Annotated in this window: 53 protein-coding genes (2 of these 53 cut by a window edge); 30 read left to right on the top strand and 23 right to left on the bottom strand. The window is 70.5% G+C overall.

What is annotated here, in order from left to right:
• The 3 genes in view from AB0J88_RS29470 to AB0J88_RS29460 are tightly spaced (at most 10 nt apart) and all read right to left on the bottom strand, a layout consistent with a single transcriptional unit that may run on beyond the window.
• Positions 1-774, bottom strand: the 5' portion of a protein-coding gene (locus AB0J88_RS29470; protein ID WP_364349828.1) for a low temperature requirement protein A. The gene continues 372 nt to the left of window position 1, outside the view; only the first 774 of its 1,146 coding nucleotides appear in the window; its start codon is at positions 772-774; its stop codon lies beyond the left edge, outside the window.
• Between the two features lie 10 nt (positions 775-784).
• Positions 785-1,450 carry a response regulator transcription factor gene (locus AB0J88_RS29465; protein WP_364349831.1) on the bottom strand — a complete coding sequence of 222 codons (666 nt, stop codon included), beginning with the start codon at positions 1,448-1,450 and terminating at the stop codon, positions 785-787.
• On the bottom strand, positions 1,447-2,667 hold the full coding sequence (locus AB0J88_RS29460) for a histidine kinase (RefSeq protein WP_364349834.1): 1,221 nt from the start codon (positions 2,665-2,667) through the stop codon (positions 1,447-1,449). Before AB0J88_RS29460 ends, AB0J88_RS29465 begins: the two co-directional genes overlap by 4 nt.
• A 129-nt stretch (positions 2,668-2,796) precedes the next feature.
• Between AB0J88_RS29460 and AB0J88_RS29455 the strand changes: the two genes are divergently transcribed.
• The 5 genes from AB0J88_RS29455 (at position 2,797) to AB0J88_RS29435 (ending at position 7,177) form a co-directional block, all read left to right on the top strand.
• Complete coding sequence (locus AB0J88_RS29455) at positions 2,797-3,693, top strand: ATP-binding cassette domain-containing protein (RefSeq protein WP_364349837.1); 897 nt, start codon at positions 2,797-2,799, stop codon at positions 3,691-3,693.
• Complete coding sequence (locus AB0J88_RS29450) at positions 3,690-4,484, top strand: ABC transporter permease (RefSeq protein ID WP_364349840.1); 795 nt, start codon at positions 3,690-3,692, stop codon at positions 4,482-4,484. The genes AB0J88_RS29455 and AB0J88_RS29450 overlap by 4 nt, the downstream gene beginning before the upstream one ends.
• A 238-nt stretch (positions 4,485-4,722) precedes the next feature.
• Positions 4,723-5,112: a YchJ family protein gene (locus tag AB0J88_RS29445; protein WP_364349843.1), complete on the top strand. Its 390-nt coding sequence runs from the start codon at positions 4,723-4,725 to the stop codon at positions 5,110-5,112.
• Positions 5,113-5,241: 129 nt separating this feature from the next.
• Complete coding sequence (locus AB0J88_RS29440) at positions 5,242-6,255, top strand: FAD-dependent monooxygenase (protein ID WP_364349846.1); 1,014 nt, start codon at positions 5,242-5,244, stop codon at positions 6,253-6,255.
• Between the two features lie 28 nt (positions 6,256-6,283).
• Positions 6,284-7,177, top strand: coding sequence for a LysR family transcriptional regulator (locus AB0J88_RS29435; protein WP_364349849.1), 894 nt, complete (start codon positions 6,284-6,286; stop codon positions 7,175-7,177).
• On the opposite strand, the gene AB0J88_RS29430 is transcribed toward AB0J88_RS29435, so the two are convergent.
• Positions 7,174-7,893 (bottom strand): SDR family oxidoreductase, encoded by a 720-nt coding sequence (locus tag AB0J88_RS29430; RefSeq protein WP_364349851.1) that lies wholly within the window; start codon positions 7,891-7,893, stop codon positions 7,174-7,176. The genes AB0J88_RS29435 and AB0J88_RS29430 overlap by 4 nt on opposite strands.
• A gap of 90 nt (positions 7,894-7,983) precedes the next feature.
• Between AB0J88_RS29430 and AB0J88_RS29425 the strand changes: the two genes are divergently transcribed.
• Positions 7,984-8,859: an aminoglycoside phosphotransferase family protein gene (locus tag AB0J88_RS29425; RefSeq protein ID WP_364349854.1), complete on the top strand. Its 876-nt coding sequence runs from the start codon at positions 7,984-7,986 to the stop codon at positions 8,857-8,859.
• Here the strand turns inward: AB0J88_RS29425 and AB0J88_RS29420 are convergent.
• Positions 8,850-11,504: a discoidin domain-containing protein gene (locus tag AB0J88_RS29420; protein ID WP_364349857.1), complete on the bottom strand. Its 2,655-nt coding sequence runs from the start codon at positions 11,502-11,504 to the stop codon at positions 8,850-8,852. The two genes, AB0J88_RS29425 and AB0J88_RS29420, sit on opposite strands and share 10 nt — an antisense overlap.
• 534 nt (positions 11,505-12,038) lie before the next feature.
• Here AB0J88_RS29420 and AB0J88_RS29415 point away from each other — a divergent pair.
• Entirely contained in the window at positions 12,039-12,644 is a 606-nt protein-coding gene (locus AB0J88_RS29415; protein WP_364349860.1) for a DUF305 domain-containing protein, read from the top strand.
• 31 nt (positions 12,645-12,675) lie between these two features.
• A complete protein-coding gene (locus AB0J88_RS29410) occupies positions 12,676-13,053 on the top strand; it encodes a hypothetical protein (protein WP_364349863.1) in 378 nt (125 codons plus the stop codon).
• Positions 13,054-13,099: 46 nt separating this feature from the next.
• On the opposite strand, the gene AB0J88_RS29405 is transcribed toward AB0J88_RS29410, so the two are convergent.
• Positions 13,100-14,239, bottom strand: coding sequence for an epoxide hydrolase family protein (locus tag AB0J88_RS29405; RefSeq protein WP_364349865.1), 1,140 nt, complete (start codon positions 14,237-14,239; stop codon positions 13,100-13,102).
• 125 nt (positions 14,240-14,364) lie between these two features.
• Here AB0J88_RS29405 and AB0J88_RS29400 point away from each other — a divergent pair, with 125 nt between their 5' ends.
• Both AB0J88_RS29400 and AB0J88_RS29395 read left to right on the top strand, forming a co-directional pair.
• Positions 14,365-15,012, top strand: coding sequence for a nucleoside monophosphate kinase (locus tag AB0J88_RS29400; RefSeq protein ID WP_364349868.1), 648 nt, complete (start codon positions 14,365-14,367; stop codon positions 15,010-15,012).
• Positions 15,013-15,021: 9 nt separating this feature from the next.
• Positions 15,022-16,515: an aldehyde dehydrogenase family protein gene (locus AB0J88_RS29395; protein ID WP_364349871.1), complete on the top strand. Its 1,494-nt coding sequence runs from the start codon at positions 15,022-15,024 to the stop codon at positions 16,513-16,515.
• Here the strand turns inward: AB0J88_RS29395 and AB0J88_RS29390 are convergent.
• The 4 genes from AB0J88_RS29390 to AB0J88_RS29375 are packed head-to-tail and all read right to left on the bottom strand — an operon-like array spanning position 16,512 to position 18,937.
• The gene (locus AB0J88_RS29390) at positions 16,512-17,234 is read right to left on the bottom strand and encodes a GNAT family N-acetyltransferase (protein WP_364349874.1); all 723 of its coding nucleotides are present in this window, start codon (positions 17,232-17,234) and stop codon (positions 16,512-16,514) included. The two genes, AB0J88_RS29395 and AB0J88_RS29390, sit on opposite strands and share 4 nt — an antisense overlap.
• Before the next feature lie 4 nt (positions 17,235-17,238).
• A complete protein-coding gene (locus AB0J88_RS29385) occupies positions 17,239-17,823 on the bottom strand; it encodes a hypothetical protein (RefSeq protein ID WP_364349877.1) in 585 nt (194 codons plus the stop codon).
• A 10-nt stretch (positions 17,824-17,833) separates the two neighbouring features.
• A complete protein-coding gene (locus AB0J88_RS29380) occupies positions 17,834-18,190 on the bottom strand; it encodes an MmcQ/YjbR family DNA-binding protein (RefSeq protein ID WP_364349880.1) in 357 nt (118 codons plus the stop codon).
• Between the two features lie 9 nt (positions 18,191-18,199).
• A complete protein-coding gene (locus tag AB0J88_RS29375) occupies positions 18,200-18,937 on the bottom strand; it encodes an A24 family peptidase (protein ID WP_364349883.1) in 738 nt (245 codons plus the stop codon).
• A 469-nt stretch (positions 18,938-19,406) separates the two neighbouring features.
• On the opposite strand from AB0J88_RS29375, the gene AB0J88_RS29370 reads away from it, so the two are divergent.
• Genes AB0J88_RS29370 through AB0J88_RS29315 form a run of 12 tightly spaced genes read left to right on the top strand, consistent with a single transcriptional unit; the run spans position 19,407 to position 28,489 of the window.
• The gene (locus AB0J88_RS29370) at positions 19,407-19,952 is read left to right on the top strand and encodes a hypothetical protein (RefSeq protein WP_364349886.1); all 546 of its coding nucleotides are present in this window, start codon (positions 19,407-19,409) and stop codon (positions 19,950-19,952) included.
• Entirely contained in the window at positions 19,946-20,866 is a 921-nt protein-coding gene (locus AB0J88_RS29365) for a hypothetical protein (RefSeq protein ID WP_364349889.1), read from the top strand. Before AB0J88_RS29370 ends, AB0J88_RS29365 begins: the two co-directional genes overlap by 7 nt.
• 26 nt (positions 20,867-20,892) lie before the next feature.
• Entirely contained in the window at positions 20,893-21,510 is a 618-nt protein-coding gene (locus AB0J88_RS29360) for an SAF domain-containing protein (RefSeq protein ID WP_364350969.1), read from the top strand.
• Position 21,511: 1 nt separating this feature from the next.
• Positions 21,512-22,309 carry a ParA family protein gene (locus AB0J88_RS29355; protein WP_364349892.1) on the top strand — a complete coding sequence of 266 codons (798 nt, stop codon included), beginning with the start codon at positions 21,512-21,514 and terminating at the stop codon, positions 22,307-22,309.
• Positions 22,299-23,876, top strand: coding sequence for an ATPase, T2SS/T4P/T4SS family (locus AB0J88_RS29350; protein WP_364349895.1), 1,578 nt, complete (start codon positions 22,299-22,301; stop codon positions 23,874-23,876). The genes AB0J88_RS29355 and AB0J88_RS29350 overlap by 11 nt, the downstream gene beginning before the upstream one ends.
• Before the next feature lie 50 nt (positions 23,877-23,926).
• A complete protein-coding gene (locus tag AB0J88_RS29345; RefSeq protein WP_364350972.1) occupies positions 23,927-24,775 on the top strand; it encodes a type II secretion system F family protein in 849 nt (282 codons plus the stop codon).
• Positions 24,775-25,644: a type II secretion system F family protein gene (locus AB0J88_RS29340; protein ID WP_364350974.1), complete on the top strand. Its 870-nt coding sequence runs from the start codon at positions 24,775-24,777 to the stop codon at positions 25,642-25,644. Before AB0J88_RS29345 ends, AB0J88_RS29340 begins: the two co-directional genes overlap by 1 nt.
• A gap of 26 nt (positions 25,645-25,670) precedes the next feature.
• A complete protein-coding gene (locus AB0J88_RS29335; protein ID WP_364349898.1) occupies positions 25,671-25,898 on the top strand; it encodes a hypothetical protein in 228 nt (75 codons plus the stop codon).
• Positions 25,899-25,900: 2 nt separating this feature from the next.
• Positions 25,901-26,350, top strand: a complete 450-nt coding sequence (locus AB0J88_RS29330) for a TadE/TadG family type IV pilus assembly protein (RefSeq protein WP_364349901.1) — start codon at positions 25,901-25,903, stop codon at positions 26,348-26,350.
• On the top strand, positions 26,347-26,784 hold the full coding sequence (locus AB0J88_RS29325; protein ID WP_364349904.1) for a TadE family protein: 438 nt from the start codon (positions 26,347-26,349) through the stop codon (positions 26,782-26,784). The genes AB0J88_RS29330 and AB0J88_RS29325 overlap by 4 nt, the downstream gene beginning before the upstream one ends.
• Positions 26,781-27,290, top strand: a complete 510-nt coding sequence (locus AB0J88_RS29320; protein WP_364349907.1) for a hypothetical protein — start codon at positions 26,781-26,783, stop codon at positions 27,288-27,290. Before AB0J88_RS29325 ends, AB0J88_RS29320 begins: the two co-directional genes overlap by 4 nt.
• On the top strand, positions 27,287-28,489 hold the full coding sequence (locus tag AB0J88_RS29315) for a LysM peptidoglycan-binding domain-containing protein (RefSeq protein ID WP_364349910.1): 1,203 nt from the start codon (positions 27,287-27,289) through the stop codon (positions 28,487-28,489). The genes AB0J88_RS29320 and AB0J88_RS29315 overlap by 4 nt, the downstream gene beginning before the upstream one ends.
• 394 nt (positions 28,490-28,883) lie before the next feature.
• On the opposite strand, the gene AB0J88_RS29310 is transcribed toward AB0J88_RS29315, so the two are convergent.
• Positions 28,884-29,345 carry a DUF1707 domain-containing protein gene (locus tag AB0J88_RS29310; RefSeq protein WP_364349913.1) on the bottom strand — a complete coding sequence of 154 codons (462 nt, stop codon included), beginning with the start codon at positions 29,343-29,345 and terminating at the stop codon, positions 28,884-28,886.
• Between the two features lie 89 nt (positions 29,346-29,434).
• Between AB0J88_RS29310 and AB0J88_RS29305 the strand changes: the two genes are divergently transcribed.
• Entirely contained in the window at positions 29,435-29,845 is a 411-nt protein-coding gene (locus tag AB0J88_RS29305; protein WP_364349916.1) for a hypothetical protein, read from the top strand.
• Positions 29,846-29,905: 60 nt separating this feature from the next.
• Here the strand turns inward: AB0J88_RS29305 and AB0J88_RS29300 are convergent, their stop codons facing one another.
• Positions 29,906-31,039, bottom strand: a complete 1,134-nt coding sequence (locus AB0J88_RS29300) for a ScyD/ScyE family protein (RefSeq protein ID WP_364349919.1) — start codon at positions 31,037-31,039, stop codon at positions 29,906-29,908.
• A 107-nt stretch (positions 31,040-31,146) separates the two neighbouring features.
• On the opposite strand from AB0J88_RS29300, the gene AB0J88_RS29295 reads away from it, so the two are divergent.
• Positions 31,147-31,896, top strand: a complete 750-nt coding sequence (locus AB0J88_RS29295) for a crotonase/enoyl-CoA hydratase family protein (protein ID WP_364349922.1) — start codon at positions 31,147-31,149, stop codon at positions 31,894-31,896.
• Between the two features lie 89 nt (positions 31,897-31,985).
• On the opposite strand, the gene AB0J88_RS29290 is transcribed toward AB0J88_RS29295, so the two are convergent.
• The 8 genes from AB0J88_RS29290 to AB0J88_RS29255 form a co-directional block, all read right to left on the bottom strand.
• Positions 31,986-32,612, bottom strand: coding sequence for an alpha/beta fold hydrolase (locus tag AB0J88_RS29290; protein WP_364349925.1), 627 nt, complete (start codon positions 32,610-32,612; stop codon positions 31,986-31,988).
• A 185-nt stretch (positions 32,613-32,797) separates the two neighbouring features.
• Complete coding sequence (locus tag AB0J88_RS29285) at positions 32,798-37,090, bottom strand: discoidin domain-containing protein (RefSeq protein WP_364349928.1); 4,293 nt, start codon at positions 37,088-37,090, stop codon at positions 32,798-32,800.
• 85 nt (positions 37,091-37,175) lie between these two features.
• Positions 37,176-40,580, bottom strand: coding sequence for a discoidin domain-containing protein (locus AB0J88_RS29280; RefSeq protein WP_364349931.1), 3,405 nt, complete (start codon positions 40,578-40,580; stop codon positions 37,176-37,178).
• 99 nt (positions 40,581-40,679) lie between these two features.
• The gene (locus tag AB0J88_RS29275) at positions 40,680-42,296 is read right to left on the bottom strand and encodes an alpha-amylase family glycosyl hydrolase (RefSeq protein ID WP_364350977.1); all 1,617 of its coding nucleotides are present in this window, start codon (positions 42,294-42,296) and stop codon (positions 40,680-40,682) included.
• Between the two features lie 90 nt (positions 42,297-42,386).
• Positions 42,387-43,355, bottom strand: coding sequence for a carbohydrate ABC transporter permease (locus AB0J88_RS29270; RefSeq protein WP_364349934.1), 969 nt, complete (start codon positions 43,353-43,355; stop codon positions 42,387-42,389).
• Positions 43,356-43,365: 10 nt separating this feature from the next.
• Positions 43,366-44,277: a sugar ABC transporter permease gene (locus tag AB0J88_RS29265; protein WP_364349937.1), complete on the bottom strand. Its 912-nt coding sequence runs from the start codon at positions 44,275-44,277 to the stop codon at positions 43,366-43,368.
• Positions 44,278-44,350: 73 nt separating this feature from the next.
• On the bottom strand, positions 44,351-45,718 hold the full coding sequence (locus AB0J88_RS29260) for an extracellular solute-binding protein (RefSeq protein ID WP_364349940.1): 1,368 nt from the start codon (positions 45,716-45,718) through the stop codon (positions 44,351-44,353).
• Positions 45,719-45,927: 209 nt separating this feature from the next.
• The gene (locus AB0J88_RS29255) at positions 45,928-46,935 is read right to left on the bottom strand and encodes a LacI family DNA-binding transcriptional regulator (RefSeq protein ID WP_364349943.1); all 1,008 of its coding nucleotides are present in this window, start codon (positions 46,933-46,935) and stop codon (positions 45,928-45,930) included.
• Between the two features lie 136 nt (positions 46,936-47,071).
• On the opposite strand from AB0J88_RS29255, the gene AB0J88_RS29250 reads away from it, so the two are divergent.
• A complete protein-coding gene (locus AB0J88_RS29250; RefSeq protein ID WP_364349946.1) occupies positions 47,072-47,623 on the top strand; it encodes a Uma2 family endonuclease in 552 nt (183 codons plus the stop codon).
• On the opposite strand, the gene AB0J88_RS29245 is transcribed toward AB0J88_RS29250, so the two are convergent.
• Positions 47,616-48,986, bottom strand: coding sequence for an NAD(P)/FAD-dependent oxidoreductase (locus AB0J88_RS29245; protein ID WP_364349949.1), 1,371 nt, complete (start codon positions 48,984-48,986; stop codon positions 47,616-47,618). The genes AB0J88_RS29250 and AB0J88_RS29245 overlap by 8 nt on opposite strands.
• Before the next feature lie 21 nt (positions 48,987-49,007).
• Here AB0J88_RS29245 and AB0J88_RS29240 point away from each other — a divergent pair, with 21 nt between their 5' ends.
• The gene (locus AB0J88_RS29240) at positions 49,008-50,102 is read left to right on the top strand and encodes a serine hydrolase domain-containing protein (RefSeq protein WP_364349952.1); all 1,095 of its coding nucleotides are present in this window, start codon (positions 49,008-49,010) and stop codon (positions 50,100-50,102) included.
• On the opposite strand, the gene AB0J88_RS29235 is transcribed toward AB0J88_RS29240, so the two are convergent.
• The gene (locus AB0J88_RS29235; RefSeq protein WP_364349955.1) at positions 50,093-51,292 is read right to left on the bottom strand and encodes a deoxyribodipyrimidine photo-lyase; all 1,200 of its coding nucleotides are present in this window, start codon (positions 51,290-51,292) and stop codon (positions 50,093-50,095) included. The two genes, AB0J88_RS29240 and AB0J88_RS29235, sit on opposite strands and share 10 nt — an antisense overlap.
• Entirely contained in the window at positions 51,292-52,233 is a 942-nt protein-coding gene (locus tag AB0J88_RS29230; protein WP_364349958.1) for a phytoene/squalene synthase family protein, read from the bottom strand. Before AB0J88_RS29230 ends, AB0J88_RS29235 begins: the two co-directional genes overlap by 1 nt.
• A gap of 69 nt (positions 52,234-52,302) precedes the next feature.
• On the opposite strand from AB0J88_RS29230, the gene AB0J88_RS29225 reads away from it, so the two are divergent.
• The 4 genes in view from AB0J88_RS29225 to AB0J88_RS29210 are tightly spaced (at most 22 nt apart) and all read left to right on the top strand, a layout consistent with a single transcriptional unit that may run on beyond the window.
• Positions 52,303-53,415: a polyprenyl synthetase family protein gene (locus AB0J88_RS29225; RefSeq protein ID WP_364349961.1), complete on the top strand. Its 1,113-nt coding sequence runs from the start codon at positions 52,303-52,305 to the stop codon at positions 53,413-53,415.
• Positions 53,416-53,437: 22 nt separating this feature from the next.
• The gene (crtI, locus tag AB0J88_RS29220) at positions 53,438-54,916 is read left to right on the top strand and encodes a phytoene desaturase family protein (protein ID WP_364349964.1); all 1,479 of its coding nucleotides are present in this window, start codon (positions 53,438-53,440) and stop codon (positions 54,914-54,916) included.
• On the top strand, positions 54,913-55,521 hold the full coding sequence (idi, locus tag AB0J88_RS29215) for an isopentenyl-diphosphate Delta-isomerase (protein WP_364349967.1): 609 nt from the start codon (positions 54,913-54,915) through the stop codon (positions 55,519-55,521). Before crtI ends, idi begins: the two co-directional genes overlap by 4 nt.
• Positions 55,511-56,323, top strand: partial view of a MerR family transcriptional regulator gene (locus AB0J88_RS29210; protein ID WP_364349970.1) — the 5' portion only. Its footprint extends 114 nt past the window's final position; the window shows 813 of its 927 coding nt (coding positions 1-813); it begins with the start codon at positions 55,511-55,513; the stop codon falls past the right edge of the window. Before idi ends, AB0J88_RS29210 begins: the two co-directional genes overlap by 11 nt.

Here is a 56,323-nt window from a genome sequence, read left to right as displayed (position 1 = left end):
TACCCAGGCGCGGCGGGCCGGGTCCAGGATGGCGCTCAGGGCCGCCAGTGAACGCTCGTCGTCGCCCGCGAAGTATGCCCACCAGAAGTAGTACGCCACCCCCAGCCCGATCAGCGCGAGCAGCAACGAAGCCGTGTCCAGGGCGACACCGTTGAACCCGAGTCCGATGGAGACGATCGACTCGCCGATCACGATGATCATGATGAGACCGTGTCGCTCGACGAAGTGGCCCGCGATCAGCGAGACGCCGCCGAGGTGGCGCAGGAACGGGATCACGCCCTGGGCCACGAGGGCGCCGCCCCACCACGCGGCCCGCTGGCCGTCGGGCAGCACGCCGCCGACCAGTACCAGCGCCGCCGAGATCAGGTTGAGCGGCGCGAAACCGAGCGCGGCGCGGAACGCCGACGGCCCCGCGGAATGCAGGAACAGCACGCTGTGGGCCACGTTGACTAGCAGGAAGCCGACGCCGAACGCCCATCCGTCGGCACCGAACGCCGCTGGGATCGCCAGCGCGATGATCAGGAAGCCCGCCATCCCGACCAGCAGCATGCTGCGCCGGAAGGTGCTGGTCGGCGCCACGGCGTTGGTCAGCCAGGCGTACGCCGAGTACATCCACCAGATCAGCGCCAGCATCAGCACCGTCTCGCCGAGCGCGGCCCAACCGAGGTCGTCCGCCAGTGTGTCGGTGAGCTGCATGACGGTGAAGACGACGACGAGGTCGAAGAAGAGCTCCAGGGTCGAGACCCGAACAGTGGGCTCCAGCGGTGCCGTCACCCCGGGAACCCTAGGTCAAACCGGCATCCTGCGCGAGAAGCGCGACCTGGACGCGGTTGTTGAGGTCGAGCTTGGTGAGCATCCGGGTCATGTGGGCCTTGACGGTGGCCACGCTCATGAAGAGCTCGGCACCGATCTCGGCGTTGGACTTGCCACGGCCGACGGCGACCGCGACCTCGATCTCGCGCTCGCTGAGCCGGGCGAGCAGCTCGCGGGACCGGTTGCGGCGCGCGTCGACACCGTCGTCGGCCACGTGGGCGATCAGCCGGCGGGTCACCCGAGGCGAGAGGATCGGGTCACCCGCCGCGACCCGGCGCACCGCCTGCACGATCTCGGCCGGGGGTGTGTCCTTGAGCAGGAAGCCGCTGGCGCCGGCCCGCAGCGCGCGCAGCACGTACTCGTCGGCCTCGAAGGTTGTCAGCACCAGCACCTCCGGCGCGCCCGCGACCTTGCGCAGCCGCTCGGTGGCGGTCAGCCCGTCCATCTTGGGCATCCGGATGTCCATCAGCACCACGTCGGGCCGGACCTCGGCGACCGCCGCCGCGACCTCGCTGCCGTCGGCCGCTTCGCCGACGACCGTCAGCGCCGGCGTGCCCCCGAGGATCATCGAAAGTCCGGCTCGAACCAGCGGGTCGTCGTCGACGATCAAAACCCGGACGGGAGGCGCGTCTGTCATGCCGGCCACGGTAGCCAGGCGCGCAGCTCGAAGTCGCCCGCGTCCGTGCGGCCGTGCGTCAACCTGCCCCCGGCCAGACCCGTGCGCTCGACCAGGCCGACGATGCCCGTGCCCGCACCGGGGATCGAGGCCAGCCCACCCACCGGTGCCGGGTTGCGCACGAGAACCGTCAGGCCGTCGCCGGCAGTGCCCTCGAAGCTGACGTCGACCAGCACACCGGCGGCGTGCTTGCGAGCGTTGGTCAAACCCTCCTGCACGATGCGGTACGCGTTGCGCCCCACCGCCGCCGGCACCGCCTCGAGGTCGTCGACGCGGCAGTCGACCCGCACCTTCATGCCGGCGCCGCGGGACTCCTCGATCAACGCCGTCACGTCGGCCAGGGTCGGCTGCGGCCGGATCGGCTCCCCGTCCTCCTCGCGGAGCACGCCGATCACCTCGCGCAGGTCCTGGAGCGCCTGGTGGGCACTGCTGCGGATCACCGCGGCGGCCTTGGCCACCTCCTCCGGCGGTGCGTCGGGGCGGATCTCCAACGCGCCCGCGTGCAGGCTGAGCAGCGAGATCCGGTGGGCCAGCACGTCGTGCATCTCACGGGCGATCCGGGCGCGCTCGAGGTGCTGGGCCTGGGTCACCCGGAGCTGCTGCTCGGACTCCGCCCGCACGGCCCGGTCGTGCAGCGAGACGACGAGCTGGCGGCGGGCGCGCACGAACATGCCCCAGGCGAACACCGCCGCGGTGGTGATCACGGAGAAGGCGGTGACCAGCCAGTACGGCAGGTCGGGGTCCGGCCGCCAGGCCAGGAAGATCGGAGAGGTGGCGGCACTGAGCACGGCGATCGGTGCCGAGATGCCGACCCGGCGATGCACCGCGACGGTGAAGAGGGTGATCAGACCGGCGACGGCGGCCGTGAGGGACACGCCGCCGATCGGCACCATGATCAACGCGATGGCGACCGGCCAGCGGCGGCGGAACCAGAGCAGCCCCGGCGACGCGATGCCCAGGGCGATGTCGAGCCAGCGCGCCCAGATCGCCAGGCTGTCGTCGTTCCAGACGCTGACGGAGAAGAGTCCCACCGACACCACGGCCACCACGAAGATGACCCAGTCGACGACCCAGTCGCGGGTCGAGCGCCGGACCGGCCGCTCCGAGTCGAAGGCACGAAGCAGGCCACCCGGGAGGAGCGACGGAATGTCCGGTCCGTCGCGGGTTGCCACACTCATGATCAAATGGTACGGCCACCCGGCGCACTCGACATCCGACCAAAGTCGGTATCGGTCGGCGACCTTCGGCGCGCGGCATCGACCTTGGCCCGAAGCGCTGGACCACCCGACACCAGCAGTCTTAACGGCATGATCAGTGTGACCAGCCTGACGAAGCGCTACGGGGCGCACACGGCCGTCAACGACGTGTCGTTCGAATGTGCGCCCGGCACCGTGACCGGCTTCCTCGGCCCCAATGGCGCCGGCAAGTCGACCACGATGCGGATGATCACCGGGCTCACCCCGCCGACCGCCGGGGAGTCGATGGTGGCCGGGAAGCCGTACCGCCAGCTGCCCAACCCCGCCCGCGAGGTCGGTGTGCTGCTCGACGCGTCCGCGCAGCACCCGGGCCGGACCGGCCGCGAGGTGCTCACCCTGTCGGCCCGCACGCAGGGGGTGGGCTCGGCCCGGGTGGACGAGCTCCTCTCGCTGGTCGGGTTGGCCGGACCGGCCGCCGGCCGGCGGGTACGCGGCTACTCCCTCGGCATGCGGCAGCGGCTCGGCATCGCGCACGCCTTCCTCGGCGACCCGCGGGTGCTGATCCTGGACGAGCCGGCCAACGGTCTCGACCCCGAGGGCATCTTCTGGATGCGCGGCCTGCTGCGTGACTTCGCCGACCGGGGCGGCACGGTGCTCCTCTCCTCCCACCTGCTGCGGGAGGTGGAGGCGGTCGCGGATCGACTCGTGGTCATCGGGGGCGGTCGAATCGTGGCCAACGGCACCAAGGAGGAGCTCCTGGCCGCGGGCGGCGTGCGGGTGCGCGCGCTGGATCCCGGCACGCTCCAGAAGGCCTTGGAACGGGCCGGCCTGGCGGTGACCGCGGGCTCCGACGGCGCCCTGTCCGTGCAGGCCGAGGCGGAGCAGGTCGGGCAGGTCGCGGCCAGCATCTCGGCCGTCCTGCTGGAGCTGCGCCCCGTCGACACCGGCGGCCTCGAAGAACTGTTCCTGACCCTGACCGCCGGCGAGGCCAAGGAGACCGCACGATGACCGCCACCCTGACCGAGACGCGGGCACCGATCGCGGCGCCCCGGACCTTCACCCGCCCCGGGCTGGTCCGGCTCACCGGGATCGAGCTGCGCAAGATGGCCGACACCCGGGCCGGCCTCTGGCTGATGATCGCGACCGCCTCGATCTCGGTGGCGATCGTGGTGATCCAGCTGTTCGCCGCGGACCCGCCGGAGCAGACGTTCGTCAACATGTTCCAGACGACGCTGTTCCCGGTGGCCGTGCTCCTGCCGGTCCTCGGCATCCTGTCGGTGACCAGCGAGTGGACCCAGCGCACGGCGCTGACCACGTTCGCGCTGACCCCGCAGCGGCACCGGATCGTCGTGGCGAAGGCCCTGGCCTCGGTCGTCCTCGGCATCCTGGCGCTGGTGCCCAGCCTCGGCTTCGCCGCGATCGGCAACGCGGTCGCGGGTGCCATGGACCCGGCGGCGGGAAGCTGGCAGTTCGGCGGGCTGCTGCTCGCGTACGCGCTGTTGTTCAACGTCGTGAACGTGCTGTTCGGCCTGGCCTTCGGCATGCTGTTCATGAACTCGGCCGTGGCGATCGTGCTGTACTTCGTGGTCCCGACCGTCTGGTCTGTGCTCACCTCGATGATCTCCGGCCTGAAGACCACGTCGGAGTGGCTGGACCTCTCGGTGACCTCGACACCCCTGTTCGAGAACGCGGCCCTCACGGGCGGCGAGTGGGCGAGGCTGGCGGCCTCCATCGGTCTCTGGGTGGTCCTGCCGGGGGTGCTCGGCCTGGTCCGCCTGCTCAAGCGCGAAGTGAGCTGACGTTCCTGATGGGGTGGGCGGTCGCGGGTCGGGGGTCCCGCGGCCGCCCACCGGCCTGTCCGGGCTGACCTGGCCGGGAGGCCAGAGCGCGTCGCGGCTCCGAGCACGTCCGGGACCCCGCGGCCCCTCATCGCCCAGTCTTGGCTGGCCTGGCCGGGAGCGCGAGGGCGCGCCTGGCTCCGAGTGCGTCCGGGAGCCCGCGACCGCTCATCGCCGCGGTGGTGGCGAGAATGGCGTGATGGCGAAGCGTGCATGTCCGTGCGGCTCGGGGCGCGACTACGGCGACTGCTGCGGGCCGCTGCATCGCGGCACCCAGGTCGCGGAGACGGCGGAGCGGTTGATGCGGTCGCGCTACAGCGCCTTCGCCGTCGGCGACGCCGACTACCTGCTGCGCACCTGGCACAGCAGCACCAGACCGGAGTCGCTGGACCTGGACCCGGGCCAGCGCTGGGTCCGCCTGGAGATCCTCGACACGGCCAAGGGCACCGAGTCGGACCCGACCGGCGTGGTCGAGTTCCGCGCCTTCTGCCGGCACGGCGGGCAGGCCGACGACCTGCACGAACGCAGCCGCTTCGTCCGTGAGTCCGGCGCGTGGGTCTACGTCGGCCCGCTGCCGCTCCGGCAGTGACCGCGCCCACCGCGGACCTGGCAGCGGAGCGGTCTGCGGCGGGAGCGACGGTCCGGACCACCGCGAACCCGGGCCATGCCCGGTTCGTGATCCATCGTTGTTGCGTCCCTCCAGAGGAGACTGGGCGGCATGAGCCATTCACGGGTGTTGGTTGTCGGCGGCGGGATCGCGGGCCTCGGTGCGGCGCACGCGTTGCGGGCCAAGGGGATTCGGGCCGACGTCGTCGAGCGCAGCCCGCGGACCGATGCCGAGGGCACCGGCATCTACCTGCCCGCCAACGCGGTGCGGGCGCTCACCGCGCTCGGTTTCGGCGACGAGATCCGGGCTGCCGCGCACGAGATCCATCGGGTACGGCTGCTCGACCACCGTGGTCGCGCGCTGATCGACCTGGCGATCGCCGATGTGTGGGGCGGCGTCGGGCCGAGTGTCGCCGTGCGGCACGCCGATCTGCGGCGGATCCTGCGCACCGACGTCACCGTGAAGAGCTTCGACCCGGCGGACGCCGCCGGTTACGACCTGGTGATCGGGGCCGACGGGATCCGGTCGGCGGTGCGGGAGTGGGCCTTCCCCGACGCGGCCGGGCCGCGACCGGTCGGCGAGCTCGCCTGGCGGTTCGTCGTCGACGGCTATCCCGTCGAGCACACGTGGTGCACCTGGCAGGGCAAGGGCCGCACGTTCCTCGCGGTCTCGTTGGGCGGCGGGCGGGTCTACTGCTACGCCGACCTGACGGCGACCACGCCGCCCGACGACTGGCGTGCGTTGTTCGGCGAGTTCGCGGAGACGGTGCGCGGCCTGGTGGCGCGGGCTACCGACGTGCATTTCGGGGCGATCGAAGAGGTGTTCGTCGACGACGTGGTGCGCGGGAGGACGGTGTTGATCGGCGATGCCGCGCACTCGTACTCGCCGAACATGGCTCAGGGTGCCGCGCTCGCCCTGGAGGACGCGTTGGTGCTGGCCGAGTTGTCCGGCGATCTCGACGCTTATGCCCGCCGGCGGATCGGCCGCGCCCGGTGGGTGCGTGACCAGACCCGCCGCCGTGACATGGCCCGGCACCTGCCACCGCCCGTGCGCGACGTGGTGCTGCGGCGGCTGGGGCCTCGGCTGTTCAAAGCCGCGTTCAAGCCGCTGCAGAGCCAACCCTGAACCAAAAAGGCGCGGGTAGCGTTGAGGCGTGGATCTTGATTTGCGGAAGTTGCGGTATTTCGTCGCTGTGGCGGAAGAGCTGAACTTCGGGCGGGCGGCCGAGCGGCTGCGGATTGCCCAACCCGCCCTCAGCCGCCAGATCCGCGCGCTGGAGCAGGAGCTCAAGGTCGAGCTCTTCGACCGTTCGAGCCGTGGCACCGCGCTCACCGACGCGGGCCGGCGGCTGCTCGACGACGCGCGACCGTTGCTGGCCTCGGCGGACGCCGTGGAGCGGCGGGTGCGGTCGGCGGCCGCCGGGGGCCGGTTCACCGTCGCGTTCATGCCGGGCATCCTCGTCACGGCGGCCGTGCGGGAGTTCGCCGCCGAGTTCCCGGAGCTGGCCGTCGAGGTGCTGCGCACGTCGTACCACGAGCAGGCCGCGGTGTTGCTCGACGGCCGGGCCGACGTGAGCTTCGTGCGGATGCCGGTGCCGGCGGCCGGGTTGACGATCGTGCCGCTGTTCGCGGAGCCGCGGGTGGTCGCGGTGCCGGCCGAGCACCGGCTGGCCGGGAAGGACCGCGTGCACGTCGCCGACCTGGCCGACGAGCGCCTGCTCCAGGACCCGGACCTGGTGCCGGAGTGGCGCGACATCGCCCGGGTCTTGCGCGAGGGCGAGCCGGCGCCGTGGCGCTCGCGCCCACTGTCCACCATGGAGGAGAAGCTCGAGCACGTGGCGGCGGGTCAGGGCATCATCGTGGTGCCTCGGTCGGCCGCCGCGCTCTACACCCGGGCCGACGTCGCCTATGCCGATCTCGACGGGGTCGCCGACAACCAGGTCGCGCTGGCGTTCAGCGCGCAGCGCGGCGGCCCGGAGCTCCAGCGGTTCGTCGATATCGCGGTCCGGCAGTTCGGCGGGGACGCGGTCGCGGTCGAGGTCGGCTAGACGAGCAGCGCGCCGCCGTCGACGCCCAGGACCGTGCCGGTGGAGAAGGGCTGGTCGATGAGGTACGCGTACGCGCGCGCCACTTCCTCGGTCTCGCCAACGCGGCCCACCAGCAGCGCGTCGCCGACCTGGCGGAAATAGCCCTCCCGCGCGTCGTCGCCGAGGCCCGCCCAGAGCGGTGACCGGGTCACCCCGGGCGCGACGGCGTTGACCCGCACCGGCGCGAGCTCGATCGCCAGGGCCTTCGTCAACGCGCTCACCGCGCCGCAGATGCTGGCCGCCACCGACCAGCCCGCCGCCGGACGCTCGCCGGCCGATCCGGTGGTCAGGGTGATCGAGCCACCCGGCCGGATGCGGGGCGCCGCGTGCTTCACGGCCGAGAGCACGCTGAAGAACCGCAGGGTGAAGAAGTCCTGGGCCTGGTCGAGCGGCATGTCCCGGGCGGTGAGCAGCCGCAGCGGCTCGCCGGCCGTGTAGACCAGGTGGTCGAACGGCCCGATCCGATCGAAAACCGCCTCGACGGCGCTCTCGTCCCGCAGGTCCGCCGCGAACCCGGCCGTGCCTTCTGGCAGCTTGGTGAGCGCCTTGTCGATGCTGGCCTGCCGACTCGACACGACGACCACCTCGGCGCCGCGCGCGCTCAGCAGGTCCGCCACCGCGAGGCCCAGTCCGGAGGTGCCGCCCAGCACCACTACCCGTTGCCGTAGATCAGTCATGCGACCAACCGTGCGCCGTGACGTAGACCGGCGCCAATACCGGTTTCGTCGTGGTCCATGCCGATCGGGTATGGCTGGCACAATCGCACGATGACCGCGCCTGTTGCCGATCTCGACGTCGACGCCGATCTCGTCGCCCGCCTGCTCCGGTCGCAGCATCCCGACCTGGCCGGCCTCCCCCTGCGGCTGGTCGCCAACGGCTGGGACAACGTGATCTTCAGGCTGGGTGACGATCTTTGCGTACGCCTGCCGCGTCGTGAGGTCGCCGTGACCCTGCTGGTCAACGAGCAGCGGTGGCTGCCGACCCTGGCCCCTGCCCTCGGGGTGAGCGTTCCAGCCCCGCTCCGGGTCGGTGTGCCGGGCGATGGTTACCCCTGGCCGTGGTCCATCTGCGCCTGGTTCCCAGGCGAGATCGCCTCGCGGGTGCCGGTCGTGGAACGGCGAGCGGTCGCCGGTGCGCTGGCCGAGTTCATGAACAGGTTGCACGTGCCCGCGCCGGCCGACGCCCCGGTGAACCCGGTGCGGGGCGTACCGCTGGCGGTGCGCGACGAGCAGATCCAGGACCGGCTGGCCAGCGGCAAGTTGGCCCGCCAGGACGAGCTTCGGGCGCTGTGGGACGAGTTGCGGGCCGCCCCGGAGTGGGACGGCCCGAACGTGTGGCTGCACGGCGACCCGCACCCGGCGAACCTGGTGTTGCGGGACTCCTCCCTGGCCGCCGTGCTCGACTTCGGCGACCTGACCGCCGGCGATCCGGCCACCGACCTGGCGGCCGCCTGGCTCGTGTTCGACGCCGACGGGCGTGCGGTGTTCCAGGCCGGCATCGAGGCAGACGAGGCCACGTGGCGGCGCGCCCAGGCGTGGGCGCTGGCCATCGGCACCGCCATAGCCGTGTTCGCCGACATCCACCCCGGTTTGGCGGATGCCGGCGAACACGCGATCAGTCAGGTGCTGGCGGATCAGGGATAGTTGTTCAGGTACTGGATCTCGGCACCGGCGCGCGCCGTACCCCCTGAGTTGTTGATGATGCGGTTGATCGTGCCGGCCCCGCCGAGGGAGACGGTCACCATGTTCTGGAACCGCACGCCCGACTTGGTCGGCACCTCGAACGAGCGCTCCGCGACCACGGATTCGTCCAATGTGAACACACAGTACGAGCCGAGACCGATCGCGTAGTGTTCGTTGACCGCGTCATTGACCTTGTAGGCCGCGTAGCCGCGGGTCGACCCGTTCATCCAGGACGCCTGGTTCGGCATCTCGTACGGGAACTCGTTCTGATAGAAGTACGTCCGGCCGCGCTCACCGTTCCAGATCGTCTGGTACTTCTGGAAGTGCTCGACGAACAGGCCGTACATCGTGACGTCGTCGCCGTTGACGGTCAGGCCGGTGTCGGCGGTGTTGACCGACCAGCCCACCCCGTCGCCGTGGTCGGCCCGCCACAACCACATGTGGTCGCCGATGACGTCGTCGCTGTTGACGGTCAGGGTGTTGGTCGCGCGACCGACACCCGGGCCACCGATGCGGAAGAACACGTCGTGCAGCGAGACCGGGTTGGCGGCGTGGTCAGCGCTGGAGCCGGACGGGCCGACCTCCATCAGCACCGGCGAGTTGGTCGCGCCGGCCTCGAACATGATGCCGCCGACCTTGACGCCGTCGACGTCGGCGATCCGCATGCCGACCGTGCCGTTGTCGGCCTGGATGGTCGCTAGGCCCAGACCCAGGATGACAGTGTTGGCCCGGTTGACCTGGATCGGCTGGGTCACGTGGTGCACGCCGGGGGTGAAGAGCAGGTTCTTGCCCTGCGCCAGCGCGCTGTTGATGGTGGCGACCGGGGTGCCCGGACGCACGATGAAGAACGTCGACAGGGAGAGCGACGAGCCGGCCGGGGTCTTGTTGTACCAGGTCGTGCCCGTCGAGTTGGTGCGGAGCGCGGGCACGAACACCCGGTACTCACCGGAGCCGTCGACGTAGAGGAACGGCTTCTCGCGCACGGTCGGCGTGTTGGCGATGACCGTGTGGGAGGGGTTCGGGAAGTGGTTCGGCGGAGCGCCGGTCACACCCTGGAAGACCATGTTCCAGACGGAGCCGCTCCAGGAGCCGAACTCGCTGTTGCGCGAGTACCACTGCTGCTGCGAGCCGGAGACGACCATGCCGTCGATCTTGGTGTCGGCCATGAAGCCGCCACTCGACCAACCGTCGCCGCCGTTCCAGAGCTGGATCTGGTTGCCGCCGCCCTTGAGGTGCATTCGGCGGTACGGTGCCGCCTGCGAGACGGCCCAGCGCTCGACACTGACGCCGGCAGGCAGGGTGACCGACAGGTTCTCGGCTGCCCGCCAGAAGTTCTGGGTGGCGTTCCCACCGAACCAGAAGGCTTCCGCGCGTACGTGGCCGTTGAGGTTGACGTCGTCCGGCGACATGCCGAGCCCGGCGACCTGGGTGAAGAAGCCGAGGTTGACGTCGGCGGTGTAGTTGCCCGGCTTGAACAGGACCGCGTACCGCTCAGGGCCGAACTGGTTGCGCTCCTGCTGGGTGAAGATGGTGTTGAGCCGGCTCTGGATGGTCGAGGTCGGCGTGGAGGGGTCGAAGACGAACGTGTTCGACCCGAGGTTGGGGTTGCGCGGGTCGGTCGGCTCGACCGGGTCGCCGGTCGGGGGGTCGGTCGGCGGGTTGGTCGTACCGGTGCCGGTGAAGATCCTTAGCTCCCAGAGTGAGTAGCCGTAGGCCGTGCCCCGGGCGGTGCCGTAGACGCGCAGGTAGCGCGCACTGGCGCTGACGTTGATCGTCTGGGTGCCGCCGGTGCCGGTCGTGGTGCTGTAGATGCTGGTCCAGGTCGAGTCGTCGTTGCTGGTCTGGATCTGGAAGGCCCGGCCATAGGCCGCTTCCCATTGGAGTACGACCTGGCAGATGCTCTGGACGCTGCCGAGGTCGATGCGGATCCACTGTGGATCGGACGCGGCGCTCGACCAGCGCGTGCCGGCGTTGCCGTCGACCGCGGCTGAGGCCGGGAAGCCGGCGCCTTGCAGCGAGGAGGCCGTGGCCGACTTGCCTTGAGCCGCGTTGGTGGTGCCACAGCCGCCGCCGCTGGTCCCGATGGTGCCGTGGACCTGGAACTCCCAGAGGCTGTAGCCCCAGCCGGTCGCTCTGGCTGTGCCGTAGACGCGGACGTACCGACCGCTGCCGGTGACCGGGAGGACCTGCGTCCCGCCGGCGCCGGTGGTGGTCGAGTAGATGTCGGTCCAGGTGGTGCCGTCGGCGGAGGTCTGGATCTGGAACGACCGGGCGTACGCGGCTTCCCAGTTGAGCGTGATCTGGGTGATCGTCGCGGTGGCGCCGAGGTCGACGCGGATCCACTGCGGGTCAGAGGCCGCGGAGGACCAGCGCGTGCCGGCGTTGCCGTCGACGGCGGCGGTCGCGGGGGTGCCGGCGTTCTCGACGGACGAGGCGGTCACGGCCTTGCCCTGAGAGATCACGGCGTCGGCGGCGCTGGCCGCGGACGAGACGGTCAGGACGGCGGCCACGAGGCTGGCGACGGCCAGCCCGGCGATGCCGGCTTGGCGCCAGCGCCGTTTCTGCCCTGGTGGTGCGGCGACGGGTGGGGGTGCGACGGGTCTCATGTGCCTGCCTAACGGGGATAGGCGGCGCGCGCGATATGCACGCCGGGACGGGGGCGTGACGCTTCTGGCGCTTGGAGAGCGCTCTCCGAGCGGATCTGAGTTTGAACCTCAGTTCGGCTTCCGTCAATATCCGAGGGAGCGCTTTCCGGGGATTGACACGCATCGCAGTCTCGCACAAACTGGCCTCTGGCGAGAGCGCTCTCTCGCATAATTTCATCGATGAACCAAGATCTCTCACCGACGCCCGTCCCCGTCGAGGAGCTGACCGGATGACCGACCACCGCGGCACGCCCGCGCTCGCGAAGCGCGCGCTGTCGGGCGGGTCAGACCGATGACCCGCGCCGCCGGCCCGTGCTCGCGTCGGACAGGTGAACCGATGGCCTGCCGGCGTCGCGGGCCGCTCACCGCGGTGTCGGTGCACCCGGGGCTCTCGCGTGGCGAGTCGCGGGGTGTTGGGCCGACGACGCGCCGCCACACGACGCTCGCCTTCGCGAGCCTCGTGTTCGCCCTCGTCCGGTTGGGGGGTGTGGAGCGATGACCGATCGCCGCGTTCTGGTCGTGCTCGTCACGCTTGTGTTGCTGGGTGGGGTCGTTGGTTGCTCCGAGCCCGACCGCGGCGGCTCCGGCAGCCCGCCTGGCGCGGCGGCAAGCTCGCCAGCCTCCGCCGGACCCAACACGACCGACATCGCCTGGTTGCAGTTGTTGATCGCTATGAACGAGCGGTTGATGCCTGTGCTCGACCTCGTGCCTAGTCGGAGCAGCGATCCGGCCGTGCAGCTTTATGCGTCGGTGGCGCGCCGAGCGCGGACAGCCGAGCTCGAATCTCTCCGCAAGCTCGCCGCCGGACTCACTCTGCCGGAGAACGAGCACCTGAAGCACGACATGCCCGGCATGCCCACCGCGGCCCAGCGGGCCGCGCTGACCAAGGCCAGCGGCAACGCTTTTGATCGCGGGTTCGCGGCGGCGATGATCGCGCACCTGGACCAGGCCTCCCGACTCTGCGCCGGCGAGCAGAACTCCGGCGCCGACCCGGCGTTCCGCTCGCTCGCGGAATCGATCGCACGCGGAGTCGGCGAGGAGCGTGCCCGGGCGTCCGCACTGGACGCCCGGGCCGCTTCGCCCTCGGCGAACAGCCGTTGACGTCAGGCTGGCTTGACGGAAGCTTGGAAGCATGACGACGCCTGACCTGCTCGAGAAGGAACACACGCTCGCGACCGCCGCCGCCCGCTTCGACCTTCTTCGCACGTGGGAGGCGCTCGGCGAGCCGACGTTGGGTCGCGAGGAGACACTCGAACTGCTCGCGCTCAGCGAAGTGTTGGCGCGCAAGGCCGCCTACGGCCGCCAGCTCAGCGTGCGGACCGCGCGCGCGGCGGGCGCCTCCTGGTCGCAGATCGGGGCCGCGCTCGGCACCAGCAAGCAGGCGGCCTGGGAAGCGCACGCCAAGTGGATCGACGACCAGGCCGAGAAGCACCGCGCCAACAGCTTGCACGGTCTGGACGACGAGGACGCCGCCACGCTTCGCGACCTCGCTGGGACCGCCGACACTTAAAACGGCACCCGCACGCGACAAGGCGTACGGGTGCCGGAAGCGAGCCCTAGCGCACCGTGCGGAAGAAGGTGCGGACGTCCTCGACGAACAGGTCCGGGGCTTCGAGGGCCGCGAAGTGGCCGCCGCGGTCGTACTCCGTCCAGTGGGTGATGTTGTTGGTCTGCTCCGCGTAGCGGCGGATCGCCACGTCCTCGGCGAACACCGCGACCCCGGTCGGCACGCCGCTCGGCGTCGGCCAGTTGCCGCTGTGCATGCTCTCGTAGTAGAGGTTGGCCGACGTGCCGGCCGTGTTGGTCAGCCAGTAGAGCATCACGTTCGTGAGGATCTCGTCCCGGGCGATCACGTCCTCCGGGAGCTTGCCCCCGTGCGTCCACTCCTGGAACTTCTCGACGATCCAGGCGAGCTGACCGACGGGAGAATCTGCCAGCGCGTACGACAGAGTCTGGGGTCGGGTTGCCTGGATCTGGAAGTAGCCGTTCATGTCCTGCAGGTAGTTGGCCAGCCGGCCCAGCCGCACCTTCTCCGCCTCGGTCATCGTGGCCTGCTCCTCCTCCGGCACCTCGCCGAACGGGATGAAGCCCATCGTGGCCGCGTTGACGTGGATGCCGATCACGTGGTCGGCGTCGACCCGGCCGAGGTCCGGCGAGATGAAGGCGCCGTAGTCGCCGCCCTGGGCGCCGTAGCGCGAGTAGCCCAGGCGCTTCATGAGCTCGGCGAAGGCGCCGGCGATGCGGCGGCTGTCCCAACCCGCCTCCGTGACCCGACCCGAGAGGCCGAAGCCGGGGATCGACGGGATCACCACGTGGAACGCGTCGGCCGGGTTGCCGCCGTGAGCCCGCGGGTCGGTCAGCGGGCCGATCAGGTCGAGGAACTCCACGATCGAGCCGGGCCAGCCGTGGCTGAGCACCAGCGGCAGCGCGTCGGGCTCGGGCGAGCGGACGTGCAGGAAGTGCACCCGCTGACCGTCGATCTCGGTGACGAACTGCGGGAACTCGTTGATCCGGCGTTCCGCGGCGCGCCAGTCGTAGCCGTCGGCCCAGTAGGCGACCAGCTCGCGCAGGTAGTCGACCGGGACGCCGCGCGACCACTCGGCGCCGGGCAGGGCGAACGGCCAGCGAGCACCCGTCAGCCGGGCACGCAGGTCGTCGAGGTCGGCCTGGGGGATCTCGAGGCGGTACGGGTTCATCGTGGCCCTCCATCGGAGCGTTGTGTTCCGTTCCACTTAACCATAACAGAACGGAACGGTACGTTCCAAGAGCTGAGTCCATCGAATCTCGTGCGGACCACGCGAAGGGGTGGGACCGTTCTCGCATGCGGAAGTACGTGATCATGGGAGTGCAGGGCAGCGGCAAAGGCACCCAGTGCACCCTCATGCGCCACGACCTCGAGCTGACCCACATCAGCGTCGGCGACATCCTGCGGTGGAACGTCCAGCAGCACACCAAGATCGGCGCCCTGGTACGCCGCACGATGACCGCGGGTGAGCTGGTCAGCGACGACCTGGTCGAGTCGATCGTGCGGGACCGGTTGCAGCAGCACGACTGGAACTACGGCTTCCTGATCGACGGCTTCCCCCGCAACGTCCGGCAGGCCGGGTTCTTCCTGGAGAGCTACGACATCGACGGCGTGATCCACCTCGACCTGCCCGACGAGGAGGTGCAGAAGCGGGTGCTCAGCCGGCGGCTCTGCGCCGCGTGCGGCATGGACTACAACCTGATCTCGGACCGCCCCGAGGTCGAGGGCAAGTGCGACGTCTGCGGCGGCCCGCTCGTCACCCGCGACGACGACACCCCCGAGGCGCTCGCGGCCCGGTTGCGTGACTACTACGGCAAGACCGAGCCGGTGCTGGAGCTCTTCCGGCGCAAGGAGTACGTGCTGACGGTCGACGCTCGGCCCGATCCGGCCACGGTCCAGAAAGCGATCCGCGCCGGCCTCAACTTGCCGGCGTACCGGGCCTAATGTTGGGGCATGACGATCTACCGCTCCGTCAACCCCGCTCGGCTCGACGACGTGGTCGCCGAGGTGCCGCTGACCGACGCCGCCGGGTTCGTGGCCGCGTGCCGCACCGCCCGGTCCGCGCAGCGCGGGTGGGCGGCGGTCCCGGCTCCGGTGCGCGGTCAGGTCATCGGCAACCTGGGCCGGCTGGTCCGGGCCAACTCCGAGACGCTCGCCCAACTCGTCACCCGCGAGATCGGCAAGCCGATCCTCGAGGCCCGCGGCGAGGTCCAGGAGATCATCGACACCTGCGACTTCTTCCTCGGCGAGGGTCGGCGGATGTACGGGCAGACCGTGCCGAGCGAGATGCCCGACAAGCAGCTGTTCACCTTCCGGGTGCCGGTCGGCGTAGCCGCGATCATCACGGCCGGCAACTTCCCGGTAGCGGTGCCGTCCTGGTACCTGGTGCCCGCCCTGCTCTGCGGCAACGCCGTCGTGTGGAAGCCGGCCGAGTACGCGTCCGCGAGCGCCGCGGCGCTGGCCGCCCTCGTGCGGCGGTCGGGCGTACCCGACGGGGTCTTCTCGGTGGTCGACGCGGACGGGGCGGCCACGTACGACGGGTTGTCTCTCGCGCTGGACGCGGGGCTGGTCGACAAGGTCGGCTTCACCGGCTCGTCGGCCGTGGGCGCGTGGATCGGCGAGCTGACCGGCCGCCACCTCCAGACGCCCTGCCTGGAGCTCGGCGGCAAGAACCCGATGGTGGTCACGCCGGACGCCGACCTGTCGCTGGCCGTCGAGGGCGCGCTGTTCGGCGGCTTCGGCACCGCGGGCCAGCGCTGCACGTCGCTGGGCACGGCGATCGTGCACGAGTCGGTGTACGAGTCCTTCGTGGACTCCCTCGGCAAGGCCTTGGCGGACACGGTGATCGGCGACCCGACTCGGGAGGACGTCCTCTATGGACCGATGCTGACCGACCGGTTCGCGGACCGTTACGAGGAATACCTGACCTGGATCGGCGACCACCACCGCGTGCTGGGCCAGATCGGACGGATCACCGCGGACAATCCTCGGGCCGGTTTCGCCGGCAACCCGGCCGACGGGCTCTTCTACCACCCGGCGCTGGTCGCCGGCGTCCGTCCCGACGACGAGCTGTTCCGCACGGAGACGTTCGGCCCGATCGTCGGGGTGATGCCGTACCGCGAGCTCGACGAGGCGATCGAGCTCGCCAACGCACCGGGCTACGGCCTCTCGTCGTCGATCTACACCAACGACCCTCGGTCAGCGTTCGCGTTCCGCGCGGGCGTCTCGGCCGGGATGGTCAGTGTCAACAACTCCACCTCGGGCGCGGAGGCCCACCTGCCCTTCGGCGGCAACGGCAAGTCGGGCAACGGCTCCCGGCAGTCCGGGGTCTGGGTGCTCGACCAGTTCACCCGCTGGCAGTCGATGAACTGGGACTACTCGGGGCGGCTCCAGAAGGCCCAGATGGACACCCAGACTGTTACGCCGGACCTGGAGTTCCGTCTCTAGCGGTCGAGGGCGATCAGGCCCGCGTGAGTCGGGGTGAAGCCGCACGCGTCGAGGTAGAAGTCGCGCAGGTGCGGCTCGAAGTCGACGTGCAGCCATGCGACGCCGGCGGCTCGGGCCTGGTCGGCGGCGAGGCGGACCAGCCGGGCGCCGACGCCCTGACGCCGGACAACCTGGTCCACGACGGTGTCCAGAACGAACGCGTGGCTCCCGCCGTCCCACGCGACGTTGACGAACCCGACCAGCGCGCCGCCCTGCCGAGCACAGACCCAACCCAGGCTGTGCCGGTGCACGCGATCCCACCAATCGTCCGGCCCCGGCCCGCGGCCGCCGTCACGGTCACGGCCCAAAATCCCGTCGCCGTCGACGCCCAACCGGCCGCCGCCGTCACGGTCACCGCGCGCAATCTCCTCGCCGTGGACGCCCGAGCGGACGTTGCCGCCGTCACGGTCACCGCCCCCAATCCCGTCGCCGTCGACGCCTGAACGGACGTCGCCGCCGTCACGGTCACCGCCTCCAATCCCGTCGCCGTCGACGTCCGGGCGGCCGACGCCGCCCGCGCCGGAGCGCGAGTCACTGACAGCGCGGCCCTCAACGCCAGCGCCCGCACCGCCGCCGGCACCCGAGTGCGCGTCGGGGCCGGTTTGGTCGAAGCCTGCCGCATGTAGTGCCGTGAGCTCCGCGTTGGTGAAGGCGCCGCGCCACTCGTAGGCGATCGTCATCAAATCAGTCAGGTGCCGCGGCCACGTGCAGTCGGCCCGGTGACGGGCGGCCGGACAACGCGGTCGGGTCCACGCTCCATTGACCCGCCAGCCGTGTCACGTCGTCCTCGCCTACGAGCAGGGCGTCCGGGTCCGGCGCGGTTTCCGGGATGCCCAGCGACCGCTCCGCGTCGTCCGGGTCGCCGCGCCACTCCGTGACCTCGCCCGTCTCGCCGACGAAGTCGAAAGCGCGCACCAGCACCCCGTCGACGGCCCGCACCCAGCGGTGCTGCTCGCCCACCCGGTGCGTGGAGAAGAACTGCACCTCCGTGGCCAGCGCGACGGACAGCGCCACCGCCTCGACCGTGCTCGGGATCGTGAAGAGTCGGCGGCCCGCCACCAGGATCCAGTCGTTGTCGCGCGCGCCGGGCAGCGGCGGAGTGACGGCCAGCCGGTCGTCGGTCAGGTGGGCCAGGTCGACGCCCTCGCGCCATGGGGTCGGGCCGAGGTCGCGTAGGCCCAGAGCTTCGACCACTGCCTCCGGATCGCGGCCGCGGATCGCCAACCACGCCTGCTTGCGGCCGAAACCGACCATTGTCTCCGCTGTCACTCGTGCGACGTTAGCTCGCTCCCGTGGTGGCCTCCAGGAACTCGCGTGCCACCCGCTTGGGGACGCACATCCGCCAGGAGTCGAGGACGATCTCGCGCATCTCGGTCTCGTCGATCGCCGATAGTCGGACGCGGACCCAGTTGTAGCGCTCGTCGGACGGGACCGGCATGAGGAACTTGTCGGGCTCGGCCTCGACCAGCGCCACCCGCTCCTCCTTGGGATAGCCGAAACCCATCACGGTCTCGTCGCCCGAGAAGGACAGGAACACCAGGCTGCCCACCCTGAACTTGACCCGGTCGCGGACCAGCACCTCATAGGCTCGCGGCAGGGTGGTGGCGAGCCGTCGCACGTCATCGATGGTGACCACGCGGACACGCTATGCCTGAGGTACGACAAAAAGCGCCGCCACCGTGCCGGCGATCAGGAACGGGCCGAACGGCAGGTGGCTCGACCAACGCACCCGCCCGGCGACCAACAACACGATGCTGACCAGCGCCGACGCCACCAGGCCGGCCATGAGCCCGAGCAGCACGAAACCCCAGCCGAACCACCCGAGCAGCGCGAAGCAGCTCAGCGCCAGCTTCGCGTCGCCGAGGCCGAACCCTCGCCGCCCGAGCAGCACCGTCGTCAGAAAGAAGAAGAGCCCGACCGCCACACCGGCGAGCACCCCACGCCACCAGCGGTCGAAGTCGGCGGGCACCGCGAGGAACAGCACGACGCCGGCCGCCGCGGGCAACGTCAGCCGATCCGGCAACCGGTGCACGGCAAGGTCGACGAGCACCAGGGGCACGGCGAACGCCGCCCACCAGGCATAGGCCGCCAACGCCGGCAGCGGGACCAGCAGCAACCCGATCCCGACGGCCACCAGCGTCAGCGCCTCCACTGTGAACGCCGGCGGGCCGACCCGACCGCGACAGCCACCACATCGGCCCGTGGGCAGCAGCGCACCCGGTGGCCCACCGACCCCCGCCGGAGCGCCACACGTCGGGCACGTGCGCCGCCACGGTGCGCCGGGCGCGACCGAGTGGCACAGCGCCAACCACCGCAGCAGGGGCGTCACGAACACGGCAGGTAGCCAGATCGGCGCCGTGCGTACCCGGGCATCCGGCGTCATGCCACCCTCCAGATAAACACGGAGAGTAACGCCATGATCGCGATAATGGATCTTCCGGCGGGTTGCGGCAACACCCCGAGCCGAGGGGGCCAGGTGGACAGAGCACCGGTCCGTGAATCGGACACAAACCGACGGTCTCGCGCATATCGCGGCGCGGATCGCACACGCTGTCCGTCACATGATAAGGAGCGCGGGATGTGCGCACCCGAGTGCAGCACCCAGCCGAATAACGCCGCCATGGTTGATCCTTCCGTGACCGTACGTGTTATTTCAGATCGCCTCTGTTGCATCGGCGATCGTCAGCCTATGCTCGGCCCTCGGGTGTTGCACTACCGTTCTAAAAGCACCCCGCCGCTGCTTTGACGATCCAAGTTGATAAATGTTAAACACGGTCGGATCATCGTCCGACCCTTGGCTCACCACGCCCAGTTTCGCCCCACGGTCCCAGGCGACGCAGGGAGGATGCACCGTGCCCGCACCACGAACGGCGAGCGCCGCGCTCGCCGTCGCGCTTGTGGCGGCCCTCGCCGCCTGCGGTTCCGAGCCGCCATCGGCGGCCACATTCGAGAATGCGCCGGCGACCGCGACCGATCCCGAAACGGTCGCGGCGACAAAGTCCGCCCTCGCCGCGTACGCCGGTTATCTCGCAGCCGCGAGAAAGGCCGAGACAATTCCCGACCCGAACTATCCGGAGCTGAAGAAATACCTCGGCGATCCGCTGCTGACCCGCGTCCGGACCACTATTCGTGACATTAAGGAGCATGGCGCGATGCGTACCGGCAAACTCATTTCCGACCCACGGGTCACCGCCGTGAGCTTGGATTCCGTGCCGGCGACCGTCTCGATCCAGGACTGCATCGACGCCACCGGCTACACGATGGTCGACGCGAAGACGAAGAAGAAGGTGCCCGGTCACGCGGCCGGGCGGTACGTCGCGACGGCAACCGCGAGTCAGTATCCCGACGGCCGTTGGCTGATCGACTCGGGCCTCGCGCACAAGGACCAGCCATGCTGACCGCGGCCCGCCGAGTGGCCCAGATCGGCGTGCTCGCCGCCGGCCTCGCGATGATTCTGAACGGCACAGCGGCAGCGGCCGACGGCGGCGCCGAATGCCCACCCAACCAGACCACCTGCGACGGCTGGGGTGAAGGCGGCGGCAAGCCGGGCAACGGCGGCACCCGGCCGCCCGGCGGTGGCGGCGGCAACGGCGGAGGTGCCGGCCCGTGCATCCGCGACGGCGAGGAAGTCCCCTGCCACGACGACCTGCTGGGCTGGTTCAACCGCTCGGACGGCTGCTACTACCGGGTGACCGAGCCGCAGCCGGCCGGCGTCCCCGAGGGCATGACCTCGTACACCCGTAGCTGCGGCGCGGGCGGCTTGGCCGGCGGCGAGCCGGTGCTGCTCGAGAACCCTCCGCCCGGCTTCGGCGCCCCGCCCGATCCGGCCGTGCTGGCCCAGCGCGCGCTGGAGAGCCTCGACCTGCTCCCTCCGGAGATCGGCATCGCGCCCAACCCGGCGGTCGGCCCCGGCCTGGTCGGGCTGCCGATCTGGCTCTGGGTGCCGGCCGACCCCGATCCCGGCGACGACGCCAGCACCTGGGGTCCGTTGACGGCCAGCGAGTCGGAGGGCGGCGTCACGGTCACCCTGACCGCGACGGTCGGCAAGATCGTCTTCGAGATGGGCGATGGCAAGACCGTGACCTGCGACAACCCCGGCACGCCGTACGTCCGACAGGGTGGCAAGTCGCCGACCTGCGGCTACGACGGCTACCGGGCGGCCAGCCCGCGCAACGGCAGCTACACGGTCGAGGCGACGACCACCTGGACCGTCACCTGGGTCGCCGGTGGGCAGAACGGGACGATCGAAGGGGTCACCCGGGAGAACGAAGCGCAGATCCAGATCGACGAGCTCCAGGTGGTGACCAAGTGACCGCGACACCGACTCGCAACTCCGCCATGCCGGTGCCCGCACCGATCGCTCCGCCCAAGGTGATCCGGCAACGCCGGATGCGTCCCGGGCTGCTCGGCCTGGCCGTGCTGCTCATCGCCCTCGGCGGCCTGGGCGCCGCGTTCGCGATCACGTCGGTCAAGGCAACCGGCGACTACCTCGCCGTCGCGCGCTCGGTGCCGCAGGGCACCACGCTGACCGCCGACGACCTGGCGACCGTGCAAGTGGCTGGTGGCGCCGGGCTGGCGTCAGTGCCGGCCAGCCGGCGGGCCCAGGTCGTCGGCAAGCGCGCCGCGGTCACGCTGATGCCCGGCTCGTTGCTGACCATGTCGCAGCTGACCGACAAGCCGCTGCTCACCGAAGGCCAGCAGCAGGTGGCACTGGGGCTGCGGGCCAACCAGGTGCCGGCCCGACGGCTGCTACCCGGCGACAAGGTCATCCTGGTCGGCACGCCCGAGAAGGACGCACCACCGGCGATCACGCGGTACGACGCGACGGTCATCGACATGGCGCTCGACCGCGCCAACGCGACGGTCTACCTGGCGCTGCGGGCCACCGACGTGGCCGCGGTCGTGCTGCTGGCATCCGACGACCGGATCGCCGTCGTCCTCGTCCCTGGCGCGTGACGTGGCGATCATCGCGCTGGTCTCCGGCAAGGGTGCGCCCGGCGTCACCACCGCCGCACTGGCCTGCACGTTGACCTGGCACCGCCGGCTGGTCCTGGCCGAGTGCGACCCGTCCGGCGGCTCGATCCTCGCGGGCTACCTCGGTGGCGCGCTGGAAGGGCGACGCGGGCTGGGTGAGGTGGCCGTCGCGGAGTTGCGCGACGGCAACCTCGAGGCACACTTCTGGTCGCAGCTCGTCGACCTCGACGCGCCCAAGCGGGAGCGCCTGCTCCTGCCGGGCGTGGTCGACGCGGCCCAGGCGGGCAGCGTGACCCCGCTGTGGCAACGGTTCGCCGACTTCTTCGTGACCCTCGAACGCGGCCAGCCACCGTTCGACGTGCTTGTCGACTGTGGACGCATCCAGGTCGGCAACCCGCCGTGGCCGCTGTTGCGGTCCGCGGCGACCGTGCTGGTGGTCACCGGCGCCCGCCTGGCCGACCTCTCGGCCGCACGCGGGGCGATCCGGGCGATCGAGCGCGACTTCACGGACCACCGGGTGCCGCCCGGCAACCTGCGGCTGCTGGTGGTCGGCGACGGCCACCCGAAGGCCGAGATCAGCAAGGCGTTGAAGCTGCCGGTGATCGGCCACCTGCCGGACGATCCGCGTACCGCCGAGGTGTTGACGCACGGCGGCACGGTGCGGGCCAACCGGCCGCTGATGCGCGCGGCCGGCGCGCTCGAGGTGCCGGTGCACAGCCTCCTCGACCGCCGCCGCGCGCGGCTGAACTGGCCGACCGCGGAGGTGGGCCATGCGGTTTGAGCCGGTGGCCTACGACCCCCGCGGTCACGAGGGCGGCGCCACGTCCACGGTGCCGCCGCTGACCCACAACGGACGGCACCACCACCCGGAACAGCCCGAGGTCCCGCAAGCGGCACCGCCGCCGATCGCGCAGCCACACCCGCAGTCCCAGACCCAGCCTCTGCCGCAGACCCGGCGCCGGGTCGACTTCGCGCTCGTCCGCGAGTTGCGCCGGGAGCTCTCCGAACGGCTCACGCGCTGGCAGCGCGGCCGCGACTACACGCCGGGCGAGGAGGACCTCGAACGCACGCGACTCGCCGCCGAGGTGGTCGCCGCGTACGCCGACGCGGTCCGCCGCGCCGGCACCCCGCTGCACGCCGCAGACGAGCGCGCCCTGCTCGACCAGGTCACCGCCGAATTGGTCGGCCTGGGAAGACTGCAATCCCTGCTGATCGACGAGTCGATCGAAGAGGTGCACATCCTCGGCTGCGACCAGGTCCGGATCACCCGCCACGGCGGCGGCGTCGACTGGGGCGACCCGATCGCCGACAGCGACGACGAGATGGTGGAGATCCTCCAGGCCGCGGCGCGGCGGGCCGGCTCGACCGAGCGGAGCCTGTCGACCTCGAAGCCGACCCTCGATCTCCAGTTGCCCGACGGCAGCCGACTGGCGGCCGTGTTCCTGGTCAGCCACCGCCCGTACGCGGTGATCCGCCGTCACAACACCCTCGACGTGACGCTCGACGAACTGGCCGGCGCCCGTGCCGACCTCGACGAGATGATCGACCCGCTGGTCCGCGACTTCCTGCGCGCGGCGATGCGGGCCGGGCTCAACATCATGGTGGCCGGCCTGGCCGGCGCCGGGAAGACCACGGTCATCCGTGCGCTGATGAACGAGATCCCGGCGGACGAGCCGTACGTGCTGCTGGAGGAGAGCCGCGAGCTGCTGCCCGCCCGCCGGCAGCTCAAGCACCGCGCGGTGATGAGCTTCGAAGCCCGGGAGGGCCACGGCGAGCGCGGCTTCGACGGCCGCCCGGCGGGTGAGGTGACGATCGCCGACCTGATCCCGGTCTCGCTGCGGATGGGCGTCCTGCGGATCATCGTCGGCGAGGTCCGGTCCCGCGAGATCGTGCCGATGCTCCAGGCGATGACCACGAGCCGCGGTTCGATGTGCACGATCCACGCGCGTACGCCCGGCGGGGTGAGCGAACGCATCATCGAGCTCGCGCTGTCCCACGGCCGGGAGATGACCGTCGACCAGGCGCGCCGGATGGCCGGCAACGCGCTGGACCTGATCGTCTACGTGACGGTCGAGGACGAGACCGCGATCGGCGGCCGCAAGCACCGCTTCATCTCGCACATCGAAGAGGTGATCGGGGTCAGCGAGCACAACCGCATCTCCACCACCACCGTGTTCGGCCCGGGCGCCGACGGCCGGGCGATCCCCCTCCACCTGCCGGAACGGGTTCGCGACCAGCTGATGCGGATCGGTTACGACGCCCGGATGCTGACCCGCTACATCGAGGCCGGCACCGGTGCGTGGCGCCGGCCGAGGCACACCCAGCTCCAGCAGCGGAGGTCGATGTGAAGCTGCCCGCCGACCTCGAACTGATCGCCCTGCTCGCCGGCGCCACCTGCATGGCGGGCGCGGTCCTGGCGGTGGTGGCCATCGTCGGCACCACCGCGCCGGCCCGGCCCGCCCGCGGATCCGCGCTGAGTCGACTGTGGACCGGATCCAGCGACAACCCGCGCGACCGCCGCCGGCACCAGATCCTGCTCGTCTGCGCGGCCGGTGCGGGTGCGCTCGCGTTCCTGGTGTCGGGGTTGCCGATGGTGGGGCTGCTGGTGGCGGTGGCCGTGCCGGGCACGCCGTGGCTGTTCACCGTCGGCCGCGCCGAGCAACGGGCGGTGGCCCGGATCGAGGCGATCGGTGAGTGGACGCGCCGCCTCAAGGACGTCTCCAGCACCGGGCAGGGCCTCCAGCAGGCGATCGTCGGCACGGTCGCGACCGTTCCCGAGCAGGTCCAGGACGAGGTGCGGCTGCTCGCCGCGCGTCTCCAGGCCGGTTGGCAGGCCCGCACCGCGCTGCTCGCGTTCGCCGACGACATCGGCGACCCGGTGGCCGACCAGGTCGTCGCCGCGCTGATCCTGCATCTGTCGGACCGCGGCGAGCGCCTCGGCGACGTGCTGGGCTCGATCGCGTCGGCGGCCTCGGCCGAGGTCGCCACCCGTCGCGAGGTCGAGGCCAAGCGCACGCAACCCCGGTTCGCGGTGCGCTTCCTGACCGGCATGGTGCTGCTGGTGCTGGCCTACGGCCTGATCAACCCCGATTACATGAGCCCGTACGGCACGCCGACCGGCCAGATCGTGATGGCCGTGCTCGGCGCCGTGTTCGTCGGCCTGCTCGCCTGGGTCCGCACGATGAGCCTGCCGGCCAAGAGCGCCCGCTTCCTGGCCGCGCCCAAGCTCGAGGAGGCGGTCCGGTGATCGTCCTCAACCTGCCGTTCGTCTCGGGCGTGCTCGGCGGCGCGCTGATCGGTGCCGGCGCCTTCGTCATCATCCGCGAGTCGCTGCCCGCCTCGCCCGCGCTCGCCCCCGCACTCCGCAGGTTGCACCAGCCGGGGGTGAGCGGCCCAACGGTCCAGACCCGGCGCAACCTCGACTGGCTCGGCGGGCTGTCCCGCTGGCTCCGCCCGCCGACCCGGGACCTCGCGCTGCTGGGCCGCACGCCGGAGCAGTACGCGCTGTCGCTGTTGATCGCAGCCGGCGCCGGGCTGCTCGCGCCCGTGCTGCTGACCGTGTTCTGCCAGCTCGTCGGCATCGGGCTGCCGTTCTTCGTCCCGGTGATCGGCAGCCTCGGCCTGGCCGCCGTAGCCGCGTTCATCGCGCACCGCGACGTGCTCAGCAAGGCCGACCGCGCCAGGCGGGAGTTCACCCGGGCCGTCTGCACCTACCTCGACCTCGTGGCACTGCAGTTGACCGCCGCGCACGGGCCGGTGCAGGCACTGGAGAACGCCGCCGCGGTCTGCGACGGCTGGGTCTTCGAGCGGATCCGCTCCGCTCTGCGAATGGCCCAGTTGCAGATGCACTCGCCGTGGGAGGAGCTGCGCGAGCTGTCCGAGGAGATCGGCGTCGTGGAGCTCGGCGACGTCGGCGCGATCATGCAGTCCTCCGGCACCGAGGGCGCTCAGGTTCACGAGACGCTGCGCACCCGGGCCGACTCCCTGCGCGACCAGATCCGCACCGACAACCTCAGTCGCGCCGAGGCGGTCACCGGCCGCCTCGACGTACCCGGAGCGATGCTCGTGTTCGTTCTCATGGGCTTCGTTCTCTACCCCTTCCTGACCCGGGTCTGAGCCCGGGCGTTCGAGAGGAAAGTCCGATGGCGTACCTCGCCTATCTGCACGTAGTCGCGTTGGAGCGGCTTCGCACAACGCTGCGCGGCGGCGAAGGGGACCGGGGCGACAACCCGGTGCCGACCGCGATCATCATCGTCGGCCTGGCCCTGATGGCCGGCATCGTCGTGGCCTGGGCGATGACCACGGCCAACAACTTCATGGACCAGTCAGGCGACATCCAGGAGCTGAACCCCGGCGGGGGCGAAGGCTGAGCATGGCCCTACCACCGATCCCGGGTACGGACGCGGCCACCGCGCGCCGGAGCCCGGACGTGCCCGGGGATCGGGACAGCTCCGATCGGGGCGCATCGCCGGTCGAGCTCGCCATCGTCGCACCACTGATCATTCTGTTGCTCTTCCTGGCCATCCAGATCGCGGCCATCTTCCTCGCCCGCTCCGCGGCCCTGTCGGCCGCGCAGGAGGCGGTCGGCGCGCAGCGGGCCTACCAGGCACCACCGGGCGTCGGCATCACGAAGGGCAACGCGTTCCTGACGCACACCGGTGACTGGCTCACGGAGGCCCAGGTGGAGGCCGCGCCCGCCGAGGCCGACGAGGTGGCGTTCACCGTCACCGGCCAGGCCTTGTCCGTCATCCCCGGTGTCCGCTTCCCCGTCGCGCAGACGGCGCACGGCACCGTCGAACGATTCACCGTGGACCAGCCATGAGAGATCGCGGCTCGGCGTCGGTCGAGGTGGCCATCCTGCTGCCGGCGTTCATCATGCTGATGGTGGTGGCGTCCTTCGTCGGGCGGGTGACCATCGCCCAGAACGCCGTCGACCTGGCCGCGCACGACGCCGCCCGGGCGGCGTCGATCGAGCGAGAAGGCGACCGGGCGGCGGCCGCGGCCCGCGACGCGGCCAACGACACCCTCGACGAGCTCGACGTGCTCTGCCTCAACCGCACCATCACGCCGGACGTGGCCGACGCGTTCGGCAACGACGACTTCGGCCCGCAGGCCGGGCCGCCGCCGGTGGTCACCGTGACGGTGGAGTGCACGCTCGACTTCACCGGGTTCCCGTTCCTCGACCTGACCACGACCAACGTGAGCGCGCGCTACACCTCGCCGTTGGACTGGTACCGCGGACGGAGCCTCGGATGACCGGCAACCTCGAGCCTCCGGCGTCGGCGGGCGGCGCCGGCGCCGGAGTCGGTGCTGACCGCGGCAGGGTCAGCGTCTTCATCGCGGTCGCGCTGGTCGGCGTGCTGATCGTGATCGGGCTGACGTTCGACGGGATCGGCCGGATCCGGGCCTACCAGCGGGCCGCCAACATCGCGGCGGAGGCCGCGCGGGCCGGCGGCCAGGCGATCGACGTGGCGGACGCGATCGCCGGCGCACCGGCTGCCGTCGACCCGGCCGCCGCCCGGGCCGCCGCGCTGGCCTTCATCGACAACCTCGACGACCCGACCGTGGTCGACCGCACAGTGGCGCTGGGCGAGGACGACGACGGCAACGAGAGCACCCAGTTCCTCCAGGTCACGGTCACCATCTCGTACGACGCGGCGATGCTCGATTTCTTCGGCTTCGACGACACGTACCCGGTGCGCGCGGAGGCCACGGTCGAGCTGGTCACCACCACCGATGCCTTTCCCGAGGAGGATCCGTGACCGTTTCCACGCCCCGCCGCGTGGGGCAGATCGTCACCGGCCTGGGTGCGCTCGTCCTGCTGGTCGCCCTGGTCGGCGGTGCGCCGATCGCGCTGCTCGCGTTCGCGGGCAACCCGTTGCCTGACCACGTGCCCTCCTTCGCCGAGATCGGCACGGCGCTGACCAGCCGCGACGACGGCCAGCTCTTCGTGCGTACGTTGGCGGTGCTCGGCTGGTTGGGATGGGGGACGTTCGCCATGTCCGTGCTGGTGGAGCTGCCGTTCCGACTGGTGCGCCGACCGACGCCCCGACTACCCGGGCTGCGCCGCCAGCAGCGGATGGCGGCGGCGCTGATCGGCTCGGCGCTGATCCTCATCGGAAGCCCGGCGACGGCCGCGATCGCGTCGACGGGCCAGCCGGTGGTGCTGCACGTCCCGGCCCGCGCCGCGGGCGCGTCGTCGTCGCTGGTCGCCGAGACACCGTGGGCGTCCGCTCCGGAGCGGGCCGCCGCGACGGTGCCGGCCGCGACGCCGGCGTCCCCGGTCGGCGTCGCGCACCTGCTCCCCGCGCATCGGCTGAGCGACGCGGACGAGGAGCCGCGCTACCAGGTCGAGCGGGGCGACTATCTGGGAGCGATCGCCGACCGGTACGTGGGCGACTTCGGCGACTACCCGGAACTGGCCCGCCTGAACAAGATCCAAAATCCGGACCGGATCTATCCGGGCCAGCTGCTCAAGCTGCCGGACGAGGCGATCGACCACGGCTACCGTCCACATGCGAGCGGCATGGTCATCCAGCCAGGCATCGACGACGGGCACGACCCGACAAAGCCCCCGCCGACCCAGCCGGCCCCGACCCAGCCCAAGCCGAGCCAGCCAACGCCGAGCCAGCCCAAGCACAGCGAGCCAGAGCCGAGCCAGCCAGCGCCGGGTCCCGCCTTGCCCGCGCCGCCGAAGGTGACCACCGTGCCGCCGGTGCTGCCGGCCCCCCGCCCGCCGGTAGTGGTGCCGCTCCCACCGGCATCGCCGGACCAGAACATGGCGGCGGGCGCACCGCAGTCCACCGACTCAGGACTCCAGATCAACCGCCCACTAGCCGTCTCAGCCGTGATCGCCGCCGCCGCGATCGTAGGCGCACAGGTCGGCACCGTCTTCGGACTACGCCGTCGACCGGCCGGGACCCCGGTCGACGGCGGCCGCCACCGCGCCGGAGACGAATGACCTGTGAGGGGATTCCCGCCGTTGTTCGGGCGGCGGCGGGAAATCCTCCCCTTCAACCAACAACTTGTTAGGACTCGGGTTCGCGGTGGGCACGACCGTTGCTCCCGCCAGAGACCGCTCCGCTTCCACCTCCGCATGGCCGCGCGCTCCACTGCAACGCAGAGACCAACCCCGCGGGTCCGTATGCGTGGCCAACCGACGTCGATAGCGGGCCGCTACCCGGTAGATCCGGCGGACCCGATGCATGCGGCAGCCGTGCATGTGCGGACTCGCTCAAAGCGCGCCCGCGACGGAACCCGCGGCCAACCTCGACCGCGGATGGGCATCCGCTCGTAGCGAAGACCACCAACGCCCACGTCGGACCGCGGCTGGTCTCCGCGTTCGGTCGGAGCGGTCAGAAGGCTGTGCCGCGGCCTAGCTGGCGTTGCCCTGTCTCGTTGCGGAGTTGGCGGGCCTGGCGTAGCGGCTTCGTGTGGTGGTAGACGCCGATGCCCCAACCCAGAATCGGCCAGAGCGGCCATGGGTACCACGCGCCCGTGGCCAGGCCTACCACGAACCAGATCGTGATCATTAGGCCGCTGCCCGCGATGTACGCCGCGAGGTGTTTGCGGGCCGATGCCTGCTGGGCGACCAGCCGGTCCGCTCGGCGGCGGTTCTTCTCCCAACCCCGTACCCATTCGGACGGGATCTCGGCGGCGACCCGGTCGAGGTCGGCTCGGGTGACGGCCGAGTACGCTGCCGCGACCCGCCCGTCGAACTCCTCGGTGGTCAGATAGCCGGCGCCGGTGGCGTCGGCGAGCATTTTGGCGGCCGCTTCGCGTTCGGCGTTCGATACGCGCTCGTGCGGTTTCGTCATCTCGGTCCCCCCTCTTCCCACCATCTACCTTCCAGGCTAGTCTTGTCACCGTCAAGATAACTAGTCAACGGCAAGATTGGACGGCCACCGTGGCTCTGACCCCTCAGTCACTGGGCATCGCCGGCGTACTCCTGATCACGATCGTGACCATCGAGACCGGCGGGTACTACCTGACCAAGGTGGCTCGAGGTGCCGCCCCGCTGACCGACTTCCAGAAGGCGTTCGCCCGCGCCGGGCACGCGCACGCCGGCGTCTTCGTGATCCTGAGCCTGGTGGCTCTGCCGTACGCCGATGCCGCAGGCGCCCATGGTTTCTGGGGTTGGCTCGCCCGCACCGCGATCCCGATCGCCGCGATCCTGATGCCCGCCGGCTTCTTCCTCTCCTCGATGGGCCGCGGTCGCACCGAGCCCAACGCCCTGATCGCCCTGCTCTGGGTGGGCGCCGCGTTCCTCGCGGCCGGAGCGCTAACCCTCGGCATCCTCGTGCTCGCCGCGGCCTGAGCACGTAAAGAGCGCCCCCGGTCCACCATGGACCGAGGGCGCTCCGGAGGGAAGAAAAGCCTACCTGTTGGTGCTGATCCGCAGCAGCTCGCCGCGGCCGGCCGTGGTGGACCGGTTGGACACGTACAACGAACCGTCGTCACCCACCGCCAGACCGCCCGGAGCGACCAGGCGGCCCGGTGCGAGCTCGACCTGGTTGCCGCGCCGGTCCACCCGGATCAGCGCACCGGCCTGGTCACCGCTGAGCAGCCCGTTCTTGGCGATCTCGAGTACCAGCAGGCGACCCTGGCGGTCGAAGGCCAGGTCGACGACGTTGGTGAAGCCACGAGCGAACACCGTCGGCCGCTCGCCCGGCACGACCCGGTAGATGTTGGCGCCGCCCACCGGGAACGGGAAGCCGGTCAGCTGACCGACGTAGAACGCCCCGTCCGGCCCCCGCACGACCGAGGTCGGCACCGCCTGCATCGGCACCCGCTGGCCGTTGGGACCCTGCACGAACCTGTTCTGGAAGACCGCGAGCGTCGAAACCTGGCCCCGGCGGTCGACGCTGAGCAGGGTGTTGCCGCCGGCGTCCGTCGACACCACGCCGTTGCGGGTGGCGAGCACGCCGTACGGGTTGCTGTCCACACCCTGCCGGTCCGGGTCGCGCCGGGCCTCGAAGGCCGCGTGGTCACCGAGGCTCCGGATGCTCAGCCTGTCGCGCTCGGCACTGATCACCACGCTGCGGCCGAGCAGCAGCCCGCCGAATCCGAGCCCGGCCCGGGTCTGCGGTGTTCCGCCGAGCCCGATCGTGGTGACGAGGTCGCCGCCCCCGTACGACGACACGTCGTGCGGCCCGATCGCCTGGGAACCGTCGGCGCCCGCGAGCGAGGGAAGACCGCCCACGATGCGCCGCTGAGTCCAGGTGTCGCGCCTGCCCGTCGACACGGCGGTGATGCCGCCGCTGAAACCGAGGCAGACCTTGCCGCCCTCGGCCGATTCGACGCACTTGTCGCTCCGGCCGCCTCGCCCCGCCTCCGCGACCAGCACGGCACCGTTGGTGCCGACCGCCACGCCGCGCGGGTTGTCAAGGCCGCGTGCGATGACGGAGACCCACGGCCGGTTGTTCATCGGCGCCGCGTTGGCCAGCGCCGGTGTGAGCATGGTCGCCGCGATGGCCCCGGCGAGAACGGTGGCGAAGCGATGAAGTTTCATGAAACCCCCGTATATACACAAAGGACGCGATTAGGCTGGCACGCCAGGCCGGCCGGGCGTGGGTGACCCGCCGAAAGTCACCCACGCGGGTCTGTGATGGTGGGGGGATGACCGTGCGAACCGAACGCGCCGGACCCGTCATCACCGTGCTGATCGACCGGCCGGCCAAGCGCAACGCCGTCGACGGACCGACCGCCGCGGCCCTCGCCGACGCGTTCCGGGCGTTCGACGCCGACGACACGGCGGCGGTGGCGATCCTGACCGGCGCAGGCGGCACGTTCTGCGCCGGCGCCGACCTAAGCGCGATCGGCACCGACCGCGGCAACCGGGTGACACCCGACGGCGACGGCCCGATGGGTCCGACCCGAATGGCACTGTCCAAACCGGTCATAGCCGCGATCGAGGGGTACGCCGTAGCCGGCGGCTTGGAGCTCGCCCTCTGGTGCGACCTACGGGTCGCCGCGCACGACGCGGTCCTAGGCGTCTTCTGCCGGCGCTGGGGCGTGCCATTGATCGACGGCGGCACGGTCCGGCTCCCCCGCCTGATCGGCGAGAGCCGAGCCATGGACCTGATCCTCACCGGCCGCCCGGTGGAGGCCGCCGAGGCGCACCAGATCGGCCTGGTCAACCGCCTGGCACCACCCGGCGGCGCACTGGCCGCGGCCCAGGACCTGGCGACCGAGCTCGCCCGGCTCCCACAGGAGTGCCTTCGCAACGACCGCCGGGCGGTCTACGCCGGCACGATGGAAGCCGAGTTCGCGTTCGGCCTGGAGTCGCTCGCCGCGGGCGCGACCGAGGGCGCCGCCCGCTTCGTGGCCGGCGAAGGCCGCCACGGCACGCCTGCCGCCAACGGCTGAGCCCCGGCCGACCACCGCGAGCCGAGCCGGGGTCGCCGCCCAGCGAGCGAGCGCTCAAAGCCGCACGCGCAGATCGGCAGAGCGAAGGCTCAAACCGGCGCGTACCTCGACAGGAACGCGAAGAAGGCTTCGCGGAGTTTTGGGTCGCCGCCTTCGATGACCAACGGGACCCCGTGGATGGCGCCGGGTGTGACCAGTAGTCGGGCGTCCGGGCTGGCGGTGGCGGCCGCTTTGAAGTCCTTGGCCGCGTCGCCGAACAGGCCGTCGTCCTGTTGCGCCAGGAACAGCGCTGGCACCGTCACCTGGGGCACCGCCTCCTGGGCGCTCACGCCTCCGTACGCCAGCGGCGCCGATACCGAGACGACAGCCGCCACCGGTGGTGTGATCTTCGGGGTTGCGGCGATCGAGAACGTGCCGCCCATCGACGCGCCGACCAACACCAGCGAAGTCGCGCCGTCGGCTCGCAACGCCGCCGCCGCGACCACGTCGTCGTCGAAGCCCGTCTCACTGCTCTCCGACGAGCCGTGCCCGTGGAAGTCGAACGCCAGCACCTTGTAGCCCGCCCCGATCAGCTCGTTGAAGCCCAGGATCCACTGGCACAGATCAGCCTCGGCCTGGTGCGCCAGTACCACGCCCGTCGTGCCCGAGCCACCGATCAGGCCGCCGAGATCGCTCGGGCCGAAGCGCACCGGCTTGGCTCCCACTCCCGCGGCCATCCCCGGACACGAAGCGCCCGGCACCGGACCCGTTGGGCTCGGCGCCACCGCCGGTGCACCCGAGCCGCAACCGGCGAGCGCAAGCAGGACCACGACACAAGCCAACATCCCCCGTCGCATGAGACCTCCTGGAAAGGGAGTGCCCCGGGGACTCGGCGTTGTCCCCGGGGCACTCGGTCGATGGATCAGTTGTTGATGATCAGTTGGAACGTGCTCGTCGTGTTCTTGATGTCCTGGAAGTTGTTGCTGAACCGCAGGTTGTTGAACGTCGCCGAGCCGACCGCCGGGCCCTGGCCGGGCTCGGGAAGCTCGTTGACCCAGATCCCGAAGCCGGACTTGGCGTCGAACGCGTCACCGCTCTTCTGCGCGCCCGAGATCGAGATGTTCGTGAAGACCGTGTCCTGCACCGAGTTCTCCGGCGTGGACCCGTTGTACTTCGTCTGGAACATGATCCCGGAGTACGTCGGATCGACGATGTCCACGTTGGAGATGCGCAGGGCGCGGAACTCCTTGGACGCCGAGAACATCCAGATCGCCGGGAACGTCTGCGCGCCCCAGAAATGCCCACCGGATCTGATGAGCGAGATGTTGTCGAAGGACGTGACGCCCGGGCCGAACCCGACGAACGGATAGCCGAAGTCCAACGAGCTGATGGTCAGACCGGAGTACGTGAGCTGGTCGGCGATGTAGAGGTTGCGGAACGTGTTGTTCTGTCCGCCGTACACCGCGACACCGGCCGCCCGCCACGTCACCGTCGCCGACAGGTTCTCGAACACGTTGCCCGTGTTCGCCCCGCCGCCCGCGTCGGTGGCCGAGAACAGCGCGAACGCATCGTCGCCGTTGCCCCGGCCCTCGTTGTTGGAGATCAGGTTGTCGGTGCTGCCGTTGGTCATGTTGACCGCGTCGGCGAACGTGTTGCGGAAACGGCTGTTGGTGATCTTCAGACCGCTCACGCTCACGCCCCAGTACGCGCAGATCGTGTGCTCGACCCAGACGTTGTCGATCGTCATGTTGTCGACGTTCTGGAGCTCGCCCCAGACCTTGCCCGGCCCGTCCTGGCGGGACGTGTAGTTGCCGAAGAAGGCCAGGTGCTCGAACGACGAGCCGCTAGCCGACGCCTGCACGTCGAAGCCCGCGTTGGTGTCCTGCTGGGTCTGCGGCGTCTGGAACCGGGTGTACCAGATGCCCGCGCCGACGACCTTGATCGCCCGCCCGTACACCTGGAACTTGTTCGACGTCTCGTAGGTGCCCGCCGGCAGGTAGACGCCGAGCGAGGTGGTGTCCTGGCGGGCCGCGTCGAACGCCGCCTGGACCTGCTGCTGGCTGGTGCCGGCCGGCACCTTGTAGCGGGCCGAGTCGGGGTTGCCCCGCGGCGAGACCTGCTCCAGGTTGACGAAGTCGACCGTCGCCTCGGTGCCGCTGTCCTTCTGCAGCTTGATCACCGAGCCGGCGGGGACCGACGAGTTCAACATGATGTTGGCCTCGTCGTAGATGTGCCGCGGCCCGCCGGAGCCAGGCGAGTTGTTCGGGCTCGCCTCGGCGCCGTAGAGCCACGCGTACCGCGAGTCGAGCGGGATCGCCTTGTGCAGCGTGCCGTTGACGTAGATGTTCAGCGACGACGTCTGGCCACCACCGCCGGCGGAGTCCGGGATCGAGAACCGGACCACGAGGGTGTTGGTGGGGTTGCGCGTCGTCCACTGCACGAACGACCCGTTGGACGGCAGTCGCACGGCGCGCCGGCCGGACGCCTCACCGGCGAGGTCACCGATGGTGCGGTTCGGCGACAGCGACTGCGCGCCGCCACCGATCGTGCCGTCCTCGGCCTCGTACATGTCGTAGGGCATGTTGGCGCCGCGACCGGAGAAGAACGGCCGGTCACTGGTGTTGTTGGTGCGCTTGACCGGCAGCTCGTTGGCGTCGTCGGCCAGCACGACCCGCACGGTGTAACGGCCGTTGGCCGCCACCCACGTGCCCATGGTGACCGCGGGTGCGGTGGCGCCGGCGGCGATCGCGCCGCTGTAGGAGCCGGTCAGCGTGCGGACCACCGAGCCGGACTCGTTGAGCACGGTCAACGTGATGCCGTGTGCCCCGCTGGCCGAGGCGATGGTGCCCTGGTTGCGGATCGCCACCGAGAAGGTGACGGTCTGGCCGGCCGACGGGTTGTTCGGCGACCAGCTCACCGAGCCGGCGACCAGGTCGGAGCTCTGCACCTGGCCGACGACGAGGTTGCCGCCGGTGAAGGTGTTGTTGGCGTCGCTCTGCTCGATCACCGTGTTGCTCTCGTCGACCTTGGCGACCAGTTGGTACGTGCCGGCGTCGCGCGGACCGATGCCCGCGGTCACCGTGGTCTGCCCGCCGGCCGACAGAGCACCGACGTTGGCCGTGGCCACCTTGGTGGTGCCGAGGTAGAGCCCGACGGTGGTGGCGCCGGAGCCCGCGTTGCCGATGTTGCGGACCGTGGCCGACAGGGTGATCGAGTCGGTCTCGATCGGGTTGGTCGGCGAGGCGGAGATGGCGCTGACGGTCAGGTCCGGGTTGGGTGCCGGGGTGCCGATCACCTGGAACTCGGAGACCTGGCCGTTGGACGAGCCGCTGTTGGCGGTGAACGTCAGCCGGACGTCCGCGAAGGACCCGCTGACCGGGATGGTCACCGTGTTGCTGGCCGACGAGTTGCTGAAGCTGTACGTCGCCGAGCCCACGATGGTGGTGAAGCTCGACGAGCTCTGCTCCCGACCGGAGATCGAGAACGTCTGGGTACGCGGACCCCACGCGCTGTCCGGCGGCAGCTTGACCACGACCGAGCTCAGGCTGGCGTTGGCGCCGAGCGAGACGGTCAGCGTGCTCGGGTACGCACCCGGCGCGCCCTCCCAGTAGGTGGCGGCGTTGTCGTCGTTGGCATTGGCGGCGACGAACGTGTGCACCGTCGACGAGCCGGTGATCGGCTTACCCACGGCGAGGTTGGTGCCGCCGGTGCCACTGCCGGCGCGGGTGACGGTGTTGCTGTTGCCGGACACGTTGCCCGCGGCGTCCTTCGCGCGCACGTAGTAGGAGACCGTCGCGGTCGCCGCCTGCGTGTCGGTGTAGGTGAGCACACCGGCGCCGACGCTGCCCCGCACCGACCCGTTGGCGTAGACGTCGTAGCCGGTTACGCCGACGTTGTCGGTCGACGCGTTCCAGGTCAACCGGATCTGGTTGGAGCCGGGCTCGGTGTAGGCCAGCCCGGACGGCGCGGACGGCGCCTGGGTGTCGGTCGAGGTCCCCGTGCGGGTCACCGTGTTGCTGTTGCCGGACTGGTTGCCGGCCGCGTCCTTGGCGCGCACGTAGTAGGAGACCGTGGCGCTGGCCGGCTGCGTGTCGGTGTACGTCAGCACGTTGGCGACGCTGGTCCGCAGCTGGCCGTTGGCGTAGATGTCGTAGCCGGTCACGCCGACGTTGTCGGTCGAAGCGCTCCAGGTCAGCCGGATCTGGTCGGACGCCGGCTGGGTGAACGCGAGGTTCGTCGGAGCCGACGGCGCGGTCGTGTCACCACCCGAAGGCCCGTAGACCTCGAACTCGGAGATCTGCCCAGCCGGCCACGCGGTGTTGGCGGTGATGTTCAGCCGCACGTACCGCGTGGTCGCCTGGTTGAAGGTGATCGACACGGTGTTGCCGCTCGCGGGGTCGAACACCCGGCCCGCCGACGACGACAGGTCGCTGAACGACGAGCCGTTGGTGCTGCCCTGCACGGACAGCGTCTGGGTGCGGGTGCCCCAGCCCGACGTCGGCAGCTTGAGCACGACCCGGTTGACCGCGACCGCGGAGCCGAGGTCGACCTGGAGGTGCTCCGGGAACGAGTTGTTGGTGCTTTCCCAGTAGGTGCCCTGGTTGCCGTCGACCGCGTTGCCGGAGCCGTAGACGTCGGAGTGCCCGCTCTCGCTGGTCGCCTTGTTCAGCGCCAGGTTGCTGGACGAGGTCGCGGCGCCGTACACCTCGAGCTCCGAGAGCTGCGCGGCTCCCCAGCCGGTGTTGGCGGTGATGTTGACCCGCACGTAGCGGGCGTTGGTCGCGCCGAAGTTGATGGTGACCGTGTTGTTGTTGCCGGACGAGAAGACCTGGCCGGCCGAGGACGTGATGGCCGAGAAGCTGCTGCCGTTGGTGCTGCCCTGCACGGAGAGCGTCTGCGTGCGCTGTCCCCAGCCGTCGGGGAGCTTGAGCACGACCTGGTCGATGCTGATCGTGCTGCCGAGGTCGACCTGGCCCCACTGGGGCAGGGCGCCGGAGCTCTCCCAGTAGCTGCCCTTGTTGCCGTCGGTCAGGTTGCCGGCGACGAAGCCGCCGTTGGTGCTGCTGGCCGAGGTGGGCTTGCCGGCGGCGAGGTTGGGTCCGCCGGCCGCGGCGGCCGGCGTGCCGGACACCGCCGCGAGGACGGAGCCGGTGAGCAGGGTGGCGACTGCGCCGGCCAGCAGCCGGGTCACATGTCGGTGTCGGGGACGGGTCATGATGGGGGTTGCACCTCTTCCGTGAGGGTTTACGGGGTGCTCCGGGGAGGGCCGCCAAGGCAGGGCGGCCCTCCCCTTCTGGCGATCAGGAGGCGTAGACCTCGAACTCCGAGAGCTGACCGGCGGGCCAGCCCGTGTTGCCGGTGAAGGTCAGCCGCAGCCAGCGCTGCGACGTGGCCGCGAAGGTGATGGTCGCGGTGTTGCCGGAGGCGGGGTTGAAGGTGCGTCCGGCCGCGCCGGACAAGGTGGTGAAGGACGAGTTGTTGGTCGAACCCAGGACGGCGATCGTCTGGGTACGCGACTGCCAGGCGCTGGCCGGCGGCAGCTTGAGCACCACCCGGGACACCGACTGCGCGCTGCCCAGGTCGACGGTGACCGACTGCGGGAAGGCGTTGTTGGCGCTCTCCCAGTAGCTGTTGGCGTTGCCGTCGACCGCGTTGCCGGCGCCGTAGACATCGGCGTGGCTGGTCTCGGTGATCGAGCGGTTGAGCGCCAGGTTGGTCACCGGCGGCGTGGTGCTGGTGCCCTCGCCGGTGAGACTGACGGTGTGCGGCGAGCCAGGTGCGTTCGACGCGATCGACAGCGTGCCGGTGCGCGTGCCGGTGCCGGTCGGGGTGAAGGTGACGTTGACGGTGCAGGACGCGCCGGCCGCCAGCGACGAGCAGTTGTTGGTCTGCGCGTAGTTGCCGGTGACCGAGACACCCGAGATCGACGCGGTGGCGTTGCCGGTGTTGGTGACACTGACCTGCTGTGCCGGGCTGGTCGTGTTGACCTGTCGGCTGGCGAAGGTCAGCGCGCCCGGGGTCACCGTCAACGCCGGGCCGGTCGAGCCGCCGCCGCCGTACACCTCGAGCTCGGAGAGCTGCGCCGCGGGCCAGACGTTGTTGCTGTTGAAGGTCAGCCGGACGTAGCGCCGGGTGCCGGAGGGCAGGTTGACCGTCACCACCGAGCCCTGGTTGAAGGTGTAGTTGGCCGCACCCAGGATCTGGCTGTACGAGCCGCCGTCGGTCGAGCCCAGCACCGTGATGTTCTGGGTGCGGGTCTCCCAGTTGGTCGGCAGCTTGAGCACGAGCCGGCCGACGGACTGCGCAGAGCCCAGGTCGACGGTCAGCGACTGCGGGAACTGCCCGTTGTTGCCCTCCCAGTAGGAGGCGGCGTTGCCGTCGACCGTGTTGGTCGCGACGTACGAGCCGTTGTTGCTGGTCGCGGTGACCGGACGGCCCGCCGCGAGGTTGCCGGCCGGGTCGAAGCCGACGCCGGAGAGCCCGATCACCAGGTCACCCGGGGTGGTCTGGACGAAGGCCATCCCCGACCGGTTGCCGGCGGCGGTCGGCCGGAAGGTGACGGTCAGTGTGCACGTGGCGTTCGGCGCCAGCGTCGACGGGCAGTTGTTGGTCGAACTGAAGTCGGCCGGGCTGACCGAGATGCCGGACACCGGGGCGTTGGCGGCGCCGCTGTTGCGCAACGTCACGGTCTGCGCCGCGCTGGTCGTGTTGAGGTTCTGGGTGCCGAACGTGAGGCTGGTGGGACTGGCCACGATCTGACCGGTGGGCGTGGGCGGTGTGGTGGTCGGCGGGTTCGTCGGCCCGTTCTCCCACTGTGGAGCAGGCCAGGGACCGCAGTCGGGTGTCGCCGTGTACCAGCCGGAGTTGCCGGAGCCCTGGGTGATCTGGAATCCGGACCCGACGCAGTTGTGCATCGGCTTGGCCTGCGCGATGCCGGTGGCCACCACGTTGGTGAAGGAGACCTGGCTGGCCGCCTGCACCTGGAGGGCGTACGTGCCGGCGCCCTGGATCCTGACGTTGTTGAAGTTGATGCCTCGGGTCTGTCCCTCGATCCAGTGCAGGGCCGCGTACGAGCTGTCGAGGATGTCGGTGTCGGTGATGTTGATGGTCGCGTCGCTGGCGAACGCCTCGTTGAGTGCGGAGAACCAGATCGCGCCGACGCCGAAGTTCCAGTTGTAGTCGGAGTTGCCGGCCCGGATCGTGGTGTTGCGGGCGATCGTCCAGGTGCCGTGCACCGCGGTCGCGCCCTGCACGCCGGGATAGCGGTTGGCGACGTGGATGCCACCGCCGTTGGTCAGCGAGTCCGCCACCACGTTGTCAATGATCTTGATGTCCCGGCCGCCGTAGCTGACCAGGTGGTTGGCGAGCAGCGTCACGCCGATCGTGTTGTTGCTGAAGGTGTTGTTGACGTTCGGCACGTTCTGCGCCCACATCGCCAGCGCGTCGTCGCCGGTGTTGCGCAGGAACGTGTTGGTGACCGTCGAGTTCGTGACGCCGGTGTGGAAGTTGACCCCGTCGGCGGTCTGGTCGAGGATCCGGCTGTTGCGGATCGTGAAGTTGTCCATCGGGCCGTCCATCCAGGCGCCGACCTTGGTGTGCTGCATCCAGACGTTGTCGATGACCGAGTTGGTCATCGCACCGCCGAACGCGTTCACCTGGTCGTCGTCCATCCGCTCCCGGATGTCGCCGATGATGGCCAGGTCCCGGACCGTGACGTTGCGGCTCGGGCCGTTGGCCTCGTGCGACCGGATCTCGCCGGTGTAGCCGCCGCCGGGCACGTACTTGCCGTAGATGCCCGCCGCGCGCTTGCGGTCGGTGGGGTGCCGTCCGCCGAGGACCGTGTACCAGGGTCCGGCGCCGCGCAGGGTCACCCCGTCGACCACGACGTGGTCCCAGAGCGTGAAGTTCCCCTGCGGCACGTACACCGGGCGGCCCTGGGCCTGGCCGGCGTTGACGGCGGCCTGGAACTTGGCGGTGGAGTCGGTGGCGCCGGTCGGGTCAGCGCCGTAGTCGGCGACCACGTCGATGGCGTTCGTCGGCTTGCCGATCGCGGCCGGCACGTTCTCGAAGTCGGCCAGGTCGATCGTGAACGTCGGCGACTGCGCGGTGGAGTTGACCTGCAGCCGGATCTTGGTGCCGATCGGCTGGGTCGAGCCGAACATGGCCCGCGCCTCGTCGTAGAAATGGTGCGGGTTGGTGTCGCCGGGGTTGTTGTTGAACGGGTAGCCGCCGTAGTACCAGCCGTACTTCGAGGTGACCGGGACGGTCTTGAGCAGGCTGCCGTTGGCGCGCAGGTCGATGGTCGCGTCCCGGCCCTGGCCCGACGCGCCGTCCGGGATGCTGTAGCGGAACGTCACGGCGTTGGCGGGCGCGGTGAGCGTGAACTCGACGTACTCGCCGACCGCGTCGAGCGTGACCGCCTCGCGGCCGGACGCCTCCGCGGGAAGCTGGCCGTAGAACCGGGTCGGGCCGATCTTCGTGCCGGTGTGCGCGACCTCCTCCGCCTCCTGCTCGACGAAGGGAACGGTCGCGCCCCGGCCGGCGATGTCGAACGGGGAGAGCCCGGCCGCGACGGCCGGGGTCCCGGTGGTCAGGGTGACCACCGCGATGCTGGTGGCGACCAGGGCGGAGCTCGCCAGGATGGCGAGCCCCGCCCGGCGGCGGGTGCCGGCTGTGGGCGCAGCGGCGGCGTCTTTGTGGGGCATGGGTTCCCTTTCGAGAGGCGGGCGGTTCCCCCCGTGCGGTGTTGCCCTTGGTGCGTGTACCCCCGTGCGTTTCTCGTGCCGTGGAGCTGGTCGGTCGGTTTATGCGGTGCGGAGCCAGGCGGTGGTGTCCGGCGGGAGCCGGTCGCCGTCGAGCGGGCCGCTGGCCAGCCAGAGCTCCTCGTGCTCGGGGAGGTCCACGGCCGACGGCGAGAGGTTGGAGACACAGACGAAGCGCGGGTCGCGGGCGAAAGCCAGCACCCCGTCGGCGGACGGCAGCCAGCGCATGTCGCCGTCACCGAGGGCGGCCGCTCCCCGGCGGATCCGCAGCGCGGAGCGGTAGAGCTCGAGCATCGAGTGCGGGTCGCCGGTCTGGGCCTGGACGGTGCGGTCCTTCCAGTCGGCCGGTTGCGGCAACCAGGGCGCGGTCGCGCCGGCCGGGCTGAACCCGAACGGCGACTCGACCCCGGACCAGGGCAGCGGCACGCGGCAGCCGTCGCGGCCGGGGTCGACGAAGCCGGAACGCTCGTACATCGGGTCGGTGCGCATCGCCGGCGGGATGTCCTCGACCTCCCAGAGGCCCAGCTCGTCGCCCTGGTAGACGTAGGCGCCGCCGGGCAATGCGAGGGCCAGCAGGGCGGCCGCGCGTGCCCGCTGGTAGCCGAGCTGCAGGTCGGTCGGTGTCCCCTCGCGCTTGGTGTCGAACGCGAAGGTGGTGTCCTCGCGGCCGTAGCGGGTGACCGGACGCGTGACGTCGTGGTTGGCGAGCACCCAGGTGGCCGGCGCCCCGACCAGAGCGTGTGTCTCCATCGTGCGGTCGATGCAGGCCCGCAGCAGGTCCGGATCCCAGGCGCAGGTCAAGAAGTCGAAGTTGAACGCCGCGTGCAGCTCGTCGGGTCGCAGGTAGTTGGTGAACCGCTGCGCGTCGGGCAGCCAGACCTCGCCGATCAGCGCGCGCTTGTCCGGGTACTCGTCGGCGATCCGCCGCCAGCTCCGGTAGATGTCGTGCACGGCGTCGAGGTCGTGGAACGGGTGCCGGGCGGCCGCGTCGACCTCGGGCAGCGTCGGGTCCTTGAGCAGCAGCGCCGCGGAGTCGATCCGGATGCCGTCGACACCGCGGTCGAACCAGAACCGCAGGATGCTCTCGAACTCGGCGCGGACCTTGGGATGGTCCCAGTTGAAGTCGGGCTGCTCGGGTGCGAACAGGTGCAGGTACCACTCGCCCGGAGTGCCGTCCGGGTTGGTCGTGCGGGTCCAGGTCGTGCCCTTGAACTCGCCGCGCCAGTCGGTGGGCATCTCGTCACCGTTCGGGCCGCGACCCGGGCGGAACCAGAACAGCTCGCGCTCCGGTGAGCCCGGCCCGGCGGCCAGCGCCGCCTGGAACCAGGGGTGCTGGTCCGAGCAGTGGTTGGGAACGATGTCGATGATGACCCGGATGCCGCGTTCGTGCGCCTCCGCGATCATCGCCTCGGCCTCTTCGAGGGTGCCGAAGAGCGGGTCGATGTCCCGGAAGTCGGACACGTCGTAACCGGCGTCCGCCATCGGCGACGGAAACCACGGGCTGAGCCAGACCGCGTCGACCCCGAGCCCGGAGAGGTGGTCCAGGTGTGCCCGGATGCCGGCGATGTCGCCGATGCCGTCGCCACTACCGTCGGCGAAGCTGCGGGGATAGATCTGGTAGATCACCGCCCCGCGCCACCACGGCTGGCTTTCTGCGATGGACACTGGATACCTGCTTTCTTTCTTTTCGGGTGGTTCAGGCGCGCGGTCTGCTCTGACCGCCACTGTTGATGCTGCTCAGGTGTTAAGTCAGCCCTTCATACTCCCCGCCGCCAATCCGCCGATGATGCTGCGCTGGAAAATGAGGAAAACCACGATCATCGGGACGCTGGCGATCGCCAACCCGGCCATGAGCTGGGTCGGCGGCACCTGGCTGGTCGAGGCGAGCCGGCTCAGCGCGACGCTGAGCGTCTGCGTCTCCGGGTCCTGCAACACCAGCAGCGGCCAGATGAAGTCCTTCCAGATGGCCACGATCGAGAAGATCGACACCACTCCGAGTACGGGCCGGGAGAGCGGAAGAACGATGCTCCACAGCACCCGGAAGCGGCCGGCGCCGTCCAGCGCCGCGGAGTCGAGCAGGTCGTTGGGTATCTGGTCGAAGAAGCGCTTGAGCACGTAGATGTTGAACGCGTTGGCCACCGCCGGCAGCCACAGCGCCCACGGGGTGTTGAGCAGGTTCCAGCCGAAGATCGGCACGTCGGTCACGGTCAGGTAGGCCGGGATCAGCAGCGCGGTGGCCGGCAGCATCAGGCTGGCCAGCATCGCGCCGAGGACGACCTTGCCGAACAACGGGCGCAACTTCGACAGCGCGTACGCGACGGCGACCTGGAAGACGAGCTGGATCAGCCAGCCGCCGAACGCGTACAGCGCGGTGTTCCCGAAGAACTTGGCGATCCGCATCCGGTCCCAGGCGAGCTGGTAGGTCTCCGGGACGAAGGACTGCGGGAAGAACGTCGGGTCCGGTTGCGCGTACTCCTCCGGAGTCTTCACCGCGCTGCTGAACATCCAGTAGAGCGGGAAGATGAACACGGTCAGGAAGAGCAGGAAGACCAGGGCCAGCACGACCCAGTAGAGGACGCGGCCCTTGCCCCGGCCGATCTCGGTCTCGGAGAAGAGGGTGCGGGGGCCGTCACCGCGGGCGACGCCGCGGCGCCGCCGGGGCGGTGGCGCGACCGGCGGGGTGGCGGGCAGGGGCCGGATCGGTGTCGTGATGCTCATTGCTCCCCCTTTAGTCCCGGTCCCGGGTGACCCGCAGGTAGATCGCGGAGAAGATGGCCAGCACGACGAACAGCAGCACGCTCATCGCGGCCGCCATGCCGAAGTCCTGGTTGACGGTGAACGCGTACCGGTAGATCAGCACCATCACCGTCACGGTGTCGGGGTTCGAGGTGCCGGTCAGCTGGTACGGCTCGATGAAGACCTGCATCGTCGCGATGATCTGGAGAAGCAGCAGGACCAGCATGATGAACCGGAGCTGGGGCAGCGTCACGTGGCGCAGCCGGCTCCAGGAGCTGGCCCCGTCGAGCTCGGCGGCTTCGTAGAGCTCGCCCGGGATGCTCTGGAGCGCGGCCAGGTACATCAGCGTGGCGCCGCCCAGGTTGGCCCAGGTGGAGACCAGGACCAGCGAGATCATCGCGGTGGACGACGACTGGGTCCACTGCGACTCCGGCAGGCCGACCCCGCGCAGCACCGTGTTGAACAGGCCGAACCCGGGGTCGTAGAAGTAGCGGAAGAGCAGCACGCCGACGATCGGCGGGAGCATCACCGGCAGGTAGACGGCGACCCGGAAAAAGCCCTTCAGGTGCCGCATCTCGTTGATCAGGATCGACAGCACCAGGGGTACGGCGAAGCCGAAGACCAGTGCGATGCCGGTGAAGACGAGGGTGTTCTTCCACGCCGTGACGAACAGCGGGTCGTCGAAGATCGCGGTGAAGTTGTCGGTGCCGACCCAGTACGGGTCGGTGACGAAGTTGATCTGCTGGAAGCTGAGGATGACGCCGCGCACCAGCGGGTACCACGAGAAGAGCGCGAAACAGGCGATGCCTCCGGCCATGAAGGCGTACGCCATGAGGTTGTCCTGGATCTTCCGGCTCAGGCGGCTGCGGAACGCAGTCGGCCGACCGGCGGTGGCGACCGCCATCTCCAGCGTCCTCTTTCAATGAGTCGGGCCTTCCGCCGCCGGGCCGTTGCCGGCCCGGCGGCGGACGCGATGGTTACTTGACGCTGGCGAGGATGCTGTTGACCTGGGTCTCGGCGTCCGACAGCAGCTTGGCGATGTCGGCGTTCTTGTCCGTCAGGACCTTCTGCATCGGCACGTCGAGCACCGCGTAGATCTGCTGCGCGTTCGGCGGCTCGACCTTGAGCGGGATGTTGGCGGTCGCGTCGGCGAACGGCTTGTAGTTCTCGACCGGCAGGTTCTTCAGCTTGTCGATGGCCGCCTGCTGCTTGGCCTTGGCGTCACCGGTCCACAGCGCGGGCTCGGGCAGACCGACCGGGGTCTTCTGCTCGGCGGCCCACTGGTACTCGGCCTCGATCCGGTCCGGGTTGTTCCACCAGTAGGTCAGCCACTTCAGGCCGGCGCGGATCTTCTCGGGCGTGGCCTTGGCGTTGAACATGTAGCCCTCACCGCCGGCCAGGGTCGCCGTGCCGTTCGGGATCGGGCCGAGGCCGTACTTGTTGAAGTCGCCCTTGAACTGGTTGACGATCGTCTCGATGTTGTCCGGGGCGGCGACGTACATGCCGAGCTTGCCGGAGCCCATCAGCTGGAGCAGGTCGGCCCACTCGAGGAGCTGGCGCTGGCCCATGCTGTTGTCGGTCCAGCGCATGTCCTTGAGCTGCTGGAGGACCTGCTTGCCCTTGTCGTCGTTGAAGGCGGCCTTCCAGGTGCCACCGTTGTTGACGGCGATGTCGCCACCCAGCGAGTACATCTCCGCAGTGAAGTGCCAACCACCGGTGTTGTTCTTGCTGTAGTCGCCGTAGCCGACGTAGTCCTTGCCCAGACCCGCGATCGCCTTGGCGGCGGTGCGCACCTCTTCCCAGGTCTTCGGCGGGGTGTTCGGGTCGAGCTTGGCCTGGGTGAACAGCTCCCGGTTGTAGAGCAGGCCGAGGGAGTAGTTCTTGGCCGGCAGGCCGTACACCTTGCCGCCGTCGTCCGAGAAGATCTTCATGAGATCCGGACGGAGCTCCTTGGTCGGCGGGAACTCGTCGAGGTACTTGCTGATGTCGGCGACCTGGCGCTTGGCGATCAGGCTGGCCGGGTCGGTGAAGTAGACGTAGAAGACGTCTTCGAGCTGACCACCCGCGAGCTTCGACTGGAAGGTCTGCGGGTCCATCTTGCCTTCTTTGGCATCGACGTCGATGTTCGGGTTGAGCTTCTCGAACTCGGCGACGTTGTCGAGGAAGTGCTTGCGGTTGACCGCCTCGGTGTCCGGCGGCAGGCCGTTGATGACCAGCGTGACTTTCGCATTGGGGTCAGATGCCGGGGCTTCGCCGCCGTCGTCCGAGCCGCACGCGGCCGCCGACAGCGCGACCCCGGCGACCAGCAGCAGCCCGACGGCGCTACGCAACCTGGATCTGTTCATGAGGTGAACGCCCTTCCTGGGTGGAGCGAGGAGTCTCGGGTGTGATGTGGCTCTCGTACGTGCATGTTTCGTGGCGATGACGATACAAAGCCGAACTACGCCTCGCAAGAAGCCGACTGGTCTCAGAAAAAACAAGACTTCTAATGGGAGCGCTCCCAACTCGGGCATGAAATGGGGCGGACCGCGCAGGTCCGCCCCATCGACGCAGGTCAGCGCGAGCCGGCCGGTCCTGTCGACCCGCGCACCACCAACTCCGGCTCGAAAAGAAGCTCGTCGGTGTTGACGCCGGCGCCCTCGATCTGGTTGACGAGGATGTCGACGGCCGCCTGGCCCATCATCTCGATGGGCTGGCGGATCGTCGTGAGCGGCGGGTCGGTGCAGGTCATCAGGCCCGAGTCATCGAAGCCGATCACCGAGATGTCGTCGGGCACCTGCTTGCCGAGCCTCCTGACGGCCCGGATGGTGCCGAGGGCGATCACGTCGCTCGCGCAGATCAGCCCGGTGGCGCCCTTGTCGATCAGCTTGGTGGCGGCGACCCGTGCGCTCTCCATGGAGAAGCTGGTGCGGCCGACCCAGGTGTTCTGCTCCTCCTGGCCCCAACCGGCGGCGTCGACCATGGCGGCGAGCTTGCGCCGGGAGGGGACGTGGTCCTCCGGGCCGAGCACCAGGCCGATGTTCTCGTGGCCCAGCGAGCGCAGGTGGCCGAAGGCCTGCTCGACGGCGACCGCGTCGTCGGTGGAGACCCGGGGGAAGGGCAGCTCCTCGACGCCGGCGTTGACCAGGACGACGGGCAGGCCGCGGTCAGTCAGCTGGCGGTAGTGGTCGTGTTTCGCGTCGGCCAGCGCGTAGGAACCGCCGGCGAAGATCACGCCCGAGACCTGGTGGTCGAGGAGCATGTCGACGTAGTCGGGTTCCGAGATGCCGCCGATGGTGCGGGCACAGAGGGCCGGCGTCAGGCCGCGCTGGGCCAGCGAGCCGGTCACCACCTCGGCGAGGGCGGGGAAGATGGGGTTCTGGAGCTCGGGCAGCACGAGGCCTACGAGCCTGGCGCGCTCGCCACGCAGTTTCGTCGGGCGCTCGTAGCCGAGCACGTCGAGGGCGGTGAGCACCGCGGTGCGCGTCGACTCGGAGACGCCGTCGCGGCCGTTGAGCACGCGGCTCACGGTCGCTTCGCTGACGCCGGCCTTGCGCGCGACCTCGGTCAGTCGTCTGGTCACGGCGCAAGGATACGTCATGGTTTTGCAAAAACATGACAGCCGTTTGCCCGACCCCGACAGGCCCGGGTTATCCACAGGTTGTAATGGATCAAACGCAAATGCAACGCTGATGGCCTAGAAAGGAGGCGTGACAGTGATGACCCCTCGCGCGGTGCCAACCGAGGCATGGACAGTCGACGACCTCGACGATCTTCCCGACGACGGCTACCGGTACGAAATTTTCGACGGGAGCCTCCTGGTGAGTCCGCCAGCGGCGATGCCGCACATCGCCTCGACGGTATGGCTGCGCGACCTCCTCCACGCCCAAGCACCTCGTCACTTCAAGTTGATCGAGGGCGCCGGCGTCTTCGCGAACGCGCGCAACTTCTACATCCCGGATCTCATGGTCGTGCGCGACGAGGTCCTCAAGAGCCGCGAACGCGGCGTCAGGCCAGCCGACGTGCTACTCGCGATCGAGGTCGTGTCGCCGTCAAACCCGAGCAACGATCTATTCATCAAGCGCAAGGCCTATGCGCAGTTCAACATCCCTGAATATTGGATTGTCGACCGTCGCGACGAGTCGCTGTCCGTGTTCCAGCTCGACGAGCGGAGCGAGTATCAACTCGCCGCGAAGGTCCATCCGGGCTCGCGGTGGCAGGCCGAGAAGCCGTTCCCGCTCGCGGTCGACCCAGCCGACCTCTTCAGCTAGCCAGGTTGCGGAGGGCGTCTTCAACTGCGCGGTGGAACGTGGGATAGGCGTAGATCATGCTGCGGAGTTGGGGCAGGGGCACGCGGGCGTGCACTGCGAGCGTCAGCATGCTGAGGACCTCGCCGCCCATCGGGCCTACTGACGTCGCGCCCACCAAGAGGTCGCCGTCGGCGATCAACTTGATCAGGCCCGCGTTGCCCTCCTTGTGGATCCAGCCTCGGGACGACGTGGTGAGGTCCGTCAGTCCTACTTGGATGCTCAAGCCGCGGTCGCGAGCCTCGGCTTCGGTCAGACCGACCGAGCCCACCTCCGGGTCGGTGAAGGTGACCCGCGGGACAGCGCGATAGTCCGCCGGCGGGCCGTCCTGGCCGAGGATGTCGCGGATCGCGATGCCGGCCTCGTACATCGCCATGTGGGTGAACGCCCCGTGCCCGGCCACATCGCCGACCGCCCAGATGCCGTCGGCCGCGCGCATCCGTTCGTCGGTCTGGATCAAAGGTGCCGAGGCGTCGAGACCGACCGTCTCCAGACCGATGTCGGCCAGCCGGCCGCGCCGGCCCGTGGCCACCAGCAGGCGGTCGCCGGTCACCGTGCCCGCGCCGTCGCCGATCTCGACCGCGAATCCGTCGGCCTCGGTGTGGAGCACGCGGGTGGCGTGCATGCCGGTCCGCACGGTCACGCCGTCGGCTTCGAGGGCGGCCCGCACGAGGTTCGCGGCCTCCGGCTCGTCGAACGGCAACAGGTGGTCAGCCGCCTCGACCACGGTCACCCGCACACCGAACCGCGCGAAGACCTGGGCCAGTTCCACGCCGATCGCCCCGCCGCCGAGCACGACCAGCGACACGGGCAACTGCTCGACCTCGATCGCCTCGCGGTTGGTCCAGTACGGCGTGCCGGCCAGGCCCTCGATCGGGGGCGCCACCGGCGCCGCACCGGTGGCCACCACGATGCCCCTCGTCGCCTCGAACTCCTGGTCGGCGACCGCCACCGTGCGCGGGCCGGTCAGCGCCGCATAGCCACGGACGAACCGGCCGCCCTTGCCGACGAACCGGTCGACGGCGACCGTGTCGTCCCAGTCGTCGGTCGCCTCCTCGCGGATCCGCTTGGCGATCGGCGTCCAGTCAGGGTGCACCGTCGCCGAGCCGGCCAGCTTGGCGACCCGCCGCGCCTCGGCCAGCGCGTTGCCACCCCGGATCATCATCTTGCTCGGCACGCAACCCCAGTACGGGCATTCACCGCCGACCAGGTTGCTCTCGATGCCGACGACCGTGAGCCCGGCCTCCGCGAGCTTGCCGGCGACCTCCTCGCCACCGACACCCAGACCCACCACGACGACGTCCACACGCTGTGCCACGCATCCCATTAAAGCCCTAGAGTGGCGGCCATGTCGCAGGTGACCGGCCACACCGACGCGGATTTCACACCGGTCCGCCAGCTCTTCGAGAGCTTCTTCTCAGGCGGCCGGGACACCGGCGCGGGCATCGTCGTCGTGCACGACGGCCGGCTCGCCGTCGACCTGGTCGGCGGCTGGCGCGACGACGCCCGCCAGCGCCCGTGGACACCGGACACGCGCGTCGCCGTCTACTCGGTGAGCAAGCCCTTCGCCGCCGCCTGCCTGATGATCCTCGTCGACCGCGGGCGGGTCGGGCTCGACGACCCGGTGCACCGGCACTGGCCGGAGTTCCCCGCCGACGGCACGACGGTCCGGCACGTGCTCGCCCATACCGCCGGCCGCCCGGCCTTCCTCACCCCACGGCCGGCCGACGCCTGGGCCGACTGGGCCACCCTGGCCGCCGACCTGGCCGCCACGCCTCCGATGTGGATGCCCGGCAGCACGGCGGCGGAGCACGCGCTGACCTATGGCCATCTGGTCGGCGAGATCGTGCGCCGCGTTGACGGCCGGCCGATCGGCCGGTTCCTGAGCGACGAGGTCGCCGGGCCGTGGCGGCTCGACCTGGCCTTCGGCGCGGGCGGCCTGGCCGACGTCGCCGACCTGACCTTCGGCGACCCGGCCTGGCCGAAAACCTCGGTCGGCGAGCCGGGCAGCTTGCGCCATCGCGGGCTGGCCAACCCGGACGGTTGCCGGGACCTCGCGGTGCTCAACGGTCCACTGTGGCGCGAGACCGAGGTGCCGGCCGTCAACATGCACGCCACCGCGCCCGCGGTCGCCCGCTTCTACCAGGGCATCCTGGCCGGCGGCGTGCTCGACGGCAGGCGGATCCTGAGCACCGACGCCGTGGCGGAGATGATCCGGGTGCAGCACGACGGGCCGGACCTGCTGCTGGACCGCCCGGTGAAGTGGTCGCTCGGCTTCCAGATCGAGGACGACGGCAGCTTCGGCATGGGTGGCATCGGCGGCAGTTGCGGTTATGCCCTGCCCAGCGCGGGCCTCGCGATCGGCTTCGTCACCCGGCACCTGGCCGACTTCGACCGGATGGACGAGCTGGACAGCGCGGTCATGGCCGTCCTTCAGGCATAACGCTCCACGTAGGACCCGCTCGGGTCGTACCGCTCGCGTTGCCGCTCCGGGTTGAACCTCCGGTACGGCCGGGTGTCGTTGCCGGTGCCCGCGACCCACTGCCAGTTGCCGGAGTTGTTGGGCAGGTCGCCGTCGAGCAGCCAGCGGTAGAACTCGTTCTGGCCCTGCCGCCAGTCGATGCCGAGATCCTTGGTCAGGTAGGACGCGGTGACCAGGCGGGCACGGTTGTGCATCCAGCCCTCCCGGCGGAGTTGGTGCATGCCGGCATCCACAATGGGCACACCGGTGCGGCCCTCGGCCCAGCGCCGGAAACCGTCGCCGTCGTCGTCCTTCCAGCCCTCGGTCGCCCCGCGCCGGTAGGCCTTGCGACCGATCTCCGGGAACGCGTACGCGACCTGGTAGTAGAAGTCGCGCCAGCAGAGTTGACGGACGAACGGGTCGTGGCCCGGTCGGCCCAGCGCGGCGTGCGCGACCTCCAACGGCGACAGGCAACCGAAGCGGAGGTACGGGCTGAGCCGTGAGGTGCGGTCGCCGGCCAGGTCGTTGTGCCCGTCGTCGTAGTGCTCGACCTCGCCGATCCAACCGCGCAGGCGCTGCCGGGCAACGGTCTCGCCGCCCCGCGCGGCATCGGGCGACTCGCCGACCGGCTCGGCGGGCAGCCGACCCACCGTGACACCGGACGGCAGCGGCACCTTCTTCGGCACCGCCACCGGCTCGCGCCACTTGGCGGCGGTCCACGCCCGGTGATATGGCGAGAACACGCGGTAGTGGTCACCGCCACCCGGCTTGAGCGTGCCCGGGTCCACGATGGTCAGTCCGGGGAAGAACCGCACGGACAACCCTTGCCGCTCACCCTCGGCGCTCAGCCGCCGCTCGCGCCGGCGGGCGTACGTGCTCACGTCGGCCGCGGCGGCGATGCCCTCGGCGCCGACCTCGCCGGCCAGCCGGACCGCCTCGGCGACCGGGTCGCCCTGGCGCACGACCAGGTCGCTGTCCCGGTCGCGCAGGAGCGCGCGCAGGTCCGCGACGCTCTGGTGCAGGAACCGGTCCCGGTTGGGCGAGCGGCCGCCCAGCACCGGGTCGAACACGAACAGCGGCACGACCCGCTCCGCGTTCGCGCAGGCGGTGGCCAGGGCCGGGTTGTCGTGGATCCGCAGGTCCCGGGTGAACAGCACGACGGCCGTGCGCATCAGGCGGCCTCGACCGGCGCGCCGGACACCATGGGCAGGTTGCTCGGCGGCACGACGATCGGGCTGTTGGCGCCGGCCAGCAGCGCGCGGGCGGCCACCGCCGCTCGCCGGCGGTTGGGCACCGTCGCGCGCCGCACGAAGACGTCGTAGTCGGCGGCGACCACCTCGTCGAGGATCCCGCCGTAGAGGGTGTAGGCGGCCCGGATGCAGGAACGCGACCCGGGCGCGAGCATCCCCACGCCGGGCGCGGCCGCGGCGTAGTGCAGGCGGGCGCGTTCCACCTCGTACGCGATGAGGTTCTTGATCGGTGTCGTCGCCGCGCGCCGGGTTACCGCGCCGGCGAGGTCGGCCCGGGTGACTGCGAACTTGTCGAGGTCCTCGTCGGGCAGGTAGGTCCGGCCCCGGTAGAGGTCCTCGCCGACGTCCCGGATGAAGTTGGTGAGCTGGAAGGCGAGGCCGAGCTGGCGGGCCGGCCCGCGCGCGCCGCCGGGGTCGGAGCTGCCCAGGATCGGCAGCATCATCGTGCCGATCACCGCCGCCGACCCCTCCATGTAGTCGAGCAGGTCTTCGTAGGTGGCGTACGAGGTGACCGTCAGGTCCATCGCCATGCTGCGCAGGAAGCTGGCGAAGTCGTCGCGGTCGAGGTCGAAGACGGCGATCGTGTGCAGCACCGCGGGCAGCAGGGGGTCGTCGACCGGCGCGCCGTGCAGGCCGGCGACGAACCGCTCGGACCACTTGGCGAGCTCGGCGGCGCGGTCCTCCGGCGCGAGGTCGTCTGTGCGGTCGACGATCTCGTCGGCGTAGCGGGTGAATCCATACAACGCGTGCACATGTCGTCGTTTCCACGCGGGCAACAGCCGAGTCGCGAGATAGTACGTGCGGCCGTGTTGTTTGTGCAGGTCACGGCAGCGTTCATAGGACGCCGCGAGCAGGTGGTCCATCACGCCTCCCCGACGAGAAATCGACTCAGAAATCGACGCAACTCGTAAGTCTAGGGTATGCTCGGCCGCGTGGCCAACGACACGCTCGCGGCGGACCTCCGCGATCGGTGCCCTCCCCCGCAGCGGTCCACACCGCCGGGAGACGGGTGGCTCCGGGCCGCCATCGACACCGCCCTCGCTGATTTCGTCCGACACGAATCCGCCGTTCTCGAGTCCACCGACACCGCCCTGCGCCCGTTCGCCGCAGTGGCCCGCGACAGCGTGCTTGCCGGCGGCAAGCGGTTGCGGCCGACGTTCGCACACTGGGGCTGGCGCGGGGTCGCCGGTGCGACGGCCGCCGTCGAGCCGGTGCTCCCCGCCTTCGCCGCCCTCGAGCTTCTGCACGCGTTCGCACTGGTCCACGACGACGTGATGGACGGTTCCGCCACCCGGCGCGGCCGGCCCACGGCCCACCAGGCGCTCGCGGCGCAGCACGTGCGGGCCGGCCGGCGCGGCGCCGCGGACCAGTTCGGCGCCGCCGGCGCGGTGCTGGTCGGCGACCTCTGTCTGGTCTGGGCCGACCGGCTGCTGGCCCAGGCCGAAGTGCCGGCAGCCGCCCTGCTCGCGGCGCGGCGCTGCTACGACGAGATGCGGGTCGAAGCCATCGCGGGCCAATACCTCGACGTGCTCGGCGATGCCGAGCCCGACCGGTGGTCGGTGGAGCGGGCGCTGCGCGTCGCCCGGCTCAAGACCGCCGGTTACACGGTCACCCGCCCGTTGCTCTACGGCGCGGCCCTGACCGGCCACGGCGACGCCGTCAGCGAGACCTACCAGCGCTACGGCGCCGCCGTCGGCGAAGCGTTCCAGCTCTGCGACGACCTGCTCGGGGTGTTCGGCGACCCGGCGGTGACCGGCAAGCCGGCCGGCGACGACCTGCGCACCGGCAAGCCGACCGCGTTGCTGCTGCTGGCCCGGCGGCTGGCCACCCCGGCCCAGGCCGTCCACCTCACCCGCACCGACGCTACCGACCTCAGCGATATCGCGGAGATCGTCACGGATACTGGCGCGGTGGCCACCGTCGAAGCGATGATCAACAATCGGGTCGACCTGGCGCTCGCCGCGCTCGACGACGCGCCGATCGACAGCGTCACCCAGGCCGCCTTGCGTGACCTCGCGGTGATGGCCACGCACCGACAGTCGTGACCGTCAACTTCAGGAGGTACGCGTGCGAACCGTGACCGGACCCACCGATCGCGTGGTCGTGGTCGGCGCCGGCCTCGGCGGGCTCGCCGCGGCCCTGCACCTGGCCGGCGCGGGCCGGCAGGTCACGATCCTCGAGCGCGAGGCGGTCCCGGGCGGCCGGGCCGGCCGGCTCAGCCTCGACGGCTACGAGTTCGACACGGGGCCGACCGTGCTGACCATGCCCGACCTGATCGCCGAGGCGCTGGCGGCGGTCGGCGAGGAGCTCGGCGACTGGCTCGACCTGCTTCCGCTCGACCCCGCATACCGGGCGCACTATCCCGACGGCTCGACGCTCGACGTCATCACCGACACCGTGCGGATGGCGGGCGAGATCTCCCGCGTGTGCGGCCCTCGGGAGGCCGACGGCTACCTGCGGTTCGTCGACTTCGCACAGCGGCTCTGGAAGCTCGAGCGCGACGACTTCATCGCCCGCAACTTCGACGCACCGACCGACCTGCTGACCGGCAACCTGCTGCGGCTGTTCGCCACCGGCGCGTTCCGTCGCCTGCAGACCAAGGTCGACCAGTTCTTCCGCGACCCGCGTACCCGACGGATCTTCTCGTTCCAGGCGATGTACGCCGGGCTCGCGCCGCACGACGCGCTGGCCATCTACGCGGTGATCGCGTACCTGGACTCGGTGGCCGGGGTGTTCTACCCACGTGGCGGCATCCATGCCGTGCCGCGCGCGCTGGCCGGCGCCGCCGAGAAGCACGGCGTGCAGATCCGCTACGGCTGCGAGGTGACCCGCGTCGAGACGGCCGGCGGCCGTGCGATCGCGGTGCAGACGGCCACCGGCGAGCGGATCCCGGCCGATGTCGTGGTGCTCAACCCCGATCTGCCGGTCGCCGCCAGCGCGCTGCTCGGTGAGTCCCGGCGCCCGATGCGCTACTCGCCCTCCGCGGTGGTCCTGCACATCGGGTCCAGCCAGGGGTACGAGCGGATCGCGCACCACAACATCCACTTCGGGCGGGCCTGGCGGCGTACGTTCACCGAGATCATCGACCGCGGCGAGCTGATGTCCGACCCGTCCCTGCTGGTCACCAACCCGAGCCGGACCGAGCCCTCGGTGGCACCGGCGGGCAAGCACAGCTACTACGTCCTCGCGCCAGTGCCCAACCTCGACCGCGGGCCGCTCGACTGGCGTGGCCCGCTCGGCCGGCGCTACGCGGACGAGCTGATGACTACCCTGGAACAGCGGGGCTACCGCGGCTTCACCGCCGGAGTCGAGGTCTCCCACGTAGTCACGCCCGCCGACTGGGCCGCCGCCGGCATGGCGGCGGGCACGCCGTTCGCCGCCGCGCACAGCCTGTTCCAGACCGGGCCGTTCCGCCCGAGCAACCTGCACCGCTCGCTGTCCAATGTGGTCTTCGTCGGCTCCGGGACCCAACCCGGCGTCGGCGTGCCCATGGTGCTCATCTCCGGCAAGCTCGCCGCTTCCCGGATCGTCGGAGGACTGACATGACCGACTCTCGCGAACGACACCTCGTCGAGCTCGTCGACGACGACGGCCTGCCGATCGGCAGTGAGACAGTCGAGGTCGCGCACCAACGGCCCGCGCGGCTGCACCGGGCGTTCTCGGTGGTGCTGATGGATCCCACCGGACGGATGCTGCTGCAACGCCGGGCGGCGGTGAAGACGCGCTTCCCCCTGCGGTGGGCCAACACCTGCTGCGGCCACCCGGCACCCGGCGAGGAGCTCGCCGTATCCGCCAACCGGCGGCTCAAGGAGGAGCTCGGCGCGGCGCCCGTGGCGCTAACCGAGCTGGGCGTCTACGTCTACTACGCCGAGGACCCGGCGACCGGCCGGGTGGAATGGGAGTACGACCACGTGCTGCTCGGCCGGGTGACCGGCGACGAGCCTTTGCTGCCAGATCCCGACGAGGTCGCGGAGCTGGCCTGGGTCGACCCCGGCGTGCTGCCGCGGGCGATCCGCGCGGAGCCGACGCTCTACTCGCCGTGGCTCGCGGGGGTCGTCAACCAGGTGGCCGCGGTCTCCGGCTCGGTCGGCGCGGCCGCGGGTGCGGCCGATGCCGACAGCGACACGGCGGAGCGGTCAGGTGGCCGATGAGGCGCTGAGCGCCGGGGCCGTCGCGCGTCGCCTCGGTGTCGCCGTCACCACCTTGCGCACCTGGCACCAGCGCTACGGGCTGGGGCCGAGCCGGCACGTGCCCGGCCACCACCGGCGCTACACGGCCGAGGACCTGTCCCGGTTGGAGGTGATGCGCCGGCTCACCGCCGAGGGCATCGCGCCGGCCGAGGCGGCTCGCTGGGCGCGTTACGCGCCGGACGTGCCACCGTCCGAATCCGCGCCGGCGCCGGTTCGCGCCGGTGGCGGCTTCGCCATCCCGGTCGGTCGCGCCGGGCCGACCGCCCGCGGTCTGGCCCGGGCCGCGATCCGGCTCGACGTGGGCGCGATGCGCGAGATCATGGCGCGGTCGGTCACCGAACACGGCGTGGTGTCCACCTGGGACCTGGTGCTGCGCCCGGTGCTGGCCGGCATCGGCGAGCGGCACATGGCCACCAAACGGCTCATCGAGGTCGAGCACCTGTTCTCCCGCACGGCCACCGAGGTGTTCGCCTCCGTGCCCCGGCCGCGCGGCGGCGAACCACCGCGGATCCTGCTGGCGTGCACCGACGAGGAGCAGCACAGCCTGCCGTTGGAGGCGCTGGCCGCCGCGCTCGCCGCCGACGGGGTGTCGAGTCGACTGCTGGGCGCACGGGTGCCTCCTACGGCGCTGAGCGACACGGTCGAACGTACCGGCCCTGATGTGGTCATGTTGTGGTCCCACACCCCGGAAACGGCGCACGTGGCCCAGCTCGTTGCCTTGCAGGAGGCGGCCCGACGACCGGTGTTGATTCTCGCCGCCGGC

This window comes from Asanoa sp. NPDC049475 (assembly GCF_040676915.1).
GTDB lineage: Bacteria > Actinomycetota > Actinomycetes > Mycobacteriales > Micromonosporaceae > Asanoa.
This window is presented reverse-complemented; position numbering and strand designations above follow the sequence as displayed.

Bases quoted from the DNA above. Each gene is read 5' to 3' on its own strand.
- AB0J88_RS29260 (WP_364349940.1), bottom strand. From the start codon at position 45,718: ATGAACAGATCCAGGTTGCGTAGCGCCGTCGGGCTGCTGCTGGTCGCC.
- AB0J88_RS29465 (WP_364349831.1), bottom strand. From the start codon at position 1,450: ATGACAGACGCGCCTCCCGTCCGGGTTTTGATCGTCGACGACGACCCG.
- AB0J88_RS29440 (WP_364349846.1), top strand. From the start codon at position 5,242: ATGAGCCATTCACGGGTGTTGGTTGTCGGCGGCGGGATCGCGGGCCTC.
- idi (WP_364349967.1), top strand. From the start codon at position 54,913: ATGACCGACTCTCGCGAACGACACCTCGTCGAGCTCGTCGACGACGAC.
- AB0J88_RS29325 (WP_364349904.1), top strand. From the start codon at position 26,347: ATGAGAGATCGCGGCTCGGCGTCGGTCGAGGTGGCCATCCTGCTGCCG.
- AB0J88_RS29330 (WP_364349901.1), top strand. From the start codon at position 25,901: ATGGCCCTACCACCGATCCCGGGTACGGACGCGGCCACCGCGCGCCGG.
- AB0J88_RS29335 (WP_364349898.1), top strand. From the start codon at position 25,671: ATGGCGTACCTCGCCTATCTGCACGTAGTCGCGTTGGAGCGGCTTCGC.
- AB0J88_RS29230 (WP_364349958.1), bottom strand. From the start codon at position 52,233: ATGGACCACCTGCTCGCGGCGTCCTATGAACGCTGCCGTGACCTGCAC.
- AB0J88_RS29285 (WP_364349928.1), bottom strand. From the start codon at position 37,090: ATGACCCGTCCCCGACACCGACATGTGACCCGGCTGCTGGCCGGCGCA.
- AB0J88_RS29425 (WP_364349854.1), top strand. From the start codon at position 7,984: ATGACCGCGCCTGTTGCCGATCTCGACGTCGACGCCGATCTCGTCGCC.
- AB0J88_RS29420 (WP_364349857.1), bottom strand. From the start codon at position 11,504: ATGAGACCCGTCGCACCCCCACCCGTCGCCGCACCACCAGGGCAGAAA.
- AB0J88_RS29240 (WP_364349952.1), top strand. From the start codon at position 49,008: ATGTCGCAGGTGACCGGCCACACCGACGCGGATTTCACACCGGTCCGC.
- AB0J88_RS29450 (WP_364349840.1), top strand. From the start codon at position 3,690: ATGACCGCCACCCTGACCGAGACGCGGGCACCGATCGCGGCGCCCCGG.
- AB0J88_RS29245 (WP_364349949.1), bottom strand. From the start codon at position 48,986: ATGGGATGCGTGGCACAGCGTGTGGACGTCGTCGTGGTGGGTCTGGGT.
- AB0J88_RS29250 (WP_364349946.1), top strand. From the start codon at position 47,072: ATGACCCCTCGCGCGGTGCCAACCGAGGCATGGACAGTCGACGACCTC.
- AB0J88_RS29360 (WP_364350969.1), top strand. From the start codon at position 20,893: ATGCCGGTGCCCGCACCGATCGCTCCGCCCAAGGTGATCCGGCAACGC.
- AB0J88_RS29430 (WP_364349851.1), bottom strand. From the start codon at position 7,893: ATGACTGATCTACGGCAACGGGTAGTGGTGCTGGGCGGCACCTCCGGA.
- AB0J88_RS29415 (WP_364349860.1), top strand. From the start codon at position 12,039: ATGACCGATCGCCGCGTTCTGGTCGTGCTCGTCACGCTTGTGTTGCTG.
- AB0J88_RS29410 (WP_364349863.1), top strand. From the start codon at position 12,676: ATGACGACGCCTGACCTGCTCGAGAAGGAACACACGCTCGCGACCGCC.
- AB0J88_RS29345 (WP_364350972.1), top strand. From the start codon at position 23,927: ATGGCGGGCGCGGTCCTGGCGGTGGTGGCCATCGTCGGCACCACCGCG.
- AB0J88_RS29235 (WP_364349955.1), bottom strand. From the start codon at position 51,292: ATGCGCACGGCCGTCGTGCTGTTCACCCGGGACCTGCGGATCCACGAC.
- AB0J88_RS29375 (WP_364349883.1), bottom strand. From the start codon at position 18,937: ATGACGCCGGATGCCCGGGTACGCACGGCGCCGATCTGGCTACCTGCC.
- AB0J88_RS29300 (WP_364349919.1), bottom strand. From the start codon at position 31,039: ATGAAACTTCATCGCTTCGCCACCGTTCTCGCCGGGGCCATCGCGGCG.
- AB0J88_RS29290 (WP_364349925.1), bottom strand. From the start codon at position 32,612: ATGGCCGCGGGAGTGGGAGCCAAGCCGGTGCGCTTCGGCCCGAGCGAT.
- AB0J88_RS29390 (WP_364349874.1), bottom strand. From the start codon at position 17,234: ATGACGATCGCCTACGAGTGGCGCGGCGCCTTCACCAACGCGGAGCTC.
- AB0J88_RS29365 (WP_364349889.1), top strand. From the start codon at position 19,946: ATGCTGACCGCGGCCCGCCGAGTGGCCCAGATCGGCGTGCTCGCCGCC.
- AB0J88_RS29320 (WP_364349907.1), top strand. From the start codon at position 26,781: ATGACCGGCAACCTCGAGCCTCCGGCGTCGGCGGGCGGCGCCGGCGCC.
- AB0J88_RS29270 (WP_364349934.1), bottom strand. From the start codon at position 43,355: ATGAGCATCACGACACCGATCCGGCCCCTGCCCGCCACCCCGCCGGTC.
- AB0J88_RS29460 (WP_364349834.1), bottom strand. From the start codon at position 2,667: ATGAGTGTGGCAACCCGCGACGGACCGGACATTCCGTCGCTCCTCCCG.
- AB0J88_RS29310 (WP_364349913.1), bottom strand. From the start codon at position 29,345: ATGACGAAACCGCACGAGCGCGTATCGAACGCCGAACGCGAAGCGGCC.
- AB0J88_RS29265 (WP_364349937.1), bottom strand. From the start codon at position 44,277: ATGGCGGTCGCCACCGCCGGTCGGCCGACTGCGTTCCGCAGCCGCCTG.
- AB0J88_RS29400 (WP_364349868.1), top strand. From the start codon at position 14,365: ATGCGGAAGTACGTGATCATGGGAGTGCAGGGCAGCGGCAAAGGCACC.
- AB0J88_RS29350 (WP_364349895.1), top strand. From the start codon at position 22,299: ATGCGGTTTGAGCCGGTGGCCTACGACCCCCGCGGTCACGAGGGCGGC.
- AB0J88_RS29395 (WP_364349871.1), top strand. From the start codon at position 15,022: ATGACGATCTACCGCTCCGTCAACCCCGCTCGGCTCGACGACGTGGTC.
- AB0J88_RS29280 (WP_364349931.1), bottom strand. From the start codon at position 40,580: ATGCCCCACAAAGACGCCGCCGCTGCGCCCACAGCCGGCACCCGCCGC.
- AB0J88_RS29405 (WP_364349865.1), bottom strand. From the start codon at position 14,239: ATGAACCCGTACCGCCTCGAGATCCCCCAGGCCGACCTCGACGACCTG.
- AB0J88_RS29295 (WP_364349922.1), top strand. From the start codon at position 31,147: ATGACCGTGCGAACCGAACGCGCCGGACCCGTCATCACCGTGCTGATC.
- AB0J88_RS29455 (WP_364349837.1), top strand. From the start codon at position 2,797: ATGATCAGTGTGACCAGCCTGACGAAGCGCTACGGGGCGCACACGGCC.
- AB0J88_RS29445 (WP_364349843.1), top strand. From the start codon at position 4,723: ATGGCGAAGCGTGCATGTCCGTGCGGCTCGGGGCGCGACTACGGCGAC.